General features: G+C 61.4%; 36 protein-coding genes (2 of these 36 cut by a window edge). 21 read left to right on the top strand and 15 right to left on the bottom strand.

The window, feature by feature from the left end; translation table 11 throughout:
* Positions 1–352: the 5' portion of a branched-chain amino acid ABC transporter substrate-binding protein gene (locus tag ACFMO7_RS17810; RefSeq protein WP_376796834.1), read on the bottom strand. The gene continues 974 nt to the left of window position 1, outside the view; the window shows 352 of its 1,326 coding nt (coding positions 1–352); its start codon is at positions 350–352; its stop codon lies off the left edge, out of view.
* 1,367 nt (positions 353–1,719) lie between these two features.
* Here ACFMO7_RS17810 and ACFMO7_RS17805 point away from each other — a divergent pair.
* Entirely contained in the window at positions 1,720–2,787 is a 1,068-nt protein-coding gene (locus ACFMO7_RS17805) for a sugar phosphate isomerase/epimerase family protein (protein WP_376796833.1), read from the top strand.
* A 186-nt stretch (positions 2,788–2,973) separates the two neighbouring features.
* The gene (xylB, locus tag ACFMO7_RS17800; protein WP_376796832.1) at positions 2,974–4,542 is read left to right on the top strand and encodes a xylulokinase; all 1,569 of its coding nucleotides are present in this window, start codon (positions 2,974–2,976) and stop codon (positions 4,540–4,542) included.
* A 176-nt stretch (positions 4,543–4,718) separates the two neighbouring features.
* Here the strand turns inward: xylB and ACFMO7_RS17795 are convergent, their stop codons facing one another.
* Complete coding sequence (locus ACFMO7_RS17795) at positions 4,719–5,009, bottom strand: hypothetical protein (RefSeq protein ID WP_376796831.1); 291 nt, start codon at positions 5,007–5,009, stop codon at positions 4,719–4,721.
* Positions 5,010–5,179: 170 nt separating this feature from the next.
* Between ACFMO7_RS17795 and ACFMO7_RS17790 the strand changes: the two genes are divergently transcribed.
* Entirely contained in the window at positions 5,180–5,845 is a 666-nt protein-coding gene (locus tag ACFMO7_RS17790; protein ID WP_376796830.1) for an iron-containing redox enzyme family protein, read from the top strand.
* 112 nt (positions 5,846–5,957) lie between these two features.
* On the opposite strand, the gene ACFMO7_RS17785 is transcribed toward ACFMO7_RS17790, so the two are convergent.
* The 4 genes from ACFMO7_RS17785 to ACFMO7_RS17770 form a co-directional block, all read right to left on the bottom strand.
* A complete protein-coding gene (locus ACFMO7_RS17785; protein ID WP_376796829.1) occupies positions 5,958–6,824 on the bottom strand; it encodes a class I SAM-dependent methyltransferase in 867 nt (288 codons plus the stop codon).
* 203 nt (positions 6,825–7,027) lie between these two features.
* Positions 7,028–7,795, bottom strand: coding sequence for a 3-oxoacyl-[acyl-carrier-protein] reductase (fabG, locus tag ACFMO7_RS17780; protein WP_376796828.1), 768 nt, complete (start codon positions 7,793–7,795; stop codon positions 7,028–7,030).
* 281 nt (positions 7,796–8,076) lie between these two features.
* A complete protein-coding gene (locus ACFMO7_RS17775; protein WP_376796827.1) occupies positions 8,077–9,921 on the bottom strand; it encodes a pentapeptide repeat-containing protein in 1,845 nt (614 codons plus the stop codon).
* 206 nt (positions 9,922–10,127) lie between these two features.
* Positions 10,128–11,027: an IclR family transcriptional regulator gene (locus ACFMO7_RS17770; RefSeq protein ID WP_376796826.1), complete on the bottom strand. Its 900-nt coding sequence runs from the start codon at positions 11,025–11,027 to the stop codon at positions 10,128–10,130.
* Positions 11,028–11,583: 556 nt separating this feature from the next.
* Between ACFMO7_RS17770 and ACFMO7_RS17765 the strand changes: the two genes are divergently transcribed.
* The 3 genes from ACFMO7_RS17765 (at position 11,584) to ACFMO7_RS17755 (ending at position 14,670) form a co-directional block, all read left to right on the top strand.
* Entirely contained in the window at positions 11,584–12,675 is a 1,092-nt protein-coding gene (locus ACFMO7_RS17765; protein WP_376796825.1) for an amidohydrolase family protein, read from the top strand.
* Positions 12,676–12,829: 154 nt separating this feature from the next.
* Positions 12,830–13,639: an iron-sulfur cluster assembly protein gene (locus ACFMO7_RS17760; RefSeq protein ID WP_376796824.1), complete on the top strand. Its 810-nt coding sequence runs from the start codon at positions 12,830–12,832 to the stop codon at positions 13,637–13,639.
* Positions 13,636–14,670 carry an NAD(P)-dependent alcohol dehydrogenase gene (locus tag ACFMO7_RS17755; RefSeq protein WP_376796823.1) on the top strand — a complete coding sequence of 345 codons (1,035 nt, stop codon included), beginning with the start codon at positions 13,636–13,638 and terminating at the stop codon, positions 14,668–14,670. Before ACFMO7_RS17760 ends, ACFMO7_RS17755 begins: the two co-directional genes overlap by 4 nt.
* Before the next feature lie 385 nt (positions 14,671–15,055).
* Here the strand turns inward: ACFMO7_RS17755 and ACFMO7_RS17750 are convergent, their stop codons facing one another.
* The gene (locus ACFMO7_RS17750) at positions 15,056–16,621 is read right to left on the bottom strand and encodes an APC family permease (RefSeq protein WP_376796822.1); all 1,566 of its coding nucleotides are present in this window, start codon (positions 16,619–16,621) and stop codon (positions 15,056–15,058) included.
* A 117-nt stretch (positions 16,622–16,738) separates the two neighbouring features.
* Positions 16,739–18,247 carry an APC family permease gene (locus ACFMO7_RS17745; RefSeq protein WP_376796821.1) on the bottom strand — a complete coding sequence of 503 codons (1,509 nt, stop codon included), beginning with the start codon at positions 18,245–18,247 and terminating at the stop codon, positions 16,739–16,741.
* Between the two features lie 409 nt (positions 18,248–18,656).
* Between ACFMO7_RS17745 and ACFMO7_RS17740 the strand changes: the two genes are divergently transcribed.
* On the top strand, positions 18,657–19,058 hold the full coding sequence (locus tag ACFMO7_RS17740) for a hypothetical protein (protein ID WP_376796820.1): 402 nt from the start codon (positions 18,657–18,659) through the stop codon (positions 19,056–19,058).
* A 210-nt stretch (positions 19,059–19,268) separates the two neighbouring features.
* On the opposite strand, the gene ACFMO7_RS17735 is transcribed toward ACFMO7_RS17740, so the two are convergent.
* Complete coding sequence (locus ACFMO7_RS17735; protein ID WP_376796819.1) at positions 19,269–21,497, bottom strand: prolyl oligopeptidase family serine peptidase; 2,229 nt, start codon at positions 21,495–21,497, stop codon at positions 19,269–19,271.
* Positions 21,498–22,106: 609 nt separating this feature from the next.
* Complete coding sequence (locus tag ACFMO7_RS17730) at positions 22,107–22,313, bottom strand: DUF3311 domain-containing protein (protein WP_376796818.1); 207 nt, start codon at positions 22,311–22,313, stop codon at positions 22,107–22,109.
* A gap of 428 nt (positions 22,314–22,741) precedes the next feature.
* On the opposite strand from ACFMO7_RS17730, the gene ACFMO7_RS17725 reads away from it, so the two are divergent.
* The 3 genes from ACFMO7_RS17725 to ACFMO7_RS17715 all read left to right on the top strand — a co-directional run bounded on the left by ACFMO7_RS17725 (position 22,742) and on the right by ACFMO7_RS17715 (position 26,380).
* The gene (locus tag ACFMO7_RS17725; RefSeq protein WP_376796877.1) at positions 22,742–24,334 is read left to right on the top strand and encodes a sodium:solute symporter; all 1,593 of its coding nucleotides are present in this window, start codon (positions 22,742–22,744) and stop codon (positions 24,332–24,334) included.
* Between the two features lie 267 nt (positions 24,335–24,601).
* Positions 24,602–25,234, top strand: a complete 633-nt coding sequence (locus tag ACFMO7_RS17720; protein ID WP_376796817.1) for a DUF4388 domain-containing protein — start codon at positions 24,602–24,604, stop codon at positions 25,232–25,234.
* A gap of 6 nt (positions 25,235–25,240) precedes the next feature.
* On the top strand, positions 25,241–26,380 hold the full coding sequence (locus ACFMO7_RS17715; protein WP_376796816.1) for a pentapeptide repeat-containing protein: 1,140 nt from the start codon (positions 25,241–25,243) through the stop codon (positions 26,378–26,380).
* Positions 26,381–26,598: 218 nt separating this feature from the next.
* On the opposite strand, the gene ACFMO7_RS17710 is transcribed toward ACFMO7_RS17715, so the two are convergent.
* From ACFMO7_RS17710 to ACFMO7_RS17695, 4 genes are all read right to left on the bottom strand, one after another.
* Positions 26,599–31,719 (bottom strand): ATP-binding protein, encoded by a 5,121-nt coding sequence (locus ACFMO7_RS17710; protein WP_376796815.1) that lies wholly within the window; start codon positions 31,717–31,719, stop codon positions 26,599–26,601.
* A gap of 32 nt (positions 31,720–31,751) precedes the next feature.
* Complete coding sequence (locus ACFMO7_RS17705; protein ID WP_376796814.1) at positions 31,752–33,491, bottom strand: hypothetical protein; 1,740 nt, start codon at positions 33,489–33,491, stop codon at positions 31,752–31,754.
* 29 nt (positions 33,492–33,520) lie between these two features.
* A complete protein-coding gene (locus tag ACFMO7_RS17700; protein ID WP_376796813.1) occupies positions 33,521–37,483 on the bottom strand; it encodes an NERD domain-containing protein in 3,963 nt (1,320 codons plus the stop codon).
* Between the two features lie 295 nt (positions 37,484–37,778).
* Positions 37,779–38,639, bottom strand: coding sequence for a radical SAM protein (locus tag ACFMO7_RS17695; RefSeq protein ID WP_376796812.1), 861 nt, complete (start codon positions 38,637–38,639; stop codon positions 37,779–37,781).
* A gap of 210 nt (positions 38,640–38,849) precedes the next feature.
* Here ACFMO7_RS17695 and ACFMO7_RS17690 point away from each other — a divergent pair, with 210 nt between their 5' ends.
* The 7 genes from ACFMO7_RS17690 to ACFMO7_RS17660 all read left to right on the top strand — a co-directional run bounded on the left by ACFMO7_RS17690 (position 38,850) and on the right by ACFMO7_RS17660 (position 48,287).
* The gene (locus ACFMO7_RS17690; protein WP_376796811.1) at positions 38,850–39,956 is read left to right on the top strand and encodes a LacI family DNA-binding transcriptional regulator; all 1,107 of its coding nucleotides are present in this window, start codon (positions 38,850–38,852) and stop codon (positions 39,954–39,956) included.
* Between the two features lie 378 nt (positions 39,957–40,334).
* Positions 40,335–41,381 carry a 5-dehydro-2-deoxygluconokinase gene (iolC, locus tag ACFMO7_RS17685; protein WP_376796810.1) on the top strand — a complete coding sequence of 349 codons (1,047 nt, stop codon included), beginning with the start codon at positions 40,335–40,337 and terminating at the stop codon, positions 41,379–41,381.
* A gap of 193 nt (positions 41,382–41,574) precedes the next feature.
* Positions 41,575–43,461: a 3D-(3,5/4)-trihydroxycyclohexane-1,2-dione acylhydrolase (decyclizing) gene (iolD, locus tag ACFMO7_RS17680; protein WP_376796809.1), complete on the top strand. Its 1,887-nt coding sequence runs from the start codon at positions 41,575–41,577 to the stop codon at positions 43,459–43,461.
* Positions 43,462–43,723: 262 nt separating this feature from the next.
* Positions 43,724–44,668, top strand: a complete 945-nt coding sequence (locus ACFMO7_RS17675; protein WP_376796808.1) for a TIM barrel protein — start codon at positions 43,724–43,726, stop codon at positions 44,666–44,668.
* 122 nt (positions 44,669–44,790) lie between these two features.
* On the top strand, positions 44,791–45,816 hold the full coding sequence (iolG, locus tag ACFMO7_RS17670) for an inositol 2-dehydrogenase (RefSeq protein WP_376796807.1): 1,026 nt from the start codon (positions 44,791–44,793) through the stop codon (positions 45,814–45,816).
* A gap of 70 nt (positions 45,817–45,886) precedes the next feature.
* On the top strand, positions 45,887–46,987 hold the full coding sequence (locus ACFMO7_RS17665; protein ID WP_376796806.1) for a tagatose 1,6-diphosphate aldolase: 1,101 nt from the start codon (positions 45,887–45,889) through the stop codon (positions 46,985–46,987).
* Between the two features lie 220 nt (positions 46,988–47,207).
* Positions 47,208–48,287 (top strand): DUF929 family protein, encoded by a 1,080-nt coding sequence (locus ACFMO7_RS17660; RefSeq protein ID WP_376796805.1) that lies wholly within the window; start codon positions 47,208–47,210, stop codon positions 48,285–48,287.
* Between the two features lie 326 nt (positions 48,288–48,613).
* Here the strand turns inward: ACFMO7_RS17660 and ACFMO7_RS17655 are convergent, their stop codons facing one another.
* Positions 48,614–50,947 (bottom strand): xanthine dehydrogenase family protein molybdopterin-binding subunit, encoded by a 2,334-nt coding sequence (locus ACFMO7_RS17655; RefSeq protein WP_376796804.1) that lies wholly within the window; start codon positions 50,945–50,947, stop codon positions 48,614–48,616.
* Between the two features lie 363 nt (positions 50,948–51,310).
* On the opposite strand from ACFMO7_RS17655, the gene ACFMO7_RS17650 reads away from it, so the two are divergent.
* The 4 genes from ACFMO7_RS17650 to ACFMO7_RS17635 all read left to right on the top strand — a co-directional run.
* Complete coding sequence (locus tag ACFMO7_RS17650; RefSeq protein ID WP_376796803.1) at positions 51,311–53,041, top strand: cellulose binding domain-containing protein; 1,731 nt, start codon at positions 51,311–51,313, stop codon at positions 53,039–53,041.
* Positions 53,042–53,450: 409 nt separating this feature from the next.
* Complete coding sequence (locus tag ACFMO7_RS17645; protein WP_376796802.1) at positions 53,451–54,608, top strand: LacI family DNA-binding transcriptional regulator; 1,158 nt, start codon at positions 53,451–53,453, stop codon at positions 54,606–54,608.
* A gap of 472 nt (positions 54,609–55,080) precedes the next feature.
* Positions 55,081–56,667: a glycoside hydrolase family 16 protein gene (locus ACFMO7_RS17640; RefSeq protein WP_376796801.1), complete on the top strand. Its 1,587-nt coding sequence runs from the start codon at positions 55,081–55,083 to the stop codon at positions 56,665–56,667.
* Positions 56,668–56,978: 311 nt separating this feature from the next.
* Positions 56,979–57,671 carry the beginning of an ABC transporter substrate-binding protein gene (locus ACFMO7_RS17635; protein WP_376796800.1) on the top strand. Its footprint extends 1,011 nt past the window's final position, so 693 of the gene's 1,704 nt are visible here — the first part of the coding sequence; it begins with the start codon at positions 56,979–56,981; its stop codon lies beyond the right edge, outside the window.

Raw genomic sequence — 57,671 nt, 5'->3', positions numbered from 1 at the left:
CCAGAGCATCGCCGACCAGAGCCTTCATATTGTTCGCGCCCTTCGTCGGATCGTGCATGCCCGAGGCGCCGACGTCATCCTGGGGATCGAACTGGAGCGTGTAGCCGGGGATCACATGGTTGGCGTTGGCCTCATCGACAGCCAGGTGTGCCCCGTTCTCGGTCGATTTTCCAATACCGGCATCCGCGCCGCTGACTGGAAAATCAGTGGCAACCTTGATGATAGTGGACCCCTGCGTCGTGCTGGTGCCCGTACCCGTTGTCGTCGTGCCGGCTCCGCAGGCTACCAGCATTGCTACAAGCAAGGGTAGGCCCATCGTCAGAGCCATAAAGCGTAGCCAGTTTCTCCTCATGAAAGAACAGCCTCCTTCGCAAATACCAGGTCTGCACCGCGAAACGCGGGTAACAGCAGGGCGGTGAGCGCAGCTCTTTGGGGAGCGCACAAATTTAACCCCTACGAGACATTACGCTATGGTCGTGGTAAAACCTCACATGGCCTGGCTTTCACCAATTCCTTTCCGCTGCACGGATGCCCCCACCTTTAGGCAATGGGGAGGAAGTGCAGCGCGGACGTCGGCCCGCTGTTGTTTTCTTCTCGTATGGCTATCCATCTGCTTGCTGCAACAATTGCCGGTGCCCTTCCGATCGGCCTGGACAAACCTGTTTCCCTGCATTGTCCTTACTGTCGAAATATTCGCTGACACGGACAGCTACGCGACCAATCAATCCATCTTCCCGCATTCTTCTCCATTGGCGCGTCGGCCACCATCATCTCCCCAGTCTGCCGGCCAAAGCGCCTCTTGTGCGTGCCACGGCCAACGGCCGACCACGTGGCCGCATCCTTTTGCGCTCTAGCGATCTTTTCCGGCCTATCTACAGAGCAGGCATCGGAAAGGTGCGCTTTCGGCAACCCACGTTCCAACGGCTCTTTCTTGGTTCTCGCTTCCACCCACCTTCCACTGGCAGACCCAAGGACAGAAGCCGATGGGGCAACGCCCAGGGAGTGGCCTTTATGAACGCAGCGACCTTCAACGGCACCTTCAATCGTTTCGACCCGTGTGGGAGATGCTCCGCCCGAATGCGGCTCGCTGACACCTCCGCGCGCTCTTTAGCCACTGGCCACGTCTCTCGGAGGCTAGAGAAGCACCCCGAACGTAATGACTTGGGGAACGTAGCGTCCTCATCGCCCTTGTCCTCCGGCCTCCGACGCTCGGGGAGGCCATAGATACCGACTTGCGTTGAAAGCTCTCAGGCACCTTCCGGCGCCTTCAGGCCCCCGGCTTGAGCCATGGGATCTATGGCCATCTCTCTGCTCTTCTGCTGACTGAACCTGGATTTGCTACCAGCAGGTTATCCAGCTTGCAAGATCAACCAGGCTGGTAGATGGGCTGATTATAAAGAACCCCGGTTTTCTCTGTCAATACCTTCTTTATGCTTCCCTTCTTGAACCTCTGTTTCACTCTGCTCTATCCTTCCCCAGCACGCTTCAGATCAGCCAGTCTATCTGTCTGACTGCTTGATTGATTGCCGGCTGCAGTGAGCGGGTGAGGGATGGGAAACCCTGCTTTGGGCGGGTCTTCTGCCTTCCCATCGCCTTTTCAGGCCCGGCGGGTGTATACTTAAAGGTGGATCGGCGATTGCTTCCTGGGCAACGGGGGGCCAGACAGAGACAACCGTACCGGGAGACAGTCCACCGGAATCTCATTCTAAGGAGGGAGCAGTGGAACAGCAAGCCATCAAGAACAGCGTTGGGATTTGGGCTTTTGGCCCCAACGTTACGCGCTTTGTCCCGCCCGGCTACCATCCCGAGGTGGCCAACGAGGACATGGTCACGCGCACGAAGCGCGTGGTTGATGGACTGGCCGATCTGGTCGATGGCCTCGAGTACCATTATCCGGGCGAGATCAACGAGGATACCGTCGAGGCTATCAAGGCCGCTCTGGGCCCGATGGACATCTATTGCATCGCCGCCGGACTGCATACCGACCCCACCTACAAGCTCGGCGCCTTTATTAACCCCGATCCCGCCCTGCGCCGCCGCGGTATTGAGACGCTCAAGCGCGGTGTTGATCTGGCTGCCGCTCTGGGCGCCAATTTCATTATCTGGCCTGGGGCCGAGGGCTATAACTATAACTTCCAGCGCGACTACGCCCGCACCTGGGACCTCTTTGTCGAGGGCGTGGCTGAGGTTGTGGCCCATGCCGCTTCCAAGGGCGTCAAGGTCTTCCTGGAGCATAAGAACAGCGAGCCGGCCATGAACATTCTGATGCGCAATATCGCCGCCTGCCTCTATACGATCGAGCGCATCGGGCGTCTTGGCGTCGATACTTCGCGGCTGCTTGTCAATATGGACTGGCAGCATCTGATTATGAATGGGGAAAACCTGGCCGAGTACGCCGCTCTTCTGCATGCCGAAGGGCGCCTGGGCCATCAGCATGCCAACTCGGGCTGGGGCACCTTCGACGACGATAACATGGTCGGCGCTTCTTTCTTTATGCAGACCCTGGAGCTGGCCATGACGCTGCAGGATGTCGGCTATGGCCAGCATGGCGAGCGAATCGGTTACGATCTCTATCCCTATACCGAGGACCAGATCGCCGCGGTGCGCCGCTCTGTGTTGCAGTGGGCCTTTATCGATGATCTGGCGCGCAAGATCGATCGCCAGGCTCTGGCTGAGGCGCGGGCCCGTGCCGACGCTGTCGAGGGCTATCGTATCGTCTACGAGACGCTGGGTCTCGATCAGGCCTACATCGATCGCATCGTTCAGCAGCGCAAGAAGCGCTCGTAGGGAGAAGAGAACAGCGCAGACTGATTGCCACGTCGGAGGGGGGCGGCTTCTCGTTGATCAGGCCGGGTGAGCTGTCCAGGAGCTGGAAGCCAGGTCGGCACAACGGGCCGGCTCGCGCCTGGTTCTACTCGACCAGCGGACCAGCAGCCCCCACTCTGTCAGTCTGCTTTTCCAGGATGCATGCCGATGGAAGCGCTACTTGGTATTGATCTGGGCACCACTGGCGTGAAGGCGGCCATCTTCGATGCGGCGGATGGCCGTCCCCTGGCCTCAGCTTTTGTGGACTATCCGCTCTTTCATCCGCGTCCGGGCTGGGCCGAGCAGAATCCGGCTGACTGGTGGCAGGCGACGCTCGAGGCGATTCGCGCCTGCCTGGAGCAGGGAGCACAAGCCGGGGTGCGGCCCCTGGACGTGCGTGGGGTGGGTCTCTCCGGCCAGATGCATGGCATTGTCCTCTTAGATGAGGCGGCCCAGGTGATTCGCCCGTGCATCATCTGGGCGGATCAGCGCAGCGAGCCACAGTGTCGCTGGATGACCGAGCGTGTTGGGGCTGGGCGTCTGATCGAGCTGGTCTCTAATCCGGCTCTGCCGGGCTTCTCGGCGCCCAAGATTCTCTGGGTACGTGAGCATGAGCCGGAACTGTTTGCGCGCGTGCGCACTGTCCTGCTGCCCAAGGATTACATCCGCTACCGTTTAACTGGGACAATGGCGATGGAGATCTCCGATGCCGCCGGGACCTGCCTGCTGAATGTGACCGGGGGAAGCTGGTCGCGCGAGGTTCTGGAGGCTGTCGGGCTTGATCCTGCTCTCCTGCCCCCGGTGGTGCCGGCTGAGGCCGTCGCCGGTGCAATCACAGAGGAGGTAGCCGCTCTCACGGGCCTGCCTGCCGGTACACCGGTTGCCGGTGGTGGGGCTGATAATGCCTGTGGGGCGGTGGGCAACGGCGTGGTGCGACCCGGTCTCGCTCTGGTCTCGATCGGCACCAGCGGCGTCGTGCTGGCCCATGCCGAGGCCCCCCACGTTGATCGCTCGGGGCCGATACCGCGCATTCATACCTTCAATCATGCCGTGCCGCGCGCCTGGTATCTGATGGGGGTGACGCAGGGGGCGGGCCTCTCGTTGCGGTGGGTGCGCGACTACCTGGGTCTCCCCGAGCGCGCCCTGGAGCGCTGGACGGGTCTGGATGCCTATGAGCTGCTCGCGCGCGAGGCGCAGGGCGCTCCACCTGGCTGCCAGGGGCTGCTCTTCCTGCCTTATCTGCAGGGGGAGCGCACGCCGCATCTCGACGCTTACGCTCGTGGGGGATGGATCGGTCTGACCGCCGCTCATGACCGTCGCCATCTCATCCGCGCCGTGCTGGAGGGAGTGGCCTTTAGTCTCAAAGACTGCTTCACGATTATTACGGCTCAGGGATTGCGGCTAGAGCAGGTGCGGGCCACTGGGGGCGGCGCTCGGAGTCCTCTTTGGCGCCAAATCATTGCCGATGTGTTGGGTGTTGAGCTGGCCGTGACCAATGCCAGTGAAGGGCCGGCCTTCGGCGCCGCCTTGCTGGCGGGAGTAGCGGCTGGCCTCTATCCCTCGGTCGAGGCCGCCTGCGCGAGCACGGTCAGGGTAATTGAGAGCACGGCGCCCCGGCCTGAGCTGGTTGCGCTCTATGCTCGCTTCTACGAGCAATATCGCGCTCTCTATCCGGCCCTCAGAAATGTCTTCCACGCCCTGGCCGGTCTTGGGCAGGCTGAGCCTCCTGGCCACTGAATGAAGATCAGCGGCCAAAGAAAGAAAGCGAGTGGCGTGCCGGTGCCTGTCGGCAGTGGGGCGCACGGCTGACGGGATCCTTGAGGTCGGGGGGCCGGCCTGGGGACCCTCAGCCGCCGCCCTTGTGGTGCCGTCTGCTACCGACGCATTCCTCTTCCGTGTAGGTTGGTAGGCGCTCAGCGTCTGGGGCTGGTGAGTCGGACAAGCTGACCCAGCAGGGCAGCGAGGGCTGCCACCAGCAACAGGACAGTGATCCCGACGAAGGTGTACCACTCGCCGCTGGCGTCGAGCAGCACATAGGCCACGGGCAAGAGCAGCAGACCGCTCAGGGCCAGCTCTAGACAAAAGCGGGCCAGGCTGGAGAAGGAGAGGCCACGCTCCACAAAGCTGTCGATCGCCAGACCCACGAAAATCAAGGCGGCCAGACTAAAGGCAAACAGGGGGATCAGCGTCAGATTATCCAACATGCTTCTGTTCCCGCCTTCTCCCGCTCCTGCTCAGAGGCAGGTAGGACCGAATGCATAGCTCCGCTGTAAGTGTAGCGGATCACTGGCCCACCTGGCAACAACGAAGCGGTGCAGGTGGTCTGAGCCGCACTATCAGTCCAGGAAGAGAACCACAGTCAAGGAGTTGAGCAATGGCCTGGTTTGATCGGCTGCTCACGACAGAGCTACAAGCGATGCGCGAGCGCATCCTTTCTCACCCTTTCTGGAGCGGCATTGAGAATGGTACACTTGCCAGGGAGAGGCTGGGCCTCTTCGCCCTCCAGGACTGGCTCATTGTCCAGGATGCTTATCGTCTTGATGCTCTGGCTATCGCCCGGGCTGCGCCGGATCTACAGTTGCAGGAGATGCTCATCGATAAACTGGCCGCTAAAAAAGGGGGCCCGGAACTGCTGATACGCTTCGGCGAGGCGGTTGGTGTTCCTCGAACCGCCTTTGCCCAGGTTGAGCCATTGGCAGGCTGCCAGGCGCTGCTCAACTTTTTCTACTGGATCTTGGAGACGGGTTCCCCGTGGGAGTGGCTGGCGGCGGTGGGGGCCAGCGAAGACGTCTTTGCCCAGCTCTGCCTGCGTATCTATCCGGCGCTGATGCGCCATTACGGTCTGGATGCCTCCCAGGTGGCCTTTTTCAGCGCCCATCTGGCCATCAGTGAGCGACTTCCCCCTTTGGAACGCTGGCTCAGCGAACAGACCTTCGAAGCGGCTCAATCTCGGCGCCTGGCCCGCGTCATCCGTCTGAGCCATGAATATGAAATACAGTTCTACGATGCCATCCTGCAGGCGCCGCCCGCCATCTCCTGACTGGCCCAGGGCGTGGGAAACCTTCGGGCCTGGTAGGTGACTTTGGAAGCGTGTCCTGCCAGGGGAGCAAGCTGGGAAAAGGCGAGCCAGGCAAGAGCTGCCGACTGGCAGCTCAGGCGTCCTTCATTGCCACCATCTGGAGCCACATGCGAGGTACCTCCTGCAGGCCAAGCTCCTGGCCGGCCTCATAGACCGCCACTCCCAGGGCCTGGGCGCCGAGGGAGAGTGGTACCCCTGGTAGGGCGCCTTCAATGAAGAGCCAGTATTGACCCAGGTCCTTCCAGGCATCGAGCGAGATTGAGACCTGAGTCTGCGTCATCTCCACGCGGCTGAAACCGCCCTCGCGGAAGAGAGCGGCGTATTCCTCGGGCGAGAGCCACTGCATGGCCTGAGCCTTGGTTTCACGCGAAGGGCGGATATCCGGGTGAGTCTTGCGCAGCCAGCCCACGGCGCGGCGCGTCCACATACGATAAAAGCGTTCGGTGCCTGGCACATAGGTGCCCTCGTAGAAAGCGCTATTGCAGGCGAAGATGCCGCCTGGGCGAAGAATGGCGGAGATCTGGCGGAAGGCGGCGAGCTTGTCGGCGACCAGGTGGATAGCGTTGCAGAAGAAGGCCATGTCGGCGTTCTGGACGATGCGCGGCAGGTCTTCGCTTTCGCCCTGGACAAACTCAGCCTGCATACCCAGCGCTTCCATACTCTTATGAGCGCGGCGCAGGGCTTCTGCCGAAGGATCGACGCCGATCAAGCGTGCCTGTCGTCCCTGGCGAGCCAGCTCCTCAGCGATCAGGCGCGTGACAGCGCCGGTGCCACAGGCCATATCGACGATGGTGAGGGGCTGCTCGTGCGCTTGCCCTTTTCCTTCCAGGTGCGCCAGGGCCTGCTGCACGAGCGCGCGATTAATCTCGGTATAAAAGTGGTGCGCGGCAAAGGGTTCGAAGGTGAACTGGTTGGTTTCCTCGGTTTCGATCAAGCCCATCAGTTGAGCCTCCTGAGCTGGTGTCGGTGTTATCGAATTAGAGAAAGTTCGCCCCAAAATTGTTTCAGGGTCGGTGGCCCTGCGCCGAAAATCTCCCGCTCAGAGCAAGAGAGAGCCGGACAAGCAGGGCCGAAGGAAAGAAGGCCAGCAACAGAGGGGGTGATCGAAACCGAGGAGCCAGAGGGGAGAGGGAAGCCGGCAGATCAGATATGCATGGCCATGCCTCCGTCGACGCAGATGACCTGGCCAGTAATATAGCCAGCCTCGGGTGAGCAGAGGAAGCAAATCGTGGCGGCAACCTCCTCGGGGGTTCCAAAGCGCCCAAGAGGGGTCAGGTCGAGCATCTGCTTACGCTGCTGCTCTGTCAGCTTCGAGGTTAGCTCTGTGGGGACGAAGCCCGGCGCCACGGCGTTGGCCGTGATGTTGCGGCTGGCCATCTCGCGCGCTGTGCTGAGCGTCAGAGCGATGATGGCCGCTTTCGAAGCGCTATAGTTAGCCTGGCCGGCATTGCCAAGCAGACCGGCGACCGAGGTCACGTTAACGATGCGGCCCCAGCGCGCCTTCATCATCGTGCGCAGGGCTGCGCGGGTGCAAAGGAAAGCCGAACGAAGGTTGATATTCAAAATATCCTCAAAATCGGCAAGCGACATCTGCAGAATCAGCTTATCGCGGGTGGTTCCTGCGTTATTTACCAGCACGGTCACCGGCCCCAGCTCACGGTTGATCTGCTCAAAGAGCCTGCTGACATCTTCTTCCTGGCTCACGTCAGCCTGGACCGCGATGGCGCGTCTGCCGAGGGCTTCGATCTGGGCGCGTACCTCTTCGGCGGCCTCCGCATGACGATAGTAGTTCACAGCGACATCTGCTCCCGCCTGAGCCAGACGCAGAGCCACTGCCCGCCCGATACCCTGGCTACTTCCAGTCACAAGTGCGATCTTGCCTTCCAGTGGCAGATGCTGTTCTCTGGCCATATAACGTCTACTCCTTGTCGAATACCTTGGCGTCCCCGCCCGTTTGCCGCTCTAGTATAGCATATTTGTGCCGCCTGTGAAGTGCCAGCCAGAAGAGTAGCCAGGCGTGTAGCGGGCGAAGAGAGAGGAGAGCGCAAGCCTGCCCCAGGCCGGCTCACCTGGTTGGCCGGCCTGCGAGTGCGCTCAGTGCTGGAGAGAGGCGCAGAAATAGCCTGGGCGGAGCGGAGCAAGGCGGCCAGGAGCGCTGCGCTGCGCTGCGAAGGCCTCCGCTGCCATTCCAGTCAGGAGGTGGCTTGTTCGCCGGAGGCTGGTGACTTTTGCTTGAGCGCGCGCAGCTCCTGCGTATCGACGATGTGGTCGGCAACCTGGGGATCAAGCAAGCTTTCTGCGCTGGTGCGTTCCGACTGAGGCAGGGGATCGACTAAGCGCTCGATGAAGGGCAGCGTATCCAGGGTAGGAACCGAGAACGGGGTTTCCGGGACCTGTGGGAAGTCCGAAGGAGAGGTTGCCTCGGGCGATTGCTCCTCCACCTCGTTGCCGCTGGTGGCCTGCAGCTCGTAGGCGCTATTCGGCACCTCGAAGCTGAACGGGGTGGCCTTGGCTGGTGCATCTTCCGCGAGCTGGTGACCTTCCTTCTCTTCTGCCGTCTCCGCCTCCTGCTGGGAGAAGGCGGCGGAGCGCTCAACGGCCTCCTTCCAGGCGCGTTCCCAGCTCGATGCCGTCCAGGGCAAGGTCGCAGAGGAGGGAAATTCCTCCTGCCGATCGAAGCTCTCGGAGGCGTAGAACGCCCTCTCTGTCTCTTCCTGTGAGGAAGCCGAGTGTTCCTCCTCTGTGGGGAGGGATGAAGCCAGGCCCGGGAGCGTCGACTCTGAGTCTGCGCCGAAGTTGAGTGTCGTGCCGCCGGTAGAAGTTTCAAGGGCCTTCAGCCAGGCGGGAATCTCTGGTGGCTGTCCTGCCGGTCGCTCCTCCATCATATAGGCCAGGCTCTCGGGCGAGAAGTAGTCATCGCTGCTCTCCTCCTGCTGGCTGGCCTCGCTGGAGGGCGAAGCGATCAACGGCGCTTCCTGCCTTTCCTCTGCCGGGGAAGGAGCGCTGATCGCGGCCGACTCGGGGGCTGTCTCGGCGCTTAGTGCAGCCGAAGAGGTGGGCAGAGTCGCTGCCTCCTGACCCGAAGAGAGGCCGGTCGCGGCTAAGCTGGCGGCGTTCGCGAACGAAGAGGCTGCCTCTTCTACGTCGGGAGAGGTTGCGGTGCCGCTGGAGCCTGTGAAGCTGGCTGAGAGAGTGGCCTCTCCTGTTGGAAGGGGACCATCCTGGCTTTTGGCGCGGGAGCTGCCAGGGCTTGTTCCTGCGGCAGGGCGCTCGGGGATAATACGTCTTGGGCGAACCGCCGGCATGCGTGGCGAGGTCTCTTCCACCTCAACTTCGCTGCGGGCCTGGGGACCGAGAATAGCTGAGCGCAATTGCTCCTCGGTCAGGCTGTAGACGTTATCCAGCCGGGCCCCGGTCAGGTTCGTCTGGTGCAGGTCTGCCACCAGCAAAGTGGCCTCGCTCAGGTTGGCCTCGCGCAGATCGGCGTACGAGAGATTGGCCCCTGTCAGATTAGCTCTTGTCAGATCCGCGCCGGCCAGGCATGCGCGTGAGAGATCGGCCATTGAAAGATTCGCGCCTACCAGCCGCGCCCCGCGCAGATCGGCGCGCCCCAGATAGCGATGGGAAAGATCGCGCTGCGAAAGGTCGGCCTTGTACAGGTTGGCGGGCCGCCAATGGGCGGGCATAGCGGCCCCTGCCTCCGCGGCCTTGGACAGGATGGGCGTCTCATCCACCCGGGGTAGGCGCGCCAGCTCTAGCTCGACGCCGAATTGACTGATCGCCTGATTCAGGCGCTCCTCGTAAGCCTTGCGTAGCTGCTCGACCTGATTGGCCACGCTCTGCTTTTGGGCAGCCATCTCGCGCTGCTGTTTCTGTTCCCAGACCTGGCGGCGCGCCTCCTCCGCTCGTTCCCAGGCTGCTTGCTGCTTGCGGATGCTCTCGATAAAGTGGCGCTGAACGCGCAAGCCAAGGAAGACCCCCAGGCCCCCGGCCAGCACGCAGACAATAATGCCCCCAATAATCAACGTTGTGACCATAGCACTAGACTCCTGGCTTGATCTCTCTTCTCCGCACTATTGTGAATGGTCGCAGCTCCTGTGTCCCTTATTATAAACAACTACGTACGTCCCGGTCTATTTTTGTGCGGCAACCAGGACTTTTGCGAGGGAGAAGCGGCGGGCGAGCAGAGAGCAAGCGCCTGCGGTACCTGTCAGCCGTCGCATTGGAGCGGCGGCGTCATCGGCTAGCGATGCCGTGAGAGGCGCAGCTCAGCGCTGGCCTGGCGGGCAGCCCGCAGGACCTGGGAAGTCAGCCACTCGCCGTGGCGGGAAAACTGATCGCTGCGGAACGAAATAGCGATGGCCGCTCTGACCCGGCCCTGGGCATCTCTGACAGGCGCTGCCAGGCAGATTGTCCCGGGGTGCAACTCCTCGCGGTCGATACTATAGCCCTGATGAAAGACCGTGTCTAGCTCTTCGCAAAGAAGGGAGCGTTCGACGATCGTGCGCTGAGTCAGGCGGATCAGGGTGTGGCGGGCAAGGTAGTCCTCGACGAAAGCTGGCGAGCTATAAGCGAGGAGCACTTTTCCCAGAGCGTGGGCATGGGCCTGGCCGCGATAGCCGATGTAGATGCCCGGAATGCGCTCGGCGTGGGCAGGCTCGACAATGGCCTGCAGCTCGACCTCGCCGTAGCGCCAGCCGGCCAGATAGGCCGTCTCCTGGCTGCGCTCGCTCAAGCTGTGCAGAATGGGGCGCAGCCGCTGCAAGAGGGAGGGCTGCTGGACTGGTGGAGGGGAGACAGCTCTGCCATTCTCTGAGGGGTCTGCCGCTGGTACTGGCCATTCCCAGGTCAGCGTGCGCAGGTATGCATCGTTCAAATAGGGGATCTGTGGCCCGAGTACATAGTGGCCGCTGGGAAGGCGCTCAATGTAGCCAGCGGCCTGCAACGTATTCAAACTGTGATAACAGGTGCTGATATTGATCTGGAGCAGCCTGCTTACGGCGCGGACGGTCAATCCGCCGGGCATACGGGCGAGGAGGTCGAGAATGGCGAGCACGCGCTGCGCCGAGCGTAGGACATCGCGTTTGGACGTTGGGGCTGGGCCATCCGAGGCTTGCGGGTGGGCGTGAGAGCGGTTGGCCATGACACTGTTGCTCCTTTGCACATGGGAGGAAGCGTGCCACAGTTGGCGAGCTTGCCTGTAGCGACGCTCCTTCCTTCCCGGTAAAGCATGCCTTCCTTACCTGGGATTATACTGGGCCGCGTCTTAGTGTCAAGCAGGATGAGACAGGATTTCAAATAATGAAATCTCGATCTACACACTGGTATCGTTTTATGCTATGCTGGCAGCGTAAGCCAGAGACTGGAGCCGATCTGGGTACTCAGCCCAAGCGGTGAGCGGTTCAGGCCCTTCTTGGTTCCTCTGATGAGCCAGTCTGCGCAGACGGAGTCTCAAGTTACAAGACGGTCCAAGCAAGGAAGATAGGGGGCCGGGCAAGAAATCAACAAGGGATTCGCCTGTTCTGAAGGCATAGGCAGCGTAATGCGTTCGAACTCCCTCCCTGGCTCGTGCTCCGTGAGAGCACTGGAGCTGGCTGGCCCTGGAAGAACAAAGTCCTGGCCGGGTCCAGGCCAGCGCGAGCCGAAGGGATCACGGAGCGGGTCGCTGTTGACCTGCTGGACACAAAGGAGGCCGGCTGATGTTCCGCACCTCGACGGGCGAAGAGATTTTCATCATTGACGCCCACACGCATCTCTGGGACGCCAGTCCCGCCAACCAGCGCAACCAGTATGGGCGCGGCTGGATCGACTGCTTCTACGACTATCACCGCAATCTTTCTCCCGCTGAGTACGTTTGGCCGCTCAGCGACTTTGAGCGCTATACGCCGGAGCGCATGGCCCGTGACGAGTTTGTCAAGGGCTACGTCGATATGGCTATTCTCCAGCCCACCTATCTCAGCGAGTTCTTCATCAATGGCTTCAATACCATCGAGCAAAACAGCGTCATGAAGCAGCGCTATCCCGAGCGCTTTATCCTCAACGGGGCCTGGGATGCGCGCGACGGTGATGCTGGCCTGGACTATCTGCGGCGTCAGAAGGACCAGTGGGACATCAAAGGCGTCAAGCTCTATACGGCGGAATGGCGTGGCTCCTCGAAGGGTTACAAGCTCTCCAGTCCCGAAGCTTACCGTTATCTGGAGGAATGCGCCAGGCTAGGGATCACTAATATCCATGTGCATAAAGGCCCGACCATTTATCCTCTCAATCGCGACGCCTTCGATGTAGCCGATGTCGACGATGCTGCCTCCCATTTTCCCGAGCTGAATTTTATCGTCGAGCACGTTGGCTTGCCGCGTCTGGAAGACTTCTGCTGGATTGCCGTCCAGGAGAAAAACGTCTACGCTGGCCTGGCCGTAGCCTTACCCTTCATTTATCCTCGCCCTCGCTACTTTGCCGAGATCATGGCCAACCTGCTCTTCTGGGTGGGACCGGACAAGATTCTCTTTGGCAGCGACTATGCCATTTGGGAGCCCCGCTGGCTGGTGGAGCGCTTCATGGCCTTCGAGCTGCCTCAAGACCTGAAAGAAGAATTCAAGGTTGATCTCACCCTCGACGTGAAGCGCAAGATTATGGGCTTGAACGCGGCGCGCCTCTATGGCATCGATCCCGAAGAGCAGCTGAGAAAGCTAAGCGGCGACGAGCTAGCCCAGCAGGTGGCCGCAGGAGAGAACGGTAGCCGGCTGAAGTCACAAGGGGCGAGCAGCTCCGCAGCCGCTGAGGCTGGTGCCTGAGTCGGCTGCCGCGGCCAGCCGACGGCGGCCAGCGCCTGGGCCGGTTTCCGAGAACGGGGGCGAGCTGGCTCGGGCGCGGCCGGCTCACCAGACCGGGCCCGGCTCTCTACCGGTCCTGTCGCGCGTTCGATGGCAAGACAAGGGGAGAAAAGCTATGCCCATCCAAGACGTAGGAGGCGCTTCCCACGTAAGGCCAGAACAGGTCTGGGCGGCCATCGCCGATGTGCTTGATCCCGAACTAGATAGGCCGCTGGTAGACCTGGGCTTCGTCGACCGCCTCGAAATCGAAGGGACGGCGGTCAGCATCTTTTTGAAGCTGCCGACCTTCTGGTGTGCGCCGAACTTCGCCTATCTGATGGCCTCCGATCTGGCCGAGAAGGCGCGAGCTGTGCCAGGTGTAGGCAGCGTCCGGATCTATCTCCTCGACCATTGTGCCGGCGAGGCCATCTCGACTGCGGTCAATAGTGGCCTCAGCTTTGCCGCCGCTTTTCCCGATGAGGTCACGACGGACAGCGATCTACAGGAATTGCGTCGCACTTTCTTACGCAAAGGCTTTCTCATGCGCCAGGATCTGCTGCTGCGTCGTTTGTTGCGGGCGGGTCTGAGCGAGGAAACGCTGCGCAGCCGGTGCCTGGAAGATCTCTCCTGGGATGAAGCGGGTGATGTAGCCTGCTTGCGTCTGCCGGAGGCTGCTCTCCAGCTCTCGACGCTGGGCCGGGCGGCCCGGGCCTACGTTGAGCGAGGGCAGGCTCTGGGACTGTTGCGTCTGGGCGGTCCGCTCTTTGTTGACGAGCGAGGGGAGCCGATTCCAGGTGGCGATCTTCAGGGCTTTCTGCGTCGCCTGCGCGCGGTACGCCTGAGCCTCCTCTTCGACACCGCCATGTGCAGCGCCCTCTTTCGCACTCGTTACCAGCATGCCAGCGCAGAGACAGCGCATAGCCAGGAAGGAGAGGATCCCCTATGAAAGCCGTTCGTCTCCACGCCTACAATCAAGCGCCGGTAGTTGAAGAGGTAGCTGAGCCGACGATCAGCGGTCCCTTCGATGTCATCGTGCGCATCGGAGGAGCCGGCCTTTGTCGGACGGATCTGCATATCATCGAAGGGCAATGGGCCGAGAAATCCGGTGTGACGCTCCCCTACACGCTTGGGCACGAAAACGCTGGCTGGGTGCATGCCGTTGGCTCGGGGGTCAGCAACGTCGCTGTAGGCGACACTGTTATTGTGCATCCACTCATCACCTGTGGCTTCTGCCGTGCCTGTCGAGCGGGGAACGACATGCACTGTGCCAACTCGGCCTTTCCGGGCATTTCCACTGACGGTGGAATGGCGGCATTTTTGAAGACCACGGCACGAGCCGTTGTCAAGCTTGATCCATCGCTGGCCCCCAAGGACATCGCCGCCCTGGCCGATGCCGGCCTGACGGCCTATCATGCCGTCAAGAAGGCCGTGCCGCTCCTCTATCCTGGTACCAGAGCAGTAGTCATCGGCGCCGGTGGCCTGGGCCACATCGGTGTCCAGTGTCTCAAGGCCCTGACGCCTGCCGAAGTGATTGTGGTCGACAGGTCGGCAGAGGCCCTGGAGCTGGCCCGCGGGTGGGGAGCCGATCACACGGTGCTTGCCGATGACGGTGAGGTCGCCAGAGTTCGCGAAATCACGGAAGGCCAGGGAGCCGAGGTGATTCTTGATTTTGTGGGCGAAGGTGGTGCCCTGGAAAGCGGAGTCGCCATGTTGCGCCGTGCCGGCTACTATTATGTCATTGGCTACGGCGGTCGCCTGGTCGTGCCGACTATTGATATCATCTCGACCGAGATCAACTTTATTGGCAACCTGGTCGGGACCTACAACGATCTAGTCGAGTTGATGGCCCTGACGGCTCAAGGGAAGGTACGGCTACACACGGCGGTCTATCCGTTGGAGGCAGCCCTGGATGCCATTCATGATCTGGAGAGCGGCCATCTGCATGGGCGCGGCATTCTGGTGCCGGCGGAAACCTGAGAGAAGCTAAAAAAGCTGACTGCGGAAGGAGGCCGGCCAACGAGCCCCTCTTCCCGGCAAAGCCGGCCTGGAGCTGGTGTAAGTAAGAATGAGACCCGGCTCCTGCAGAGTTGAGCAGGCCCCGAGCCTTTGTGGCCGGCATAAGCCGGGCCGGCGACCCACCAGGGCCGTCGCGCCCCTTTGGATGGTGTGCTGAAAGCGCGTCTGGTTATGCTCAGCTTTCGAGAGCGCAGAAGCGCTACCAGATGTGGCCTGAAGCAGGTCCCCTCTCTCTGCCAGCCGAGGCGAGGCCAACAAGGGGCAGAGAGAGGGAACAGTCGCTGCCTGGGTGCTTTACAGGCAGCCTCTTCTGACTGGCCGGAGCAGGATGCTCCTCCAGCCCTGCCTATTGCAGACTGCTGCCAGCGGCCTGATCGGCTACCGCCTCGCCGACAAGGTCGCCTGTCGTCAGGCGCCGCTGCTCAAAGCGTCCCCACAGGTAGAAGATCACGGCCACCACCAGTACGATCGCGATCGGCAGTAGCTGAGTCAGCTCGTAGGTCAAGCGGCTGATCTGGTAGCTGCTGACCGTCTCATCCGTAGGAATCAGAGTAAAATAAGCCGTAACCAGCACCGAAACCAGGGCCAGCAGCGTCACGATCCAGGGACCAACCATACCCCCAGGCACCCGATAAGGGCGCTCCACCTCTGGGTACTTGTAGCGCAAAACGATATAGGAGATGAAGATGAACGCATAGGAGAGAGCCGTCGTCGAAATCGTGAAGCCCAGGACCAGAGAGAAAAGCGTTGACAACTCGCCGGAGCCGAAGGCCGTCACCAGGATCGCTGCCACCATCGCCACGGTGGCCACGCTACCCGAAAGCAGATTCATCGCCAGCGGAGTACCGAAGTAAGAGCTAAAGCGTCCCAGAACCACGGGGGCGGCTCCGTCGAGGGCCGTCACCGCGTAGGTGCGATCGGCTCCCATCAGCCAGGTACCTCCGGCGCTGGCCAGCGTCAGGATCAGGGCCGCTGCGATCAGCCAACCCAGAGCGGTGGCCAGCGGAGCGGGCAGGATGCTAGCCACCACCTGGTAAGCATCCAGGAAGCCCCCGACGTTAGACAACTGGTCTTTGGGTAGCGCCAGCAGAATCACCAGAATCGGGATGGCGTAGGCCAGGACCCCAATCGTTCCAGCGCGCAGCAGCGAGCGGGGCACGTCGCGCTGAGGCTCAAACATCTCCTCGCCGGCGCCATTCTGCAGCTCGAAGCCGGCCCAGTTGAAAACCAGAACCGGAATAATGCTGCTGAAAATCAATCCCAGATTCGTGGTTGGCAGCAAATCCCTCCAGCTCAAGTGAGCGCCGCTGGCCTTGCCCCCGAAGAAGAAAGCCAAAGCCAGAATCACAAACAGCCCCAGCAGGGAGAGCTTCAAAATAATCCCGATCGTTGAGAACCACTTACCGATGCGCAGAGAGACAATTGCGCTCCACGTCGTAAACCAGATAAAAATCAGGGCAATCACGATCTCAACGATCGCATCGATAGTCTTATTCCCTCCGAAGAGGAGATCGCTGTTGCCGAACCAGAAGGTCTTCAAAGCGGCGATAGTCGTCACCGCCAGGGTCCCGCCGACCCAGAGTGGATTAGAGACCCAATAGAAAATAGAAGCAATCGCCGCAAAGAGACGTCCGCCCGCCAACTTGCACCAGACATAGATGCCGCCCTCCTCCGGAAAAGTGCTGCCCAGCTCTGCCGTCAGCAAGCCATAGGGGATCAGGAACGTCAGAGCCGTAATCAGCAACCAGGGGAAGACCTGTCCCCCCTGAGAAGAGACGGCCCCCAGCGTATCGATATTGATCATGGCCGTCAGAGTAAAACAGACCATGAAGAAGAGCGACAGCTCCTTGCGCAGCTTGCGTTTCTCTTTCTGGGCCACCTCGCTCAGCATCAGCGGTTGCTGCTCGGACATAGCAAGCCTCCTTGAGAAAGATCTTGTCCTGTATCATCAGTCGAATCGGGACGCTCAGTCAAGGCCGTCAGAGGGAAGGCAGATCCCTCGGGTAGTCAGGGGCGCCCGGGCCTCTTCTCACAGGCCGGCCTGGCCGCGCCAGCGCTCCCAGCTTGCCTCACCGCGAGCCACCATGCTGCCCACCAAGCCCAGCACCAGGCAGGCGAGGGTTGTGCCACCGACGGCGAGCCACCAGGCGGTCGGCGTGAGCAGATCGGGGATCCAGGAGTTCAGCAGGGTATCCACGATTGCCAGCAGGCAGGAGAGCGTCCCGAAGAGGGCGAGCAACCAGAACAGGGGAAGAGGGAGCAGGCGATGCTCGTGAAAGATCGCCGGCTGACGGCGCGCAGCCACCAGCACATCGATAAAGAGAAAAGGAATCGAGATCAACCAGACCAGGGTCAGGGCAGCCAGCGAAACGGTGAAAATGATCGTTGACAGATCGGCTGGCTGGCCGAGAGGGAAAAGGTAAGGAAGAGCGAAATAACTCAGGGCCGTGAAAGCCAGAGCCACTACCGACTGGAAGTAAATGGCGTTAGCCGGGGCCCGTGCTCGATTGACCCTGGCCAGGCTCATTGGCAAATGTCCATCGATAGCGGCGACGAGCAGCAGGCGGGCGAAGGTATAGTTGTAGATCAGCGGAGCAACCATGAAGAAACACAGCAGACAGACCGCTGTCACGTTGCCGGCAGCTCGTCCCAGGGCCTGATCGACCACACTGATAAAGACGATGGGATCGGAAGCCCCTTCTGGTCCACGCACCACGAGGGCCGCGAAGGTTGTCAGAAGATAGCTGGCGAAGACGAGCAGCGTCCCCCAGCGCAGATGGAGCAGAATCACTCGTCGGCGTTGAACGGGACGGATCTCGCCGGCCATTGCCAGAGGAACCTCGGTGCCCAGGTAGGACTGAACAAGGAAGCCAAAGAGCACGAAGTTGGCCGGCCCGGGTCGCCAGTCGTCCAGATGCCCGAAGGGTGCTGCCGGACTATGACCTGTCGCCAGCCAGACAAAGGCTGCCACAGTAATCAGGATCACCGCCAGCAGAAGCAGACCAACAGTAACGTTGAGCACGCTCTGCAGCACACGCAACGGCTGTACGGTCAGAACGGTGCCCAGGAGAATGAGGAAGACAATCACCATTCCCTGCTGCCAGGGGGCTGCCAGCCAGCCATCGTGCAGACCTTGCAGGTAGGTGATCGCCGTGCCGAAGCCGCTAACAAGTGCCAGAATACCCGGTAGCCAGGCGCAGAAAGCGGCAAAGAAGCCCCAAAAGGTTCCCAGCGTGCGATAGGTCCAGTTGTAGAGGGCGCCCTCATAGGGGAAAAGCAGCCCCAGCTGAGCCGTGCTCAAAACACAGGGAAGGAAGAAGGCGACTCCACAGACCAGCCAGTAGAGAAAGGAAACCGCACCAGCCGTAGCAGCTGTAGCGCTGTTCGACAGGTAGAAGATGGCTCCTAAAAAGATGGCCGTCATATCCAACGTCCCCAGGACAGGGGGCATCACCCGTTCCACGTACTGCTCGGAAGGTAATGCCCTTCCTGATGACGGATGTGTTGCTAGCTGAGCACCAGGACTTTCCACTTCCATAAGGTTCATGCCCTTCCTTTCTCGTTGCCTCATAGCAGAGAGAGCCTGAAGCAGAGCTTTTAATAGAAGTCTACCTGTGTATTTCGAATTGTCAATGCTTTCGGGTATCCTGTCCCATCCGCCGAAGATGGATTACCTGGGGAGGGTAAAATACAAAACTACCGGATATCGAAATATCAGACGCCTTCGGCCTTCGTGTAGGGTAGTTCCGGGTTCATAAGCAAGGCAAACGCGCGCAAACGACGCCGCTGGCGCCGAGTTGCCACTCTCCAGGGCAAAAAAGGGTTGGCAGAAACCTGAAGTCGTGCTCGCACGTCTACTCTAGTGGACTGAGTTTCAGCCTCAAGGGATAAGAATGCGCTTGTAGCAGAGAATACTCCAAAGACAACACATCTTTCTTGTGCGAGGTATGTCTATTTTTCTGTTTATTCTGCTCAGCCTGGTTGCCTATATCGCAGCGCTAATCATCCTTGTCAGGGCCACCTCTCGGCTGCGCTACTATCGCTTCGAGGAGACTGCCTTTTTGGGGATGGCGGCCCTGGACATTGTGGCGGGCATTCTCCTCTTCTCAGCCGTATTGACGCCACTTGTCTTGCTGACTGGCAGCACCGTTGAGATCATCGAGGGTCACGCGCTGGCCGTTCTGTTCCTGTTGGGAATCGTCCTTGTGAGCGGAGGAACGGCCTGGCGGAGCCTGAGCTGGAGTCCAAGCGCGCAGACCCTCTCGCGTCTAGTGGCGGGCCTTTACTGTCTGCTTCTGGTGCTTGCGGCTCTCGTCTGCATGGTCCTTATCTTCTTGCCGGGTCACTGATGCCCGATGCAAGTGCAGGAAGGGCTGCCAGCGCAGCGAGCGCTAGCGGCCCAGATGGGGATATGGGCGGGCGTAAGAAGAGGAGGCCAGATCTGCTGCTCTCCCTTCCTTACGCCCGCTTTCTTTCTTGCGTGCCTGTGATGTCTTGGGCAAGGGTGGACCTTATCGGCCTGGAAGGCCCGCAAGACGCTAAACGGCGCTAAGCTGAGCCTACTCTTCCGGCAAGAGGAAGCGCTGAAACCACTCCAGCGTACGACGCAGCCGATCGCAGCGCTGAGCTGGAGTGCCGACCCCTGGCCAATCCATCGTGTGACTGGTGCCCGGATAGCGCACCAGTTCGACAGGTTGGCGGCGTCTGCGCAAGGCAACAAACAATTGCAGCGACTCACTGAAGGGACAGCGCAGGTCATCGCCGGCGTGCAGAAGCAAGAGGGGCGTTGTGATGCGGTCTGCAAAAGCCAGGGGGGAGCGCTCAAGGAGGTGTTCCTCGCCGGCCCCGCCCATTGCCAGGTCGAACCAGAGAGTCTGATCTGAGAGCAAACGGCAGCTCGGCAGATAGGTCACAGGGTTGCGACTGACCGCAGCCTTAAAGCGTGTTGTCTGCGTGATGGCCCAGGCGGTCATATAGCCTCCATAGCTCAGGCCAGTGATGCCCAGACGCTGCTCATCGACAGGGGCGATGCTGATAACGTAGTCCAGGCCAGCCAGCAGATCGCCCAGGTCCTCGCCGCCCCAGTCGTTAAGGATGCGACGGCGAAAGGCCTCGCCGTAGCCATCGCTGCCGCGCGGATTAGCGGCCAGAACAGCGAACCCCTGGCCTGCCAGGACCTGGAACTCATGGACGTAGGCATCGCCCCAAGCGCAGCTTGGCCCGCCGTGGACGGCCAGGATCAGCGGGGCCTGCTGGCCAGCAGTCAATGGTGGCAGGTAGAGCCAGCCCTCGATCGACAGCCCGTCAGGGGCCTGCCACGTCAGGCGACGGGGACGGACCAGTTGATGGTTGCGCAGAAAACGCTCATTGACGGCTGTCAGGCGCTGGAGCTGTGAGCCTTCACCCCGTAGAGACCAGATGTCGCCGGGCGTAAACCAATCGGCCCGCACAACTGCGATCAATGAGCCATCGCTGGCCAAATGGGGGCTTAGGTAGCGCCCGCTGCTGCCGGTCAGAGGAGTCAGCTCCTGGGTCTGGCAATCGACACGGTAGAGATGGGCCTGGCCTCGTTGATGGATCGTCACCAGCAGATGGCGACTGTCAGGATACCACTGTGGGCGGGTGAGCCACTCGTTGGGGGGACGCAGCTCGTCAACGATGGTGACCTGACAGGTATAGTCTGCCTGCTCGGGAAAGACGGGGCGCGGCTCCTGGCTGCCATCGGCGGCCACAACCCAGGGGGTGATATTGCAGGTCTCAGTCTGATCGGGAGCATAGTAGTAAGCAAGATAGCGACCATCGGGCGACCAGGCGGGCATCTGAGCCAGACCCTCCTCAGGAGTCAATCGGCGGAGCTGTCCCGTGGCCAGGGTCAATACCCAGAGAGCCATACTCGTACTAAGGTCGGGCTGTTGGCGGCGATTGGCGCAGAAGGCGACTGCACTGCCATCAGGCGACCAGCATGACTGTAGCAAATGCACCGGCTCAGCGGTCAGGCGTACGGCTTCCCCCTCCAGAGGAACGAACCACAGCTGCATTCGGCGTCCATGCCAGTGTCCGACACCGTCCCACTGCTCATCGAGACGGGTGTAGACCTGGGCCGGCTCCTCCTTGCCCGCCTCAGCCTGTTGAAGCTGATCATCAGCCGGCTTCCAGGGGCTATGCGCGAGCAGGGCCTGGCCATCGGGTCGCCAGCTATACTCACTCACGCCATTGGGCAGCCTGGTCAACTGGCGTGCCTCCCCGCCGCCCAGCGGGAGCAAGAAGATCTGCGGTTTCCCTCCACAGCGAGTACTGAGAAAAGCCAGCCAATCGCCCCGTGGCGACCAGCGGGGAGCGAAGTCCTGGTGTTCCCCAGCGGTCAATTGACGGGCCCTGCCGGCTGCCTCTTTCCGGCTGGGAACCACCCAGATGGCGCTTTTGCTCTCCTGGGCGCTGCGATCGTTCCATTGAAGGGTGAAAGCGATCAGGGAGCCATCGGGCGAGAGCTGAGGGTCCGAGGCAATCTGTAGATCGAGCAGCTCCTCCACGGTCACAGCGGCCAGCCGCGCAGGCTCTGGAGCGCTCGTCGAGGCCGGCTCACCATCAACGACGGCTTCGGTCTGACTGGCAACGCTGCCTTCTCCCTGGATGACCGTCTTGCCTGAGATCCCTGCTGCCGAATGGAAATCTTGCCTGGCCTCTCCTTGGCCTGGCTGTCCTTCCCGGGACGCGGCCTGAGAAGGGGCCTCTGGCTGAACTGGCACGGGGCGCGGTACCGTTTTGTTCTCGTCTTGCTCTTCTAACATTGCTCGCTCCAGTACTCTTTCAAAACGAACATCATTTTCATATTAATGAATAGCGAGAGGATGGCGGGCCAGCATGAGGAAGGGGGCTGCTGCTACTGTGATCGGAAGATGCCAGTAATCTCAACGGGGAAACCAGCGGGGCGGTTACAAACTCGCTGGCAGGGGGAGAGGCAGCCCTACCTGTCAGCATAGAGCCAGCACAGGACCTGCTTGCTGGCCATTGGAGGGCAAGGCTCAAAGCAGGCATCCGCTGAAGGCGCATCATAGCAAAGTCATACCACACGGCAGCCTGCAAGGCAAGTACGGCTGCCGGTAAGTAGATTGACCGCCGACAGGGCAGGCGCCAGTCTATACAGGGAGAGGCAGGGCCAATAGGCCCTCCTTCAGAGGAGTATCAGCACAGAAATCAAAAGAAGGTAGAAAGTCCCAGGAAATCGAAGAGTCCTGCCGGACAGGTAGAAGAAGGACAGATAGAACCCTTCCAGCCTGCCATGGTTGTCCGCTGTGCCGAAGATTGCCCGACATGGGCCGCCGCAGATGGGGTCTGGCTGCCAAAGGGAGCTGCTGGCAGGCTGCAGAAAGGGGTATTGCCTTGCCTGCTGCACCTGGCTAGTCGGTCAGCATGGCGACCAGGCCCACGATCGTAGCGGTGACGATGATCCAGAACATCTGGAACCAGTAGAAGAACGGAACGCCGAACAGGGTTGGTTCCACCTGGTTATAGAGAGCCGGGCAGACGGCGGTTAGAAAAGGGATGAGCAGGAGCGTGAAGGGCCAGAGACGCCCACGTCTGCGAAGCGATTCTTCAGGTAGCATGGTTGTCACACCCTCTCCGGATCATGCTTGCCCTGGCCGGTCTGGCTGAGACAGCAACCAATCCGCTACCGACCAGGCCGGACTACTCAGGTCTAGTATAGGCCCTCGGAAGAGGCCAAAGCGGCTTAACCCTGCCTTGATTGGGAAAAAAAGGCTATGGTCCCTCGCCGTACTTTGATGTAGTGCTATACTGACACTTATCGAAGAGCATACAACATGATAAAAACGAACCAGGCGGAGAGAGGAAGGACCAGACTGAATTAGCCCGATGTACAGTGCACAAGGTACAGATAATGAGATGAAGCATTACAGTTGAGTGGCTCTTCACGCGAGAGGATAAAAGGAGCGGGCCAGCCTCATTTAGCATACACAGAGCTGTGATGTGGCGTTTTCCTGCAAGACTCGTGCCATAGGAGAAGAGACATATGATTCAATGGGGAATGCTGGCGGTCTTCGTAGGTGTTTTCATTGCGATGACCATCATGGGCCTCTTGGCCTCGCGCTGGCGGCCAGGGGATCTAAACAGGCTGCAGGAGTGGGCGCTGGCGGGAAGGCGCTTTGGGCCGGTGGTCTCCTGGTTTCTCATAGGGGGTGATCTTTACACCGCCTACACCTTCATGGCGGTGCCGGCCCTGGTCTATGCTCAGGGGGCGCAGGGCTTTTTTGCCTCGCCCTATCTGACCCTGGCTTTTGTCTTTGCTTTGCTCATGATGCCCCGCTTCTGGGTGATTGCCCGTCATCGTGGCTATGTCACCCAGGCCGACTTTGTACGCGAGCGTTTCGGCAGCAGCGCCCTGGCGCTGGTGGTGGCGGTCACTGGTATTATGGCCACCATGCCCTATATTGCCATTCAGATCTACGGCATCCAGGTCTGTATTGCCCAGATGGGGATCAACGTCGAGCTGGCCCTCTTCATTGCCTTCCTCATCCTGGCCCTCTATACCTATGTCAGCGGCTTGCGTGGTCCGGCCCTCATTGCAATCTTTAAGGACCTCTCCATCTGGCTGGTAGCGATTGTTAGCTTTGTCATCATCTCTCTTCGTCTGGGAGGCTTGTCGCGTGTCTTCGCTGCGGTTCCTGCTGGCAAGTTGACCCTCTCTCCGGCCCAGTATAGCACGTTCTCTACCTTGATTCTTGGCTCCGCGATGGCGCTCTTCCTTTATCCTCACGCCTTTACCGCCATGCTGAGCGCCAATAGTCGCCGGACATTGAAGAGGACGCTGCCGTTCCTGCTGGCCTATACTTTCCTGCAGTCCCTCATTGGGCTATTTGGCTTTTTAGCGATTGCCGCCGGTATCAAGCCGTCGCCTCTCTACAAAACCAATAGTGCTCTTCCCTCACTGTTCGCCAGCATGTTGCCGCCGTGGCTGGCCGGCTTTGCCTTTGCCGCCATCTCTATTGGGGCCCTGGTTCCCGCTGGTGTGATGTCCATCGCGGCTGCCAATCTCTTTACGCGCAATATTTACCGCGAATATTTCCATCCCAACTGTACGGAGCGCGAGGAATCGGCGGTGGCCAAAACGGCTTCGCTGGTGATCAAGTTCGGGGCTTTGCTCTTCATCATCTTCTTCCCGACGGACTTCGCCATTAATCTGCAGCTTTTTGCCAACGTCTGGATCATTCAGATCCTGCCGGCAGTCCTCTTGGGCCTCTATACGCGCTGGTTCCATCACCTGGCTCTGATCTGTGGTTGGGCGGGGGGAATGATCCTCGGCACCTGGATGGTACTCACGCAGAACTTTGCGACGGTCTACCCATTGACGCTGGGTGGCCTCTCGTTCAATGTCTATGCTGCCTTCGCCGGGCTTGTGTTGAATCTGGTCCTCTCTTGTGCTCTGACGCCCCTTTTTGACCTGTTCGGCTTCCCTCGTGGCCAGGATAACACCAGCCCGACTGATTATGCGATCCGCCCGGTGACGGGTTTCTCGGAGGAACGCCTTCTGCAGCAGGCGCGTCAGCTCAGCCAAAGCTCCTCTGCCGGAGCGTTCTCTCTAGAGAGCGAGCGTGTCGCCAATCGCTAGTGAGCCTGGTAGAAGGTTTGCTGGGCTGGCTCCTGGAAGATGGAAGAGAGAGCCAGGCGGGCAGAGGCGGCGGGTGCCCGGCCAAAGTGAAGGCGTCGTGCCCTTCGCCTCTTCTCAGCGACCACGGACCTTGTTTGCCCTTTTTTCTCCGGATGGTCTGGTTCTGTCTGCTACGAGAACGCTATCTAGTCCAGGCTCATGTGTCCTGACAGGGATGTCTTGATCTGGGGTTGACGGTTATGGCTGGTTTCTCTGGGGAGCAGGCTTATGTCAGAGCAGGAAGGCGTGACGGACCACCTGGTCACCATCATTCAGCTGATCCAGCTTGCGCGTGGCAGTGGCACGCTGACGGTCTGGCGGGGGACTGGCGATCTCTTCGAGGAGGGAACGATTACCTTTGTGAAGGGTCAGGTGACCCAGGCCAGCGCCGGTCGCCGCAAGGATCATGCTGCCCTCAATTGGCTGAGTACCTGGGGGAGGTGTCGCTTTAGCTTTAATCCCGCAGTCCTTGATGAGACAACCAAACAGCTCCTGGCATGGTTGGTTGCCGGCGTGAGGCAGCCAGGAGACCTGGCGACCTCTGCCTCCTCGCAAGGGCCACCTGCCGTCTCGACTCGTGGCACCCAGCCGGGAGCGGGTGTCGGCGGGCAGGGACGGGATACTCGTCCCTCTGATGCTTCTTACTACGCTATCCCTTGCCCTGTGCTGCCCTTCCAGCAGGCTCTGCTATTGATCGAGCAATACCGGCTCTCGCGTGCTCATCGCCAGCTCTTTTTGCTGATTGATGGCCGGCGCCGGGTGCTCGATCTGGCTCAGCTGATGGGGAAGGAGCCGCGGGTGGTCAGCCAGCTGCTGAGTGAGCTGGAGCAACATGGCATCATTCAGAGGAAAGGATTGTAAGGTTGTATGCTTGAGATGGAGCCGCAGTTAGGGGGACTTGGGCGAGAGGAGGCCCTGGTGGAGATTGTCCAGGCCTATCGGCAGGAACGTGTTCCTATGCTTGATGGGGCTGACCTGAGCCGGCTCGATCTGCAGAAGGTCGATCTCAGTGGGGGCAATCTGCGCGGAGCTAATCTCTCTGAGGCGAATTTGAGCGGGGCCTATCTCTGTGGGGCCTATCTGCGCAAGGCCGACCTGAGTCATGCCAATCTGAGCCGGGCCAACCTGAGCAAGGCTTTTCTGATCGGCGTCAACCTGATCGGGGCCAATCTCCTGGGAGCCTCCTTGCGGGAGGCTGATTTGCGCTCGACCGATCTGGGGGGCGTCGATCTGCGCGGAGCCGATCTCCACGGGGCGATGCTGGTCGAAGCTGGCCTCATCGCCGTCGATCTCCGTCGCTGCGATTTAAGCCAGGCCCGTCTGAGTCTGGCCAATCTGAGCCGGGCCAATCTGGCTGGAGCCGACCTGAGCGGAGCCGACCTGAGCGGGGCGGTCTTGGACGAGGCCGATCTGAGTCGAGCCGACTTGAGTGGGGCCAATCTGGTGGGAGCCCATCTGCGTGAGGCCAACCTGAGTGGGGCCAATCTGAGCGGGGCGCGCCTCAACCTGGCGGTCCTGAGTAAAGCGAATTTGAACGGAGTCTATGCCTGTGGAGCCTCGCTCTACGGGGCCAATCTGGTCGATGCGGCTCTCCACGAAGCCAATCTGCGGGGGGCAAGCCTGAATCGGGCCTATCTGTTCCAGGCGGTGCTCAGAAACGCAGATCTGAGCAAGGTTGACTGCGCCAGGGCCAATCTCTCGCGCGCCGATCTGAGTGGCTGTGACCTCAGTCGAGCCTCGCTGGTGGAGGCCCTGCTCAAGGGGGCCGACCTGTCTAACGCCTATCTCTATGCCGCCGATTGTCGCGCCGCCAATTTACAGCAGGCGCGCCTGTCTGGGGCGGTGCTGACTAACAGCCTCTTTATGCGCGCCGATTTGCAGCAGATCCAGGCGGAGCCGGAGCAGTTCAGCAGCCTGGACCGCGGCGCGCTGGAGGAGGTTGTGATCGATGCCTATACTGGTTGGCGCCTGGGCATCAGCTCCAATGTGGTGCATCGGCCGTTGTGAGCAGCGGTCTGGAGTGGTCGGGCGGTCTGCCGGAGTGAGCAAGGCCAAACTTGGTGCCTGACCAGGCTACTGGGGAGGGAGGGAGCAGGCGGGTGCTGCTAACCCCCGGTGAGCCAGCCGATCAGCCAGCCAGATAGATTGGCCGGCTGGTCGGCTGGGAGTGCCAGCCACATGCTGGCAGTCCCGCCCGCCAGCCGGCCGGTCTGTTTTCGCTCTCATCAGGCGTCTGGACCTATCCGAACGATCAGGGCCTGGCGCATCTCGGGCGTCTGAACGTAGGCCCTACCGACGCTTAGCTGCTCGATGCGCTCTATGATCTGGCTTCCCTGGCCAGCGCGAATGAAGCTGGCGGCTTTGCGCGATTCTGGGTAGTTCATGCGGAAGATGATGCGGGTGCCGGCGTTGTTGAGGATCTCGGGATGAAAGTCTCCCAGGCTCTGGCTGGCGACGATGACCGCGATACCGAACTTGCGCCCTTCCTTCATGAGCCGGGGCAGCGTTCTATCCTTCGCCAGGCGGTGGGCCTCATCGAGGACGATGGCCAGGCGCAGGCGCTCAGCAGGACCCCAGTGGAACATGTCTTTGTAGAGTTTGTGGAGGAGAAAGGCGCCGGCGCTCAGTTGCAGTAGCTCTGCGTAGAGTTGGTGCAGGTCGATCACCAGGCCCGGCCCGATGAGCGAAGAGAGATTGACAGGCGGCTCCTCGGGCCGGAAGAGATCCATTTCGAGCAGCGGCCGGCAGCGAGCGGTCACATTGCCCACCTGATGCTGCTTTGCTGTCAGCTCGATGCGGTGAAAGACCTCCTGGAGGGTGGGGTAGGTCAGCTTGCTGCGTTCTTCTTTGCTCAGCTCATCTTCGAAGCCGTGGGCGTGATAGGCGTCACGAACAGCAGTGTAGATGACATCGCGCTGTATTGCTCCCAGGCCGGCGACCTGGGCGAAAATCTCCGAGATGGCCAGAGCGTTGGTGCGCCAGGCCAAGCCGGAAGCGGCACATTCGAAGGGACTGAACGGCAGGCCCCTGGCCGCGTCGAGAACGTTAGGCCGAACGCGCTGGTAGTAGCGCCCCTGGGGGTCAGCGAACTGGCCGTGGAAGTCCAACACGAGGGCCGGAACACCTTGCTGGCTTAGCTCGCCCAGCAAGTGCTCAATGGTCCACGATTTCCCCTGACCAGGGATGCCCAGAATAAAGAGATGAGGGCTGCCCTGGATGCCTGGCTTCCAGTAGATCGGTCCACCCAGCGAGCGACCGAGAGGGATGCGTAGCTGCTCGCGGTCTGTAGCGTCTGCTGTGTCTGGCTGCTTTCGCCAGACTGGCGTGGGCATGAGCAGGGTGGCGTCCTTCTCTCCCCCGTCCCGCTGAACCTGGCTATAGGGCTGGTCCTCTGCCTCGGGCAGAGAGGCAGCCTCGCCGGTTTCCGCTCCCCCAGGCTCTATCTCGCCGGCTGAAGGCCCCGGATAGGTCTCGGCGCCTTCTGAGACTGGCTCGACGCCTTCAGGGGTTTCGGCTGTGCTGCCCTCGATGAAGGGGAGTGATCGGAAGTCGCTCACGGTTAGTAGCCGAATGCGGACCCCGCCGATGTCCAGGGGTTTGCGCGGCTCGCTGTCCAGGCTGACGATATAGCCTTCGTAGAAGGGGCGAAAGTCTAGCTCGGCCTTTTCAAGCCGGGCCAGGTTGTCTAGAAAGGCCGCTTCGGCCTGGGGGTCGAAGAGCCGGTAGCGGCGAGCACGTTCGAAGTAGAAGCGCAAGACGTTGGCCAGGTAGGCGCGCTGGATGGCGCCATCGAGCTGCTGCCGATCGAAGAAGCGCTGCTGCATCATTTCGGCGGTTGCTCGCATCTGCACGGCCATATCGCTCGCCAGGCGCTCAAGTGGGACGGAGCCGCGACGCCACTTGACCTCGATGAAAGTCGCTTCGACGATGTTGCGCTTCAGAGCGATCAGTGCCAGGTCGCAGTGGTGCTCTCCGGTGGTTGGCTGCCCTGAGCCTCCGCTGGCGAAGATCCGCGGGTAAAGGTCGACGGGTAGTAGGACAGCCTGCTTAAGGCGACCCTGGCGTTCAAGCCAGGCGGCGACCACGCCAAGGCTCACGGCGGCGGCAGCGCTCGAAGGTGACTCCAGGGCCTCCAGGGCCAGGCGCCCAGAGATGGTTTTGAGGGCATGCAGCAGGCGGCTGACGCTCTCTTCCAGGCGTGAGAAGCCCAGCTCCTCCATCGCCTGAGCCAGCATCGAGGTGATTTCCTGATGCCATGCGGTGGTCACTATCATGCGGTGCCCCAGTCCCTCGGTGAACTCCGGCGAGTAGTCCAGCACGTACTTGCGAGCCACCTCCTCCAGGCCAGGCAGGTGAGGCGAGTCATAGTAATCCAGGGTGAAGAAGCGATCCAGATTAATCACCCAGTTGGCCCGCTGATGCAGCTTCTCCAGAAGGGTGCGCAGCTCCGCCGTGAGGGTGACCTGCAGTGCGGGCTGCATCTCCGTCTCTCCCTGGAGCAGGTAGCCCCCAGCCTTGAGCAGCGTGGTATGCAGGTCGATCAAGGTCTCGCTGTAGCGCGGGCCTCCAGGGTGAGGGAGAGGCTTCCCCCCACCGGTCAGGATCTGATAGCGCCAGAGAAGCGCCTTGCCTTCCTGGCTGAATTGGGAGATGAAGCGTGGCAGCAGCCCATAGAGCGAGAAGCTGCTTACCTCGCTGCTAAGCGAAGCCATTCCTTGGGTGGGAACGGCGACGATCTGTGGACGGAGCAGGTCGCTGACAATGGCCAGATGCGACTCGGGTGGCTCCTCCTCCACCTCTTGTAGTTGACGGATCGGTCGAGTGGTAGTAGCCAGAGCTGGCAGGAAAGGGTCGGTCGAGCGGCCTGAGCCAGAGAGGTGCCGACCGCCGTTCTCCTGTAAGGTGCGTGTCAGGGCCTGCAGCGCGCCGCTCTGCCAGCTTTCGCTGTAAGAGACAATCTGAAGCAGCGGCAAGGCGCCTGCCGGTCCTGTGCTGATTCCTTCCTCCTCCTCTTCCTCCTCTTTTGAGGAGGGGGCCAACCCCTTAAGAGCCTCGCCGAGTAAGGCCCCGCGGTCGGGATTGACCAGGGTCAGGACCAGCGGATCAGCGTAAGGATGCAGGCTTTGGAAGAGCCGAAGATGCTCGCTGAGACGCTCAGGGCGAATATCGCCCGGATCGGTCTTCTCAGGTCTTGCGTTGAGAAGGGTGGCGACGTCGGCGTAGCGCCGGTGGGGATCAGGGACGGCGGCGGGCAAGGCTACACCGTGGAAGAAAAGCAGATTCTGGAAGAAGATGAAGACGGTTGAGGTGGCCGCATGATAGGCGAATGGCGGTACATTGGCTGGAACAAGCAGGCGGAGCGTATCCAGGTCGATGCGGCGCCTGCGCTGCTCCTTTGGCTGATCGAGCAGGACTTCCTCCCAGGAGCTGAGCAGTCTGCTATAGCCGGCAAACCAGGCAGCACGCAGCGGATGGGTCGGCAGAATAATCAGGGCCTCTTCGACTTGGTCCTGCTTCATGAAGCGAATGAGCAGGCTGTCAACAGAGAGGGCCTGGATCAGCAAGTCGCTGTTGGCCTTGCCTGCCAGCAGCTCCTCAAGCAGCGCCTGATAGGCCTGAGCATAACGGACGGCGGCATCGGCCAGGTCGGGGCTGCTGCTCCAATCGGCCACCTCGATCACGCTGCGCCCCTCAGACTGGCGCAGGCGCCGGAAGAACAGCTCACGCTGGCGCCAGAAATGGCGCCATTGTTCGCCCTCACCGGTTGCCAGCGGGAAGGGCCTGATAGCCTCAGCCGGCACGGGGCGCAGCTCTTCAACCTCCAGAAGAAAACAGCCACCCTGAGCAGGCTCCTTAAGGATGCGCTCTTCCAGCTGCAGTAAGGTCTCGCTCAGGGCCAGGGTTAACCGATCTCTGCCGTTGAGCAGCAGGCTGAAATAAGCGAACTGGTGATGCTGCCATTGGGGCAGGCTTTCCTCCAGAATGGTCTCTCTGATCTCGCTGCCGACCTTGAGCCGGCCCCAGGGAAGGGTGGGCACTGTCTGGCGCCTGTCGCCGGTGGTAGGAGCTGGCAGGTAGCTCGGATCGGGGGACAGATAAAAGGCCAGGCTGTCTTTATAGTAGATTTCCTCCTTTTCCCCGATCCTGGTCACCAGCTCATTGCCATCCGGTCCCAGAGGGGCCACGCGCACGCAAACGGCGCTGTCGGGAGGCTCCTCATTATCAAGGTTGAGCTTGTCTAGCCTGATAGTGATGCTGCGCCGGTTCTGCGTAATGTCCTGCTCCCAAAGGCTATCGCGAAAGCCCGGCTCGCACTCCTCGGGCACGATAGCTACGCGCCAGCCACCCAGGTTGCGAGGTTTATCCGGCCTACACTTCCAGCGTACCACCATCTCGCCTTTTTCACCGTAGTAGGCGTAGAGAGCACTACCTGGCCCATAGGGCTGAGCCAGACGGCAAAAGCGTTCGACCTCTCCTTTGGGATTAATGAAAGGCACAAGCTCAAATTCGCGTAGATCGCTTTCCTCGTACTGGATGAACTGCCAGCGATCCAGCGTCAACTCAGCCTGTTCCAGAGCGCGCGACCAACTGTGGACATCGCTGAGGACGTAGCCCTGCAAGAAGCGCAGCAGCTCTCTAGCGGTGGGGGTGTCTACCTTTAGCTCCTGCACCCGCTCAACCAGGGTAGCGTCAAACTTCTTGGGCCGGGCCAGCAAGGTAGTCAGGCGCCGGTTGCGCTCAAGGTAGTTGGTAAACTCGGGCCGGGCGTCGCTGATGAGGCCGACGCGCCATAACTCCAGGCCGAGCCGCTCTGGCGTACCGTTCTGGACGCGGGCGAAGGCTGCAGCCACGAAATCCAGGCGGCGCTCGTGACTCAGGCCAGGCCAGCGGCGCAGATGGCTGAAGACCGTGCGGACTTGGGCAGCGGTTTCGGGAGAGCGTACCTGAAGGCGGTGCTGTAGCTCACGCAGCGCTGCCTCATAAAGCTGGCGCCCGTCGATGGGGGCGAAGGCGTTGGCCAGAGAGCTGGCGGTAGCATCCACACTGCCTGCGGGAATGAAGAGGCAAAAGCGTCCAGTCTTGCGGTTGCGCAGCTCGATGGCGCGGTCGGGGGGAATAAAAAGATCATCGACGGTCTGGCTCCGTTCCGTGGCCAGGATGTAAAAGAGCGTTTCCTGTTGGGCCTCCTGGCTCGTGCGTAACCTCTGGCAGAGGAGAAGGACATCCTCCAGTTCCAGAAAATCGACGCGGGCACAGTGGCCGGGACCTGCCCCCTTCAACTCCTTCAGGATCGCTTCTGTCAGCAATTCAATCTTGAGATCGCTCTGTTGGGAAAAAAGCACCATAGTTGAACCCTTTCCAGTGCAGGCTCAGTGCATCAGCCCCGTAATGTCGCCATGGTATAGGGTGCATAGGGCGGGTGAAGACGCTGGACCGTGAAGTCATCCGAGAGATCGCGAAAGATGCCCATCTGACGCAGGCGGCGCTGCATGGCGCGCAGGTTCTCCTGAGCGGCGGCAGTGTATTCGGCCCCCACAAAGGGGGCGGGTGGGCGATCGATGAGCAGGCCAAAGCGCTCGTCGAGAAAGCGCAGGAAATCTTGCAGACGGATGGGCCTAGGGCCATCACCGTTCTGCTCTTCCTGGTCGCCATTTTTCCCGTTGCTCAGGCGAGCCGCCGCAAGCTGCACGAGGACCGCCAGTAGATCGTTGGTTGGTGCATATTGCCATGACGAGCGGTATTTCAGCTGCCCGCGGAGCAAACCTTCAGCGCGTGTCAGACCTCCCGTGCTCCAGTACCAGCGCACGAAATTCTGCGTGGCTTCGCGCTGGCCCTCCTTCAAAAGGATGACCAGGCCCTCTAGATCGCTCTCGGCGCTGGCGAGCAGGTCCTCTAAATACTTTCGAGCTAACTTATTTTCTTGTCCTTCTCCTAGATCGTGATGATTGCCATTGCTATCATTTTTCGCCTCTTCGCTGTTCTCGTCAAAGATCTTGTCGATGTCCTGACGGGCCTGGGCCTCGATGTCGGCTTGGCCCTGTAGACTCAGCAGGCGTTGCAGGTAGAGAGGACCGGAGGTCTCATTCCCAAGCAAGCGTTCTATGAGAGCGCGCCGACGGATGTTTCGCTGGAGCTGTTCCACGTAGCGATGCAACTGGCGCAGCAACAGATTCGCCGACAAGAAGCTCTGGTAGGCTTCGATGTCGCGACGCACACAGGCCCGAGCCATCTCCTGACTGGGGCCGGGCTGGCCGGTGAAGTCCACATAGATGGCGGGGGGTGACGGTTCCAGCGGCTCACGCATGGCGGGAGGCAGGCTCTCTGGCTGGGCCACGAGCGCGTTCACCGCGTGGACCACCTTCAGGGTGTAGGTAAACAGTTCAAAGTTAATCAAAATCAGGAGATGGTGAATGAAAGCCGGCGTTGGCATGGTGGCGTGGTAGGCAGACATATACTGCACAAGGTCCGCTGCCAGCTCACGCGCCAGACCCGGGCAGGCACCAGTATAGCTATTTTTGTCTCGGCCCAGGCCAGGTCTGATGCTCTCGAAGCCATCGAGAAAGGCCAGCGAGAGGCGTGTGAGAGTATCCAGCTCTGTGGCGCCATCGTAACCGCCTCCTAATTGGCCGGGGGGACCGATGACAATGCCACGTCCAAAAGCATCTTTAATAAATTGACGGAGTTCTTGATCGCTTCCAAGGTAATTATGGAGTATTTGGTAGATAAAAAGATCTGTACTACGTAGACGGCTTGATTTCTCTGGAAAGCCTGGCTTGTAGCAAAGCAGGTTATAGGGAACAATAGATGTAATCTGCTCATCCTTATGGCCGCGGCCAACGCGCCCTACAGTAATCAGGGCAGTACGAACCAGCCGTTCCAGCAGGCGCCTCCTCTCAGGGCTTGCAAAACCCTCGACAGCTGGGTGCTGACTTAACTGGTCGATGTAGAAACCGATGGCACTGGGGTCGTTTTTCATGCCTGCTCGGGCACGTCCTCCCGAAAGAATAGAAAAAAACAGCAGAGGCAGAAGCAGATCGATGTCAAAATCATTCATCTCGATAGGGAGCATTTGAGGGAAGCGCACCCCGCGCAAGTCTTTCGGCAGCTTTACTTTCACGGTCGCTCTCCTTCGTGCTTACCTGAGGATCAGGCGATAGTCGTACAGACCACCTTCCCATCGCGCTGAGTCAGGTGATACAGACGATGGGCATTTTCGACCAAGACCAGATCGCGTGTCTCCATCAACAGAAGGGCGTGTTTGAAGTGGCGCAGATCCTCCAGCAGCGGCTGAAGCTCCCAGGCTTCTGGCTGCAGCCCATCGGCCAGGCGCAGCAACAGCTCGAACAGATCGAGCGAGATCTCCAGGCGTGGCATCCCCGAACGATGGCGCAGCAAGAGAAACTCTGGCAGCGTCTCAATCACTTCCTGCTGATCGCTTCCCACCGGCTCCAGCACGAACTCCTCTAGAGGGAACTGCTTCAAGATAATCAGCTGCTGCTCTTCCGAAGCCTTCACCACCACGCTGAGATAGCCGGCGGGCAGATCGGCCTCAATACCATCGGAGCGCAGGATGCCCAGAGCCAGCTTGCGGCGCGTCTCCTCCAACTGCTCCACTTCGCCCTCGAGCAGCTGCAAGTACAGCAGCGCGTAGCGGTAGGGCAACAGCTCGGGCCAGCGAACAGCCGGCAAATTGGGCAGTTTCTCTTCGTCCAGGCGCGGGCCATAAAAGTAGAGGCGCCGCTTCCAGGCTGCCAGCCACTGGCCTTCCTCCTTAAAGCGCTGTGGTGGAAGATCTCGGCCATCGGCCATCAGCTCAGCGCGCAAGAGCGCATCTTGCTGGCTCCGATGGAAATGCAGAAAGCGATCCAGATGGGGCTGAGGGAAGCGCGCCGGATCCAGCGCCCGCAGATCGCGCAGCAGCTCATCCTCCGTCTCGAGGGGAGCAAAAGCACTTTGCCAGCAGGAGCGCTCGATCAGGGTAGCCCCGCCATCCTCTCCCTGGCGAGCGGCGTGGACCTCCTGGCAGCTCAGATTGCCCGTGATCAGATAAGCCAGAGCCGAGCGCAAGTCGCGCATCGTAATATGCCGCTGATGACGCAGGTGGGTCAGCAACAGCAGGTACTCCAGACGCTGCCGAGTACGATTCTTGCGCAGCATCTGGGCATTCTGGTAAAGCGGACAGACAGCCTCAGCGGCGCAGCGCTGGCAGATTGTCCAGTGCTCTTTGGCCACCAGGCTATCCAGGACGCGCCGGAAAAGCGAGCGCTCCTCTGCGCCCGGCAGCGCCACAAAAGCGCGACGTTTCAGATCGACCAGCCAGACCGTCCGCTCGCGTAGCGAGCGATTCCGCTTCCCCTCGCGGCTCAGCTCCCTCCTCAGCCAGCTAAAGCGCTCGCCGTAGCGCTCGAAATAGTCGGCCAGGCGACCATCGTTGATAGCCACCAGCACCGTTAGCCCCCTCTCCGGCTGCTGGGACCCTTCCAGTCCCTGCAACTTGCGTGTCAGCTGCTCATCGGCGCTCAGCCCTTGATGAGCCTCCGAGGCGTCGTAACAGCTCCGGAAAATGTGGCCAGCATAGTGCAGCTCCCAGCCACTTTGATCGGCCTGACTGACCGTTGCCCCGCGCTTGATCAGCTCCTGGCGCACCTGCTCCAGAAAAGCCGTCTTGCCATCGCCGGGATTTCCCGACAAGAAAAGAGCCAGGGGGCGGCACTCCAACAAAAGCGGTAGCAACCGCCGATCGAGGGCTGTCGGAACGTAGGTCTCACGCACAAAGTCGCTGTCCAGGCCGCGATTATCGGCATTGCCGCTGGCACTCTTGCGATAAAGGCCGCGCACCTGCTCCACCCAGGGATTTACCAGGGCTGAGCGCTCCTGGACTGCCTCCAGGACCGGAGCGAGCTCCTCGGTCAAGACAACGGCGGCCAGCTCGGCCTGCGTCAGCTCCTCGAGGAAGGCAGAAGCACTTGTTGGGCGCCGAGCCGGATCAGGATCGAGGGCGCGCAGCAGAACCGTGGCCAGGCGCCGCTTATGCTCATCTTCAAGCTCCTCAGCCGAGCGCAGGAGGCGTTGCCCGCCCTCATCGTAGGTGAACGGCAAGTTGCCTGTCAGCACCTTGAAAAGCACCACCGCCGCCGCGTAGCGGTCACAGTCAGCCGGCGGGCTGGCGGCGGTCAGGGCCTCGGGCGGCAAATAGAGCGGCGTACCAGCCAGGCTACGCTCCTCGCCACGGCGCATCGCAAACCCGAAGTCTATCAGCACCGGATGATTATCGAATTCGTGCAGAATAATGTTAGCCGGCTTAATATCGCGGTGCAGGATACCATGTTCCTCCAACACGGTCAGAGCGCGCAGCAAATCGCGAGCCAGCGGCCACCAGCGTTCCAGTGGCCAGGGAAATTCCCTTTCTAGCTGCTGCAGCGTCGGACCGGGGATATACTCCATAACGATATGTGCATCTTCGTTGATCCCATGTATCTCTTTGATGGTAGGGAAATACTTGCTCTTAATACTCTCTAGAGCCTTATATTCATTTATTGCTTGATCGTAGAGATCAGCTGGATTCAGGAAGCGCTTAAGTACCTGTTGCCCCAAGCCGGGAAAGTCCCTGTAGCTTGCCAGATAAGTGCAAGCCATGGCTCCCTGGCCAAGCAGGCGATGAACGATAAAGCGTCCGTTGAGTAAGGTCTGAGGAACCTCATCCTGTCGTGGATCCTGTGCCTCGTACACCAGAGCTTCCAGGCGGCGAGCCAGCACATCGGCCGTCGGAGGCTGCTCACCCTCTGGCGGGAGCAATGCAGCGCGAAAGATCTCCAGCAGAGCAGCCGACAGAGAGGGAGTCAGGAAAGTCTGCCAGCGTGGCTTATCAGGCAGGCGGGGCGGATCATCGACTGTAGGGCGCAGTGCAGAAATAGGGGTACCGGAGAGGCGCTCAAGCAGTACCAGCGCCAGGCTAAAAGTATCCGTCTGCTGCGTTGCAAACTCATAACCAATCAGCACATCCTCAGCAGCGTACGGATCATCGACCGCGGTCTTATCCAGAGTAGCCGCGATAGACATGCCGCCGACGCGGGCGGCGTAGAAGTCGCTAAACGTCACCCGAGGAGGCTGGCCTCTTGAGAACTGTACCATCAGCGCGGCGGGCGTCAGTGCGCGGTGGAGGACGCCCTGAGCGTGGATCTGGGCCAGTCCCTTGAAAGCCTGGACTGCCATCTGCAGCTCCTGTACAAACTCCTCGCGCGTCTCTGGTAGCGGGAGAGCGCTCAAGGCGCGTCCCTCGGGAGGGACGATCGGCACCACCATAAACCTGTCCGACCAGGGGAAAGGCGTCTCCGCTCGTGGGACCAGGCCAGTTGGCTGCAGCTTCTCCAACGCCTGGTAGGTGCGTGTATAGAAGTCCTTAGCGTTTTTCCGCTCCAGCGGATCAAGATCAAGCTCATAGAGCATAACGATGCGGGGGCGATCGGCGCCAGAGACCTTCTCAACCGCTCGGCAGCGATAGAGCTTTGGACGCACCTGCTCTGTCTCCTCAATCAGAAGAGCCTCCCCAATGAGGCGGGGAATCTGAGGACGCTCGCGTAGGCCCGTCAGTGTTTTGCGCAACAGAGCATGCAGCTGACCAACCAGGGGATTACCCTGATGCTCATCCAGCTCCTGCAAGCGCTCGCAAACCTCGTCCAGAGTAAAAAGCGCCGTTGCGGCCCGCGGATCATGGATCTCCGGCTGAGCTTTGACTGAAGAGAGCAAGACAGTGCCACGCACAAAATGTTTGCCCCCCTTCAAAGAAGGGATTTTCTCCTTCAGGGAACCGGCCACGTGCTTGGCCACCAGGTCGACCTTTGCCAGCGGACTGTGCTCCGACGAGCCATCGGCCCGGAACCAGAACTCCTCATTGCCGCGCAGAGGACCCTGCCATGATTTTTCCTCGAGCACGAAGATCCAGCGCTGGCCTATTACCAGAAAATCGATCTCAAAGGATTTCCCACTCGTCGTTGGAAAGACCTTGTTACAGATCACCAGCCACGACGCGGGCAGTCCCTGGCGCAAGACCTCGGCGGCCCGCTTTTCTCCCTCGCTCGCAAAAGTACCTGTACTGATCAACTCGGCCACAGACGTGCCTCCTTATTACATTACGGGGTTAAAGAGAGGCTGGGAACAGGACTGCCAAAACCATTCCTTGTGGGATCAGCTCCTTGTTGCAGTTCAACAATACCCCCATATTGATGCAAAAGGGGCTGCCAGATTATAGCATGCTCTCCTCTCGCCGGGCAAGTGCCGCTCGCCGTCACCACCGGGTGACGCGGGCCTGGCCAGGCAGGAGGACTTGTTCAGCACCATCAGCGAAAGAGCAAGGTCCTTCTCTCTCCTGCCGGTTAAGCGACGCTGGCAGGCCAGAGGGAACCAGCTAATGGCGAGGAGCAATACCGCAAAAACCACTGGCACCCCAGCCGATAGCCACGCCGCGGACCGGCCCCTGCGCGCACAAATAGGCATAGAGCGCGCGGGCCGGCTGCACATCCTTCCAGGCCGGTTCCTTAAGCGCGAAAGGAGTCTGCGCCGTGCGCTTGCCGCCCGCGCCGTCGCCCTCAACCGTATCCACGACCAAACGACGTGCGCCACTTTCAAGGAGCAGTTCCCCGAAGGTCCTGACATCAGTAAAACGCAGACAAGGGCTAATTGTGATCTGTGTTTTTACCCCCAGAGCACTGGCCTGACGCACCAACTGCCAGCGCCGTTCCAGTGGCGGCCCACCCCCGAGATGGCGCAAATACTCCATATCGTTTGTCTCGATAGTCACCGAGAGCCAGGCATAGGGAATCTGAAGCAGCAGATCGAGATCGCGCTCCGCCAGCGGAGAGCGCGTCTGCACTACCAGCAGATCCGGCTCAGGAAAGGAGGCGAAGACCTCCAGGCAGCGGCGCGTCACCCGATAACGCCGCTCCAGAGGCTGATAGGGGTCGGTGGTCGTGCTCATAAAAATGCGCAAGCGGCTTCGTTGCTCAGGAGACATGCGACTCAGCGTCCTCTCCAGAAGAGCTGGCGCGTTGGCCTTTACCTGCACTGCCTGCCCCCAGGGAACCCCATTCCCGGCCGTCTTCCAGTTCGGCAGGAAGCGCGCATAGCAGTACTGGCCACAGGACGTCTGGCCGTAGGCGCAACCAGTATAGACCGACAGCGCGTGCGTAAACGGATAAGGAGGCGTCACCAAAAATCCCCCGCGCTGTGGCGTAAGAATACTGCTGGCCTCCACACAAGAGATATGCATGCAGTCTCTCCCTCCTCTTGAGCGCCGGCACGCCTTTTCAGAATAGCAAAGCCTCCAGATAAGTTTCTCTGTCCCTTTTAATAAAGCGGCAGAACCCCCTTGACAGCAACCCATGACATCCTCTATACTGCTAATGCACACGTGTGCAAACACCCAAGCCAGGGCGGTCCAGTTACCGATCCCCAGCAGGTAAGGAGGAACAGGAGCAGAGTGAGTAGCCCACCAGCCGGCGGTCGAGTTGCCGCTACCAGACGCTCGCGCGAGGTCTCGATTGCCGATATCGCGCGCGTGGCCGGCGTCTCCCATACGACCGTGTCACGAGCTTTGCGCGATAGCCCCCTGATCAGCGAGGAGACACGCAAGCGCATCCAGCAGTTGGCGCTGGAGATGGGCTATACGCCCAACGCTATTGCCCAGAGCCTGCAGACGCGGCGTACCAGCACCGTTGGTCTGGCGGTGACCTCGATCGCCGATCCCTTCTTGAGCGAGGTTGTGCGTGGCATCGAGGAGGTTGCGCGCTCGGCTGGCCTCAGCGTCTTCCTGAGCGCCACCCACAACGATCCCGAGCAGGAGATCGCCGTAATCGAGACCTTTCACCGTCGGCGCGTCGATGGCATTCTGGTGGCTTCTTCGCGGATGACGGGAGAATACAAGCAGCGGCTCGATCAGATTCGGGTGCCGACGGTGCTCATCAACAGCCAGGCTGAGTCGCAGTACGAGTTGCTTCACTGGGTAGCGGTGGATGATCTGGTCGGAGCCAGGCTGGCGGTCGAGCACCTGGTGGCACTCGGGCATCGCTCCATTGGCTACCTGGGCACGAATAGCCGCCCACGCTCCTGCCGCCAGCGGCTGGAGGGCTATCGGGCCGCTCTGGCCAGCGCCGGCCTGGTCCCACGTGAGGACTGGGTGACGATCATGGCCGCAGAAGAGGCCTCTCCCCAGGAGGATGTCCTTTGCGGGCGCCGCGCCCTCCCGCGCCTGCTCGAGGCGGGGGTGAGTGCGATCTTCTGCCAGAATGATATGATGGCGATTGGCGCCCTCATGGCCTGTTACCGTCGCGGCATCGCCGTTCCTCGTGAGCTAAGTGTGGTTGGCTTCGACGATATCGAGATGGCCAGCTGCGTTATCCCACCCTTGACGACGGTGCGCCAACCACGTATCGAATTGGGGCGCCTGGCGATGCAGGTGCTGCTTGATCTGCTGCATGAGCAGGAGGGGCACAACCATGTGCTTGCTCCGGAGCTGGTGGTTCGCGAGAGCACAGCCCCACCTTCGGTTCCCTCCGGCCAGGTACCTCGCGCTCAGAGGAGAGGCTAGGCGGACCAAAGGCTTGCTTGCCCAGGGCTGCCAGGTGGCGCCAGCCCGTCCCAGATCGGGGCTGTCGGCTGGTCCCTTTTCCAGCGGCCCGCGAAGCGGCCACCTGGCTCGGCGCTGGTGTGGCGGACCAAGCCTATCGGCCTCTTAACTCAGCCTTACAAGCGCTTGTCCGTAGGACAGATCAAGCAAGCGGCTTCTGGCTGATCGCGGCGCGGGAATGAGCCAGGAGGGTCTTCGAGGTGAGGTGCGAGTGGCGGGACTGGACAGGGAGGCGGGAAAGTGGCGCTCCTCTCGTTGGGGGAGATCGGTTGAACTGGTCTGGCTGGCTGGCTACCTGCTCAGTCAAAGGAGATTAGGGACCATAAGGGAGACTGGCCGATGGAACTGGAACGTTGGCGGAAAGCCTATGACCTCGTCGCGATGGGGCGCTCTTCCCTCGACCTCTACTCCAACGACATTGGAGCGCCGTTCGAGGAGATTAGAAGCTTCGCCGCCTATGTTGGCGGCTGTCCTACAAACATCTGTGTCGGCGCTCGGCGGCTGGGACTGCGCTCGGCGCTCTTAACCGCCGTCGGCGATGATCAGGTTGGCGATTTTATCCTCCACTTCCTCAGTCGCGAAGACGTGGAGACACGTTACGTGGTGCGCAAGCCCGGCTATCGCAGTAGCGCTGTAGTGCTGGGCATCCAGCCGCCCGATCGTTTTCCTCTGACCTATTATCGCGACCACTGCGCTGATATTGAGCTGACGATCGACGATGTGCTGGCAACACCGCTGGGTGACTGCCACGTTCTGCTGATTACCGGTACTGGACTGAGCAAGGAGCCGAGTCGCAGCGCCACGTTGCTGGCTGCCGAACTGGCCCGTGAGCAGGGAACGACGGTGGTCCTGGATATCGATTATCGTCCCGACCAGTGGCACGACCAGCGGGCCTTCGGCGTGGCGATCCGCTCCGCTCTGCCGCTGGTCGATCTGGTCCTCGGCACCGAGGACGAGATCAAGGCGGCGATGCTGCGCGATCCTGGGCAGGTACAGGTGACCCACTCGCAGATCTCCGACGCTCGGGTTGGCGGCGATGTCGAGGAGGCGATCCGTGCGCTGCTGCGACGAGGGCCACAGGTCCTGGTGGAGAAGCGGGGCGCTTGTGGCTCACGGGTCCACCTGGCTTCGTCTGCGGACCCATCTGACACTCCTCGCTGCCTCGAGGTGCCTGGTTTCCCTGTGACGGTCCAGAATATTCTGGGTGCCGGCGATGCCTTTGCCGCAGGATTGCTCTATGGCCGGCTGATGGGATGGGATTGGTATCGCTCCGCACGCCTGGGCAATGCCTGCGGGGCGATTCTGGTGACGCGGCATGGCTGTGCCGATTTTATGCCGACCTACGCTGAGGTGATGGCCTTTATCGAGGAGCGCGGTGGCCTCTAACCTTCATCCTCGATGGGGTCTCTGGGGCGCTGGCTGGCAGGGCCAGGCAGGAGGCTGAGGACGTCGATGCACGAGTGAAGCCAGGGGCGAGATAGGCCGTGGAGAGAGGCCTCCTCTTACCTCGCCACCTGGACTGGGCGCTATCCGTCACATCAGGTTGATTGTGAGTGAGCTGACCACCCGGAGGAGAACAATGAGCGAGCACGCTGGTCGACGCATGACGATGGCGCAGGCCCTGATCGCCTTTCTGCGCAATCAGTATGTGGAACGCGATGGCCTGGAGCAGCCCTTTTTCGCCGGCTGCTTTGGCATCTTCGGTCATGGCAATGTCGCCGGCATTGGCCAGGCCCTCCAGGAGATGCCCGATTTCCGCTATTACCAGGCACGCAACGAGCAGGCGATGGTCCATACGGCTATTGCCTACGCCAAGGTCAAGAACCGGCTGCAGACCTTCGCCTGTACCTCCTCGATCGGGCCAGGTGCCACCAATATGATCACCGGCGCGGCCACGGCCACCATTAACCGCTTGCCGGTCCTCTTGCTGCCAGGCGATTTCTTCGCCCGGCGCAATGTGGCCCCGGTGTTGCAGCAGTTGGAGTCAGAGCATACTCAGGATGTCTCGGTCAACGATTGCTTTAAGCCGGTGAGCCGCTACTGGGATCGGATTACGCGCCCGGAGCAGCTGCTGACGGCTTTGCCCGAGGCGATGCGCGTCCTGACCAGCCCGGCCGAGACGGGGGCGGTGACTCTGGCTTTGCCCCAGGATGTGCAAACGGAGGCCTATACTTACCCAGAGGCGTTTTTCTGCAAGCGGGTCTGGCATGTGCCGCGTCCACGCCCCGATCGCCGGCGACTGGAGGAGGCCGCTGCCTGGATTCGGGCCAGTGCACGCCCGCTGATTATCGCTGGCGGTGGGGTGATCTATTCCGAAGCTTGCTCTCTGCTGGAGCGCCTGGTGACCGAAACCGGCATTCCTGTGGCCGAAACGATGGCCGGCAAGGGCAGTTTGCGCTTCGATCATCCGCTCAATCTGGGGGCTGTGGGAGCAACGGGCACGTTCGCCGCGAATCGGGTGGCCCGCGAGGCCGACCTGGTCATCGGTATTGGCACACGCTATAGCGACTTCACGACGGCTTCGAAGACGGCCTTCCGCCATCCAGACGTCCGCTTCATCAATATTAATGTATCGGAGTTCGATGCGGCCAAGCATTTGGCTCTCTCGCTGGTTGGCGATGCCCGCGCGACCCTGGAGGAACTGCTGCCGCTGTTGGCGGGCTATCGGGTGCCGCGCGAGCATCAGGAATGCGCCGAGACCTTGCATCGCGAGTGGGAGGCCGAGGTCTCGCGCATCTATGGCCTGCGTCACGGACCGCTGCCTTCACAGGGGGAGTTGATCGGAGTCGTCAATGAGTGCGGCTCGCCCGATGGGATCGTCGTCTGCGCCGCCGGAAGCTTGCCAGGTGATCTACATAAGCTCTGGCGCGCCCGCCATCCGAAGCAGTTCCATCTGGAGTATGGCTATAGCTGTATGGGTTATGAGATCGCCGGCGGCCTGGGGGCAAAAATGGCTGCCCCCGAACGTGAGGTCTACGTCCTGGTCGGCGACGGCTCCTATCTGATGATGAATGGCGAGATCGTCACCTCCATCCAGGAAGGCTATAAGCTGGTGATTGTGCTCTTCGATAATCAGGGCTTCAAAAGCATCGGCTCCCTGAGTCGCTCGCTCGGTCAGGACGGGTTTGGAACACGCTACGTCTATCCCCGCAATGGAAGATTGCCCGGCGATGAGGCCGGCTCAGAGGTACTCCCCCTCCCCGTCGATCTGGCGGAGAACGCTCGTAGCCTGGGCGCTTACGTGATCCGCTGCCGCGATAGCGCCGACGTGATGTCCGCTCTGGAGATCGCTCGCTCGCTCGATCGCACAACGCTGATTTATGTGCAGTGCGACCGCTACGAGAGCGTCCCCGCCTATGAAAGCTGGTGGGACGTGGCCGTGGCCGAGGTTAGCTCCAGCCCTCAGGTCCAGGCCGCTCGCCGCGAGTGGGAGCTGATGCGCACCGAGGAACGATACTTCTTATAGTCATGGAATATGGCCGCAGCGGACGGAAGGCAACAGCCACCGGACCAGATAGCGGACGGCATAGAGACACGGGGATGCCGCTTTGAAGAGCGAGAGATGAGGCGCGACGGGGACCCTCGTGTCCGCAAGGTTGCGGGAAAGGAAAGGCCGCGCAGCGGAAGAGGCGGAGCGAAAGGAGAAGCGTAGCGGGAAACCGCGGCCGTATGCTTATTTTTCGTTCGTTCTAGCTGGCTTTCTTGCTTGATCTACAAGGTGAGCAGACATGGCATTGGAGAACGTTCGCGTGGCGAACGCGCCCTGCTCGTGGGGAACGTTGGAGTTCGAGGAGGCTCGGGGGCCGACCATTTCCTGGGAACAGATGCTGGATGAGCTGCGAGCTGCTGGCTACGAGGGGACCGAGCTAGGAGACTGGGGCTACCTGCCCACGGAAGCGGAGCACCTGGCCGCGGCCCTGAGCCAGCGCGCCCTGACGCTGGTGGCCGCCTTTGTCCCCATCGCGCTCAAAGAAACAAAGATGCTGCCGAGGGGCCTGGAGCAGGCTCTGCGTACGGCCCGGCTTCTCTCCGCTGTGGCCCAGGCCAGGGGGGACAGTTGGAGACCGCTGCTCCTGCTGGCCGATGAGAATGGCCGCGATCCCTTGCGCACCTCCTGCGCCGGGCGAATCTCCTCCGCTCAGGGACTCAGCCCTCACGAGTGGCGCCTCTTCGCTCGCCATAGCGAGATAGTGGCCCGTGCGGTTTACGAGACCACCGGACTGCGCACGGCCTTCCACCATCATTGCGCCGGCTACGTGGAAACGCCCGAGGAGATCGCCCGCTTCCTGGACCTGACCGATCCGCAGATAATCGGTCTGGCCTTCGACACGGGCCACTATCTCTATGGCAGTGGCCGCTGTGAGCCGGAGCTGATTGAAGATGCTCTCCAGCGCTTCGCTCCGCGCATCTGGCATCTCCATTTTAAGGACTGCTCGCCAACGGTAGCACGGCAGGCCCGCGCTGAGCAATGGGACTACTTTACTGCTCTGCGTCACGGCCTCTTCTGTGAGCTGGGCCAGGGAGCGGTACCGTTTGCGGCTGTCTTGGCCTGGCTGCAGAACCACGCTTACCAAGGCTGGATTGTGGTCGAGCAGGACGTCTTGCCAGAGATGGGCAGCCCCTACCTGAGCGCCCTCCGCAATCGCCAGTACTTGAGCAGGCTTGGTCTCTAGCTCCGCCAGCGAAGAGGCCCGCTCCAAAGAGGAAAGAGATGCTGGCGGAAGAGAACCCGGCTGTGGCCTTCTGAATCCTCCCAGGCAGCATTATAAGGAAAGGAAAAGAAAAAGAGGACGATATGACCGCTGAACAACTAAAGGTGGCCTTGATCGGGGCGGGGCGAATCGGACGTCTCCATGCTCGCCATCTGACAACTCGTATTCCCCGCGTCCGGCTACTGGCCGTGGCCGATGCCTGCCTTGAGGCCGCTGAGTCCTGCGCCCGCGAATATGGCATAGCGCGCTACTGCCCGGACTACCGGGAGGTCCTCGCAGACCCCCAGGTCGAGGCGGTCCTCGTCTGCTCGCCGACGAGTACCCACGCCCGGCTGATTGAGGAGGCCGCCCACGCTGGCAAGCACGTTTTTTGTGAGAAGCCGCTGGCACTGGACCTGCAGGCCATCGATCAGGCCCTGGCCGCTGTCGAGCGGGCGGGAGTCAAACTACAGATAGGCTTCAATCGCCGCTTCGACGCGAACTTTCGCCGTGTCAGGCAGGCTGTCGAGCAGGGAGAGATCGGTCTGCCCTTGATGCTCCACATCACTAGCCGCGATCCTGCTCCCCCGCCTGTTGACTATCTGCGTGTCTCAGGCGGGCTGTTTCTCGATATGACAATCCACGATTTCGATATGGCTCGCTTCCTACTGGCCAGCGAGGTCGAAGAGGTCTTTGCCCTGGCCCACAGCCTGAACGAGCCAGAAATAGCTATGGTCGGAGACGTGGCCCACGCCGCCGTTACCCTGCGCTTCGTCAATGGGACAATCGCTACGATCAGCAACAGTCGCCGGGCAAGCTATGGCTATGACCAGCGCGTCGAACTGCTCGGCAGCGAGGGGAGCATCGCTGTCGACAACGTCTATCCTAATACGGCCTTGATCAGCGACCGCCACGGGGTGCGGCGCGATCTGCCCCTGCCCTTCTTTATGGAGCGCTATGGCGAGAGCTTTGCCGCCGAACTGCAGGCGTTCGTCGAGGCGGTGCTTGACAATCGGCCTGTGCCCGTCAGCGGGCACGATGGCCGCATCTCGGTGGCAATCGCCCTGGCGGCCCAGCGCTCTTTGCTGGAGCATCGTCCGGTTCCCCTGCGAGAGGTGGCCTGGATGTGAAGAAGAGCGCAGGCGGCGGACAAGGTGAGGTGGCAACAAGATGGAGAGGTTTTCTGCCGAAGGAGGAGAGATGACAGTCTGTGGTAGAGAAGGCGTAAGTCCCAGTGCCAGGCAGATGAAGGCGAGCAGGCTCCGGGCCTGCGCCGATGAGCATGGCATCATCACGGCCCTGGCTATTGACCATCGAACGAACCTGGCACAGGCGCTGGCCGCCGCCCGCCCTTCCCGACGGAGGGAAGTCGATGCTACCGATCTGCGTACCTTCAAGCGCCTGGTCACGCAGATCCTCTCTCCCTACGCCAGCGCTGTACTGCTCGATCCCGAGTATGGCCTGGAGGCTCTGAGCGCGCGCCACCCCGGCACGGGCGTGATGCTCGCTTACGAGCGCTCGGGGTATGGTCCCAATGGACGCGATCAACCGCCCGAGCTGATCCCGAACTATAGCGTGCGACGGCTGGTAGAGGCTGGTGCCCAGGCTGTGAAGGTCCTGCTGTACTACAACCCCTTTGATAGCCCAGAAATCAATAGCGTCAAGCAAGCCTATGTCGAGCGCGTAGGGGCCGAGTGCCAGGCTCTGGGAGTCCCCTTCTTTCTGGAGCCCCTGGTCTATGCCAGCGACGAATTCCCCGCTGAGACGAGCGGCCTGGATTTTGCCTATCTCAAGCCGACCTACCTGGCCCGCACGGTGGCGGAGTTCGGGCAGGCACGCTACGGTGTCGATGTTCTGAAAGTGGAGTGGCCCATCGTCCCGACCTGCGTAGCTGGCCTGCGCTCCTGCGAGCTGCAGGCTCGTGTCTACTCGCGCGAGGAGGCCATTGAGCAGCTCCGCCTGGTCGGGATGGCCTCCTCGAAGCCTCTCGTCTATCTGAGCGCTGGCTACCGCGCCGCCACCGTCTGCGAGCTGTTGGAGCTGACTGCCGAGGCCGGCGTCCCCTTCTGCGGCGTGGTCTGCGGCCGCGCCATCTGGCAGGAGGGCGTTGCCATCTATGCCAGAGAGGGCGCTGCCGCCCTGGAACGCTGGCTATGCAGGGACGGCGTGGCGGCGATCCAGGATATCGCTCGCGTCCTGCGCCGCTGTGCCACGCCCTGGTGGCAATGGCAGGAGGGACCCGATCAGGGCCAGCAGAGCAGGGAGGCCGCTCCCGGCAACCCCCCAGGAGAGACGCCCTGACGGCTGGGCCAGGGCGGAGGGGGGCAGAAAGAGCGCGTAAGCGCAGCGAGAGACAGGCGACTGGCTTCCTGACAGGGGCGGGCGGAGCGTGCGGCTCCGTCCGCGGGCATGCTATAATGTGAGTATCGCCTGTCATCTCGCTGGCCTCAAGCGTTCAGGCGAAAGCGAGCCTTGTTCAGGGACGGACAGTCTACAATCTGCATTCAGGGAAGAGAGAACCATGTCTTCATCTGCATCGAAGAAGCAAGCCAGTCCTGCCACCTCCCAGCTCCGCGCACAGGGACGCAAGTCTCAGGCCCTCACCAGCTCTGCCGGCAAGCAATCGCAAGCTGAAGCCAGAGCGCCCAAACCAGGCAGACAGCTACAACGAACAGGCCGACGGCGGACAAACTCGGCCTGGCGCCTCTATCGCTGGTGGCTGGTAGGGGCGACCCTGATCCTCATCGGAGCGCTCGTTGGTCTCTTCTTCTTTCTCGGCCACCAGAGTGCCAGCGGTCCCACAAGCAGCAGTCGCTCGGCCACCGACCCGCAAGTCATGAACGACCTGGCCCTGATCAGCAACAGTCAGCTCTCCAAAGTGGGCACCGGTAACCTGTCAAGCCCCCTGCGCGTCATCGCCGATCGTCCGATGCTGCGCGGCCCCAGCGGCAAACCCGAGTTCTTCTACTGGGGGGCTGAGTTCTGCCCTTACTGCGCTGCCGAGCGCTGGCCTGTTGTCGTAGCCCTGAGCCGCTTTGGCACCTTTAGCAAGCTGCCTGAGACCACCTCTTCCGACACGGATGCCTACCCCAACACCGCCACCTTTACCTTTCATGGCAGTGCCTACCAGAGCGCCTACCTGGACTTCGCGCCAGTTGAGCTGGAAGATCGCGAAGGCCATCCCCTGGAAGGGCCAAACGTGGAACAGCAGCAAATCATCGCCTCGCTCAATCCCGACGGCAGCATCCCCTTCCTCGATATTGCCAATCTCTACCTTGTGCGGGGCCAGAGCTTTGATCCCAGTATTCTCACCGGGCTCTCCCAGCGCGACATCGCCCTCCAACTGACCGATCCCAATACCCCCGTGGCCAGGAACATCCTCGGGGTTGCTAACTACTTGACCGCCGCTATCTGCGTAGCGACAGGGGATCAGCCGGCCAGCGTCTGCAAAGCTTCCTATATCCAATTCATCGAGAAGCAACTGCCGCGCTCGCCCTATGCCCCTACACCCACGCCATCCGCCAGCCTGCCGTCTGACCTCCTGACGACGGCACTGGGGATGATCGCCTTCCGGCCTTTCCTTCGCCTTCGCCGGCCCTAGGCCAGATCGGCGATCTTGCAGGCTGCCAGAGGAGAGGACCGTCAGAGAACAACTGGACAAGACCGCTATCGCTTTGCCTACGCATCATAAGGAAGGACAAATGGGCCGTGAGCAGAAGAGAGCGGAGAGCATGGCTCCCCCTTTCACGGCCCGTTTGCCCTTCTCTAGGTCATCGTCCTCTCTGGGCTACCAGGCGGGAGAGGCGGCCACAGGCAGACCAGGAATAGGCCAGGTCCCCGGCAGCCATGAAGGCTGTGCGCGCTGGGCGCCACAGAGAATCGCTCAGCGCAGTGGATGGCCCGCGGCGGCGAGCAGCTCAGTGCACGTCAGGAGACGCCAGCGCCAGCCTGCTGCCAGGCCCGCAAGATGCGCTCGGGAGTCATCGGCAGCTCTGTCAGGCGCACGCCCAGCGCCTCACGCAGGGCGTTTCCGATGGCGGCAGCCACCGGAACTACCGGCGGCTCACCTGCCCCACGGGCCCCAAAGGGACCTAGCTCGCAGGGCACCTCGACAATGAGCGGCGTGATCGAAGGCACATCCTGGCTATGCGGAAGGGCATAGTCCATCAAGGTGCCCGTCAGCAACTGGCCCTCCTCACCATAAGCCAGGCCCTCCAGCAAAGCCCAGCCGATCCCTTGTGCCACGCCGCCATAGATCTGACCCTCTACCTCTCCGCGGTTCAGGGCCCGGCCCACGTCCTGGGCCGCGACGTAGTCCAGAACTCGCACCTCACCCGTCTCAGGATCGACAGCGACCTTGGCCAGATGCACGGCGAACATCGGGCCGGAGACAGCGTTAGCCGAGCGACCGCGGCCAAAGACAGGCGCATGGCGAGAACCAAAGCCGGTCGAGTGAATGGCTACCTGCGGCAGCGTCACGTACTTGTCGGGAACGCCACGCACAACCACCCGGCCATCGCGCAACTCAAGATCCTCGCGGGCCGCCTCCAACAGCTCTGCCGCGATCGTCAGAATTTGCTCGCGCGCATCCTGAGCGGCTGCCAGGACAGCCGAGCCAACGGCGTAGGTCGTCTTGCTGCCCGCCGTCAAGCCACTGTAGGGCATCGAATCGCTGCCCTCATGGATCACCGTGACCGCACGCGCGGGCAGGCCCAAAACCTCAGCCGCAATCAAGGCCAGGGAACTATCGGAGCCAGACATATCGACGCTGCCGACGATCACCGTGACAGTACCATCATCTTCCAGGCGGCAGAGGGCCGCCGCCGGCTCCGTGGCCCCTGGCCAGCCGCCCGCTGCCAGGCCAATCCCAACTCTCCAGCCCTTTAACTCAGCCGGCAACTCACTGCGGGCGCTCTGACGCTCACGCCAGAGCGGGTGGTTGCCGACCGCCTCCAGACACTCCACGAGGCCGATGCGCGGCCAGCGCCCTCCTGGCACGCGCGGGTCCCCCTCGCGCAGAGCATGGCGCAGACGGAACTCGAGAGGATCAAGGCCCAGTCGACGACACAGCTCATCGACCGTCGACTCCAAAGCAAAATAGGCTTGAGGACCGGTTGGGGCCCGATAAGCGGCGCTGCCAGGCTTGTTGGTCTGCACGAGATAGCAGCGGATATCAAGATGGGGGCAACGGTAGAGGTTGCTGAAATGGAAGCCGCTCAGCCCGGCGAGCGCATAGGGATAGGCGCCCGAATCCAGGATCATGCGCACCTGGATAGCCGTCAGAGTCCCGTCCCGGCGCGCTCCCAACTTGACCGTGATCGCCGTCTGCGGAGCTGGATTGCCGGCCAGTAGTTCCTCCTGGCGCGTATATACCAGGCGTACTGGCCGGCGCAGCTGCATGGCCGCCGCCGCTACCAGCGGCTCAAGCAACACTTCCTTGCCGCCGAAGCCACCACCGACCGGTACCGGCTCGACGTGAATCTGGCGCTCGGGCAGCCCCAGAGCCAGCGCCACTGCCCGGCGCGCGTTGAGCAGTCCCTGCGTACTGGAATAGATCGTCAACTGCCGCGTGAGGGGATCGGGCACAGCCAGGACCGTTTGCGGCTCCAAATACGACTGATGCACCGGCAGGGTCGTATAATGCTCCTCCACCACAATCTCCGCCTGTCGTAGACCCTCCTCGATCTGGCCCTGGCGCAGCGGCGGAAGAGCGGCAGCATTCGGGGAAAGGCCCTCCTCCTCAAGCGAAGCGCCCGGCGGCAGAAAGAGCGTATGGCTCTGCCGCACTACCTCCCGAAAGTTGCTCTGCAAACAGGCGCGGGGAGCATCGGGCCGACAGGCGGCCTCGGGATCAAGAACCGCCGGCAGCGGCTCATAGTCAACTTCGACCGCGGCGGCCCCGTCCTCAGCCAGGGCCTCTGTCTCCGCTACGACCAGAGCCACAGGATGCCCGCACCAGCAAACCTCGCCGCGCGCCAGCGGCTCTAACGAGCGGACGCTACCGTCCGAGGCTCGCAGGCCCAGGTCCGCCGCCGTAAAAACGGCCACCACTCCCGTCAGCGCCAGGGCCGCCGACGTATCGATGTGGCGAATAGAAGCATGGGCATAGGGACTGGTCACCAGGCGGGCGTGAAGCAGTCCCGCTGGCAGACGATCCCCTGCATAGCGAGCGCGCCCGCTCACCTTGGCTTCTCCGTCCAGACGAGGGAGCGCCGTCCCAATCAAAACAGACGACGCCCGCCTTGGCGCTTCATGCAGCATCTCCAAAGGCCTCCTTTCGCTTCCTGCAGAGAGAGGAGAAAAAGGCTCGTGCCAACACCGCCGGCAGCAGACTCAACCAGCAAGAAAGAGAAGATCAGTCTCATCCGCGTGCCGAACAGGACAGGACGGCCTCGCTTTCCATTGAACGCCAGGGCCGGCGGCTCCGTCAAGCCCTATCTATCCCAACGCAGGAGGACGCTAGCCAGGCCAGTCCTGATCAGGCCAGAGGAGGCCTCCCTCCCCAACTGTCAAGGCAATGACTGCCAGATGCCTGCTACCTGCTCTGGCCGGACCCCGCGCCAGGCTCTATGCTCTTAGCTAGCAAGGAATGTCATAGGGGACCTGCCCGAGAAAGGATGCAGCATGTTGAGCACCAGGAGCATGAAGCTCGTACGCCGACTCCTTCCCTCGCTGCTGAGCTGCGCAGCTATTACCGTCCTGGCGGCCATCAGCAGCCTGCTCCTCGCAAGTAGCCCGCGTCATGCCGCACAAGCGGCCTCCGGCTTCGTCACCCGCTGCGGTATCCACTTCTGCCTCAATGGCCAACTCTTCTACTATGCCGGAGCCAACAGCTACGACATCTTCACCTTTGGCGACGGCAGCAGCAGCAGCACGCAGGACGACATCGAAAACAAGTACATGGACAAAGCGGCCATCGACGCCTACTTCAGCAATGCCCAGAGCGATGGCATCACCGTCGTCCGAACCTGGATGTTTGACCACGAGACCTGGCACGGCTTCGAACCGGCCAAGGGTGTCTACAATGTCGCCGAGTTCGATGAATTTGATTACATCATTCAATCGGCCAAAGCCCACAACATCCGCCTCATCCCCGTTTTTGAAAACTACTGGGAGGCGTATGGTGGCATCGACACCCGCCTGCAGTGGGAAGGACTGCCCACCGGCCAGTCCAATCGCTGGCGCTTCTTCAACCAGCAGCAGTGCCCGGGCTGCTTCACCCAGTACAAGAATTACGTTTCCTACGCTCTCAATCACGTCAACCACTACTCTGGCATCGCCTATAAAGATGAGCCGACCATCTTTGCCTGGGAGCTGATGAACGAGCCGCGCTACGAAAACGCCACCCCCGACGAGAGCACCACCGGCACCACCCTGCGAGCCTGGGTTGACACGATGGGGGCCTTTATCAAGAGCATCGACCCCAACCATATGCTGGGTACCGGCCTCGAAGGCCAGGGTACCGCCTACGGCTACGGCGGCAACTCCGGCAATCCTTTTGTCTATATCCATCAATCTCCATATATCGATTTCACGTCCGCCCACTTTTACCCGACGGAGAGCTGGGCCAACCTGAGCATGAGCCAGGCCCAGCAAGTCATCAACAAATGGGTTAGCGACTCGCACAACGTTGTGGGCAAGCCCTTTATCCTTGGCGAGTTCAACAGCCGCTCTGACGTCGGCAACCGCACAGGCTGGTGGACCATGTTCTACAGCACACTGGAGCAGGACGACGCCGACGGGGACAACTTCTGGATGTACGTGGCGCGCAATCCCGACAGCATCTACGGCGTCACCCACGGTGCTCCCGAGCTAGCCATCTTCATGCAGCACTCGCAGCACCAGCAGCAGAAATCGGGCGGTGCCCCTGGTACGGGGACGACGCCGACCCCGGGAGCGACCGTCACGCCGACAGCGACCCCTGCCGCCAGCCCGACGCCGACGCCTAGCCCAACTCCCAAGCCCACGGTGACGGTTACGCCGACGCCGACCTCGACGCCGACGCCGACGCCAACTCCCGCCAGCGGCCTGAGCTGCCGCGTGCGCTATACGATCACCGCTCAGTGGCCGGGCGGCTTCGGAGCCAGCATCGCTATTACCAACACCGGCAGCACGGCCATCAATGGCTGGACGCTCAGGTTCACCTTCCCGAACGGGCAGACAATTACTCAGGGCTGGAACGGCAGTTTCAGCCAGCAGGGCAGCACCGTCACCATCACCAATCTTTCCTATAACGCCACCATCGCGGCGGGGGCAACCCTGGGGAGCGCCCCGGGCTTCAACGGTACCTGGAATGGCACAAACTCACCCCCGACGAGCTTCACTCTCAATGGCGTAGCCTGTAGTCTCCAGTAACATCCCCTGCAGGGGCCGGCCGGCGGACCTGAGCCGGTCTGGCGAGCCGGCCCTGGCGGGAGGACCAGCAGATCTCTTCCCCTCGCGACCGCGGCCGTCGCAGTGAGCGTACTGGAATCAGGGTGAGGAGGGGTCCCCGTCGGGGCCCCTCCTTATCAGCACTTCTGGCCCGGGCGGTCTCTTTTCCTCCCCACGCCGGAGCTGGCCTCTTCCCTTTGGTTCCTCTCTCCTGAGAGCCTCCTCTTTCCTGGCTTCCTCCTGTCACGAAACTGTTGCGAAAAAAAAGTCCCGGAAGGCTTGACGGAAACCGGTTTCAATGGTATAGTTTCGCCAGAAACCGGTTCCAGAAGTCAGCACTACCCGCGCCGGAACCAGTTCAAGAGAGCCTTAGACGTGGGAGAGACCGACAATGGACGAGAAGCTGACCATCCAGGATATTGCCCGCCTGGCCGGGGTCTCGAAGTCGAGCGTCTCGCGCGTGCTCAACAATTATCCGGCCATCAGTCGCGAGCTGCGCGAGCGTGTGATGCGGGTGGTGCGTGAGTATAACTTTGTGCCGAATGTGACCGCGCGCGGCCTGGCCGGCGGTAAGACGCGCCTGGTCGGAGTCCTGACCCCGCCGCTGACCTGGCCAGCGATTCCGGAGATGCTGCGTGGGGTGGCGGAGTATATCGAGCGAACCTCCTACGAGATGGTCCTCTATAGCATCAATTTTGAGAATCCCACCCACACGGACGTTGTCGACCGCATTCTGTCGCTGCGCATGGTCTCGGGCCTGCTGGCGATTCTGCCCTGCGACCTGACTCCCCATCTGCTCAAGCACTTTGAGCGCGGGCTGCCGATGGTCATGATCAATGACCAGGAGCCGCCGGAGCGCTTCCCCTGTCCCTGGGTGGGGGTGGATAATCGTACCGGGGGCTATCTGGCGACGCGCCATCTGCTGGAGCTGGGCTATCGGCGCATCGCCCATGTGATGGGGCCGAAGCGCTACTACTGCGCCCAGGAGCGCTTCGAGGGCTACTGTCGGGCGCTGCGGGAGGCCGGGCTGGAGCCTGATCCCGAGCTGCTCCTGCAGGGCGAGTTCGATCCCGCCAGTGGCCGCCGCTGCGCCCGCGAGCTGTTCGCCCGCGAGCGAGAGCGCTGGCCCGAGGCGATCTTTGTGGCCAACGATCAGATGGCCTATGGCCTTCTGGAGGTGGCCGAGGAGCAAGGCATTCAGATTCCCCAGGATGTCGCCCTGGTTGGCTTCGATGATAACCTGGTCTCGTCCCATGTTCGCCCCCCGCTGACAACGGTGCGCCAGCCCTTCTCTCAGATGGGGGCTAAGGCGATCGAGCTGCTGCTCACGATGGTCGATCCCGATCACGTCTTGCCACGGGCACGAGCCGCTGAAGGCGACAACTGCGACGGGGCAGGGAAAGCCCCCTCAACGCTGGCTGCCGCCGCCCCAGCCGCCGACTCCGCCCGCGCGCTGCGTGAGCCTGCAGCTCCCTATCACGCGGACAAGACCATCCATATACAGCTAGAGACCAGCCTGGTAGTACGAGCGTCAAGTGTGCCCGCCTGATGCCGGCTCGCTCGCTCCAAAGGATGTGGAGCCTTCTGAGCCAGGGCCTCTTGCTACCCACGCTTGCCCGCTCTGCCTGACCAACGCTTCATTCGGGGTGCATGGATGTACCTCTCGGCTGGAGAACAGTATGTATTGTCATACTGTTGTCCTGCTTTCTGGCTGGCCAGGAGGCGCGCCTGCCGGCGCTCGCCAGCTCTGAGACCGCTCCCTCCTCCCCGAGCGGGTCGGCGGGAACGATCGGGCAACGAGGCTGCTGGCCCGGCAGGCGCCGCCCGAGGAGGGGTGATGAGGAGGGGTGAGCAACAGGCTGGCCAGCGCGTTGTGGCTGCTGGCCACCGCTGCCGGCGCCGGAGCCGACGCGAGGCCGGCACTGCAGCACCGCCTCTGGCATGCTTTCAGGCCCAGGGGAGTGCTGCCCGCTCAGCTGCGCTGCAGCTGACAACTTTTCCGCAGGAGAAAGGAGTACTGGATGCGGATACCTCAGCGTAGAGTTCACAGGGATGTTGATGAGTCTGCTCGTTCTGGCACGGGCTTGCTCCGGAGGCTGCCCCTTAAGTGGCTCCTCTTCGCCGTCTGTGCCCTGGTGGTCTGCCTTTCGACCGGGCTGCTTCTGGTGGCTCGCACGGCCCCCCAGGCCCATGCTGCCACCTGGACCCAGGTCTGGGGCGATGAGTTCAATGGGCCTGCTGGCTCCTCGCTCAATACCTCGCAGTGGATCTACGACATCGGCACCGGCTACGGCACCGGCGAGATCGAGACGACGACCAGTAGTACGGCCAATGTCTCCCTGGACGGCAACGGTCACCTGGCCATTACGCCGCTGCGCGACGCCAATGGCAATTGGACCTCTGGCCGCATCGAGACGGTCAACGATAGCTTCGCCGCTCCCCCGGGGGGCGAGCTGGAGGTGACGGCCTCGCTGCAGCAGCCCAACGTCTCCGGCAATGCCGCCCTTGGCTACTGGCCGGCCTTCTGGATGCTGGGCACCCCTTATCGCTCCGACCATAACTGGCCCAAGGATGGCGAGGTCGACATTATGGAGGATGTCAATGGCCTCAGCTCGGTCTTTGGGACGATGCACTGTGGTACCTACCCCGGTGGCCCCTGCAACGAGCCGAACGGGATCGGCAGCGGCCAGAAGCCTTGCCCTGGCTGCCAGACAGGTTTCCATACCTATACGGTCATCATCGATCGCAGCGTCTCCCCGGAGCAGATTCGCTGGTACCTGGATGGCAACAACTACTTTACGGTGAGCGCGAACCAGGTGGATGCCACGACCTGGGCTAATGCCGTCGACCATGCCTTCTATATCATCTTCGATCTGGCTATCGGTGGCGGCTTCCCGGCGGCCTTCGGCGGTGGCCCGACCTCGGCTACTCAGCCCGGCGTGCCGATGCTGGTCGACTATGTGCGCGTCTATACAGCCAATGGCTCGGCGGTAACCCCGACGGCTACCTCGGCCCCCAGCCCAACCCCCACCCCAACGGCCAGCGGTGGCAATGGCTTCTCGCAGGGGGTCAACGCTCTCAGCAGCAATCAGGTGCAGTTCTGGTTTCAGCCGAGCGGCTGGACGGCGGGCTATGTGATCCTGCACTATACGGTACCGGGCCAGGCCCAACAGAACGTGCAGATGAGCTACAACAGCAGCGCCGGCCAGTGGCAGTATACGGTCAGCGGTGTCAGCTCAGGTCAGACGATCACCTACTCGTTCACCTACCAGAAGAACGGCCTGCAGTACGATACCCCAACCTATAGTTACACGGTTGGCTCCTCCTCGAGTGGCAGCGGCTTCAGCCAGGGGGTCAACAGCGTGAGCGCAACCCAGGCCCTCTTCTGGTTTCAGCCGAGCGGCTGGACGGCGGGCTATGTGATCCTGCACTATACGGTGCCGGGCCAGGCCCAACAGAACGTGCAGATGAGCTACAACAGCAGCGCCGGCCAGTGGCAGTATACGGCGGGCGGGATGAGTTCAGGCCAGACGATCACCTACTCGTTCACCTACCAGAAGAACGGCCTGCAGTATGATACGTCGACCTATACCTGGACGCATCCCTGAGCGGGGCAGACGCTTCGCGCCTCTGTCCGTGTGTCAGTCTGTCCGCCTGTCTACCCATCGGTCCAACTGTTGACCTGAGTTCGCTCTCGCCTGAGCGCGAGAAGGTTTGCCCAGCCGGCGCCTTCGCCGGTGTCGGCTGGGGCTGCCCGCTCTGCTCGCTTGCCATTGGGACAATGGTTGCTGTCCCTGCTCCGGCAGGCAGACAAACAGGCAGGCGGTCCCGCGGGGCAGGTTGGTCCAGTGTTGACCATCACGATACGTTGTCCGGTTCGCTTGATCGACGTCCGATTCTGTTCGCAAGGAGGTTCGCTATGTTCGTGCACCTTTCTCGCTCCTCGCCGCGCTCCGGCTCGCGGGCGAGCCTTGGACGCATAGCGCTCTCGCTGTTCGCTCTTGGCCTGCTGCTGCTGTTGGCCGCCTGTGGCCAGGGCAACTCGAGCAGCTCGTCCAACAAGAGCCATGTGCTGACGGTCGTTCCCAGTCCCAAGGGCGATTTCACCAACGGCTTCAGCCCCTACTCGGCCAACGCCAACTATGGCTCCCAGGGCATGATCTACGAGACCCTGCTCTTCTTCAACCGCATGAATAGCCAGATCACGCCCTGGCTGGCCGAGAGCTACCAGTTCTCCAGCGATGCCAAGACACTGACCTTCCATCTGCGTCCCAATGTCAAGTGGTCGGATGGGCAGCCCTTTACCTCGGCGGACGTGGTCTTCACGCTGCAGATGCTCAAGCAGTATCCGACGGCGGACGGCAGCGGCCTCTGGCAGTACTTGCAGAGCGTGCAGGCTCCCGATGACCAGACCGTGACGGTGACACTGAAGACCCCTTATTCGCCGATCCTGTGGTATCTGGCCGGCCAGACCTGGATCGTCTCGAAGCATGAGTACGCCAGCGCCGGCGACCCCACCAAGTTCGTCGATGCCAACCCGATCGGCACCGGCCCCTTCATGCTCAAGTCCTTCTCGCCCCAGCTGATCACCCTCAAGAAGAATCCGAACTAC

Origin of the sequence: Thermogemmatispora sp., from assembly GCF_042408735.1 — a bacterium.
Taxonomy (GTDB): Bacteria; Chloroflexota; Ktedonobacteria; order Ktedonobacterales; family Ktedonobacteraceae; genus Thermogemmatispora.
Note: the sequence above shows the minus strand (reverse complement) of the source record. Positions and strands in the feature narration are given on the sequence as shown.

What these genes read in the sequence shown, in the direction of transcription:
- ACFMO7_RS17710 (WP_376796815.1), bottom strand. Translation starts at nt 31,719, where the DNA reads ATGGTGCTTTTTTCCCAACAGAGCGATCTCAAGATTGAATTGCTGACA.
- fabG (WP_376796828.1), bottom strand. Translation starts at nt 7,795, where the DNA reads ATGGCCAGAGAACAGCATCTGCCACTGGAAGGCAAGATCGCACTTGTG.
- ACFMO7_RS17770 (WP_376796826.1), bottom strand. Translation starts at nt 11,027, where the DNA reads ATGGCCAACCGCTCTCACGCCCACCCGCAAGCCTCGGATGGCCCAGCC.
- iolC (WP_376796810.1), top strand. Translation starts at nt 40,335, where the DNA reads ATGGAACTGGAACGTTGGCGGAAAGCCTATGACCTCGTCGCGATGGGG.
- ACFMO7_RS17730 (WP_376796818.1), bottom strand. Translation starts at nt 22,313, where the DNA reads ATGCTACCTGAAGAATCGCTTCGCAGACGTGGGCGTCTCTGGCCCTTC.
- ACFMO7_RS17790 (WP_376796830.1), top strand. Translation starts at nt 5,180, where the DNA reads ATGGCCTGGTTTGATCGGCTGCTCACGACAGAGCTACAAGCGATGCGC.
- ACFMO7_RS17745 (WP_376796821.1), bottom strand. Translation starts at nt 18,247, where the DNA reads ATGGAAGTGGAAAGTCCTGGTGCTCAGCTAGCAACACATCCGTCATCA.
- ACFMO7_RS17750 (WP_376796822.1), bottom strand. Translation starts at nt 16,621, where the DNA reads ATGTCCGAGCAGCAACCGCTGATGCTGAGCGAGGTGGCCCAGAAAGAG.
- ACFMO7_RS17765 (WP_376796825.1), top strand. Translation starts at nt 11,584, where the DNA reads ATGTTCCGCACCTCGACGGGCGAAGAGATTTTCATCATTGACGCCCAC.
- ACFMO7_RS17740 (WP_376796820.1), top strand. Translation starts at nt 18,657, where the DNA reads ATGTCTATTTTTCTGTTTATTCTGCTCAGCCTGGTTGCCTATATCGCA.
- ACFMO7_RS17695 (WP_376796812.1), bottom strand. Translation starts at nt 38,639, where the DNA reads ATGCATATCTCTTGTGTGGAGGCCAGCAGTATTCTTACGCCACAGCGC.
- ACFMO7_RS17650 (WP_376796803.1), top strand. Translation starts at nt 51,311, where the DNA reads ATGTTGAGCACCAGGAGCATGAAGCTCGTACGCCGACTCCTTCCCTCG.
- ACFMO7_RS17720 (WP_376796817.1), top strand. Translation starts at nt 24,602, where the DNA reads ATGTCAGAGCAGGAAGGCGTGACGGACCACCTGGTCACCATCATTCAG.
- iolD (WP_376796809.1), top strand. Translation starts at nt 41,575, where the DNA reads ATGAGCGAGCACGCTGGTCGACGCATGACGATGGCGCAGGCCCTGATC.
- ACFMO7_RS17755 (WP_376796823.1), top strand. Translation starts at nt 13,636, where the DNA reads ATGAAAGCCGTTCGTCTCCACGCCTACAATCAAGCGCCGGTAGTTGAA.
- ACFMO7_RS17785 (WP_376796829.1), bottom strand. Translation starts at nt 6,824, where the DNA reads ATGGGCTTGATCGAAACCGAGGAAACCAACCAGTTCACCTTCGAACCC.
- ACFMO7_RS17640 (WP_376796801.1), top strand. Translation starts at nt 55,081, where the DNA reads ATGCGGATACCTCAGCGTAGAGTTCACAGGGATGTTGATGAGTCTGCT.
- ACFMO7_RS17775 (WP_376796827.1), bottom strand. Translation starts at nt 9,921, where the DNA reads ATGGTCACAACGTTGATTATTGGGGGCATTATTGTCTGCGTGCTGGCC.
- ACFMO7_RS17655 (WP_376796804.1), bottom strand. Translation starts at nt 50,947, where the DNA reads ATGCTGCATGAAGCGCCAAGGCGGGCGTCGTCTGTTTTGATTGGGACG.
- ACFMO7_RS17675 (WP_376796808.1), top strand. Translation starts at nt 43,724, where the DNA reads ATGGCATTGGAGAACGTTCGCGTGGCGAACGCGCCCTGCTCGTGGGGA.
- xylB (WP_376796832.1), top strand. Translation starts at nt 2,974, where the DNA reads ATGGAAGCGCTACTTGGTATTGATCTGGGCACCACTGGCGTGAAGGCG.
- ACFMO7_RS17665 (WP_376796806.1), top strand. Translation starts at nt 45,887, where the DNA reads ATGACAGTCTGTGGTAGAGAAGGCGTAAGTCCCAGTGCCAGGCAGATG.
- ACFMO7_RS17645 (WP_376796802.1), top strand. Translation starts at nt 53,451, where the DNA reads ATGGACGAGAAGCTGACCATCCAGGATATTGCCCGCCTGGCCGGGGTC.
- ACFMO7_RS17795 (WP_376796831.1), bottom strand. Translation starts at nt 5,009, where the DNA reads ATGTTGGATAATCTGACGCTGATCCCCCTGTTTGCCTTTAGTCTGGCC.
- ACFMO7_RS17735 (WP_376796819.1), bottom strand. Translation starts at nt 21,497, where the DNA reads ATGTTAGAAGAGCAAGACGAGAACAAAACGGTACCGCGCCCCGTGCCA.
- ACFMO7_RS17660 (WP_376796805.1), top strand. Translation starts at nt 47,208, where the DNA reads ATGTCTTCATCTGCATCGAAGAAGCAAGCCAGTCCTGCCACCTCCCAG.
- iolG (WP_376796807.1), top strand. Translation starts at nt 44,791, where the DNA reads ATGACCGCTGAACAACTAAAGGTGGCCTTGATCGGGGCGGGGCGAATC.
- ACFMO7_RS17715 (WP_376796816.1), top strand. Translation starts at nt 25,241, where the DNA reads ATGCTTGAGATGGAGCCGCAGTTAGGGGGACTTGGGCGAGAGGAGGCC.
- ACFMO7_RS17760 (WP_376796824.1), top strand. Translation starts at nt 12,830, where the DNA reads ATGCCCATCCAAGACGTAGGAGGCGCTTCCCACGTAAGGCCAGAACAG.